The 57,168-nt window shown below is 63.0% G+C and carries 49 protein-coding genes and 4 pseudogenes (2 of these 53 only partly in view); 12 read left to right on the forward strand and 41 right to left on the reverse strand.

Annotation, left to right across the window (positions count from 1 at the left end; all coding sequences use genetic code 11):
• From EJ077_RS15740 to tagH (EJ077_RS15760), 5 genes and pseudogenes are all read right to left on the reverse strand, one after another.
• Window positions 1–2,497: pseudogene (locus tag EJ077_RS15740) on the reverse strand (protein kinase) (it extends 208 nt beyond the left edge of the window).
• On the reverse strand, window positions 2,494–3,273 hold the full coding sequence (locus EJ077_RS15745) for a PP2C family protein-serine/threonine phosphatase (RefSeq protein WP_135864720.1): 780 nt from the start codon (window positions 3,271–3,273) through the stop codon (window positions 2,494–2,496). The pseudogene EJ077_RS15740 and the gene EJ077_RS15745 overlap by 4 nt, the downstream one beginning before the upstream one ends.
• Before the next feature lie 135 nt (window positions 3,274–3,408).
• Window positions 3,409–6,939, reverse strand: a complete 3,531-nt coding sequence (gene tssM / locus EJ077_RS15750) for a type VI secretion system membrane subunit TssM (protein ID WP_208695179.1) — start codon at window positions 6,937–6,939, stop codon at window positions 3,409–3,411.
• Entirely contained in the window at window positions 6,939–8,453 is a 1,515-nt protein-coding gene (tssL, locus tag EJ077_RS15755; protein ID WP_208695180.1) for a type VI secretion system protein TssL, long form, read from the reverse strand. The genes tssM (EJ077_RS15750) and tssL (EJ077_RS15755) overlap by 1 nt, the downstream gene beginning before the upstream one ends.
• 292 nt (window positions 8,454–8,745) lie before the next feature.
• Window positions 8,746–9,810 (reverse strand): type VI secretion system-associated FHA domain protein TagH, encoded by a 1,065-nt coding sequence (gene tagH, locus EJ077_RS15760; RefSeq protein WP_135864726.1) that lies wholly within the window; start codon window positions 9,808–9,810, stop codon window positions 8,746–8,748.
• 248 nt (window positions 9,811–10,058) lie between these two features.
• Between tagH (EJ077_RS15760) and tssI the strand changes: the two genes are divergently transcribed.
• The 3 genes from tssI to EJ077_RS15775 are packed head-to-tail and all read left to right on the forward strand — an operon-like array spanning window position 10,059 to window position 13,992.
• A complete protein-coding gene (gene tssI, locus EJ077_RS15765) occupies window positions 10,059–12,386 on the forward strand; it encodes a type VI secretion system tip protein VgrG (RefSeq protein WP_208695181.1) in 2,328 nt (775 codons plus the stop codon).
• A gap of 7 nt (window positions 12,387–12,393) precedes the next feature.
• Window positions 12,394–12,819 (forward strand): DUF6484 domain-containing protein, encoded by a 426-nt coding sequence (locus EJ077_RS15770; protein WP_135864730.1) that lies wholly within the window; start codon window positions 12,394–12,396, stop codon window positions 12,817–12,819.
• A 9-nt stretch (window positions 12,820–12,828) separates the two neighbouring features.
• Window positions 12,829–13,992, forward strand: a complete 1,164-nt coding sequence (locus tag EJ077_RS15775; RefSeq protein WP_208695182.1) for a hypothetical protein — start codon at window positions 12,829–12,831, stop codon at window positions 13,990–13,992.
• Between the two features lie 34 nt (window positions 13,993–14,026).
• On the opposite strand, the gene EJ077_RS15780 is transcribed toward EJ077_RS15775, so the two are convergent.
• The 18 genes and pseudogenes from EJ077_RS15780 to tssA all read right to left on the reverse strand — a co-directional run bounded on the left by EJ077_RS15780 (window position 14,027) and on the right by tssA (window position 34,055).
• Window positions 14,027–15,064, reverse strand: a complete 1,038-nt coding sequence (locus EJ077_RS15780; RefSeq protein ID WP_208695183.1) for a hypothetical protein — start codon at window positions 15,062–15,064, stop codon at window positions 14,027–14,029.
• Window positions 15,061–16,152: a DUF2169 family type VI secretion system accessory protein gene (locus tag EJ077_RS15785; protein WP_208695184.1), complete on the reverse strand. Its 1,092-nt coding sequence runs from the start codon at window positions 16,150–16,152 to the stop codon at window positions 15,061–15,063. Before EJ077_RS15785 ends, EJ077_RS15780 begins: the two co-directional genes overlap by 4 nt.
• A gap of 3 nt (window positions 16,153–16,155) precedes the next feature.
• Window positions 16,156–16,470, reverse strand: a complete 315-nt coding sequence (locus EJ077_RS15790; RefSeq protein ID WP_208695185.1) for a hypothetical protein — start codon at window positions 16,468–16,470, stop codon at window positions 16,156–16,158.
• A gap of 183 nt (window positions 16,471–16,653) precedes the next feature.
• Window positions 16,654–17,103, reverse strand: a complete 450-nt coding sequence (locus EJ077_RS15795; protein ID WP_135864748.1) for a hypothetical protein — start codon at window positions 17,101–17,103, stop codon at window positions 16,654–16,656.
• A 3-nt stretch (window positions 17,104–17,106) separates the two neighbouring features.
• A complete protein-coding gene (locus EJ077_RS15800; RefSeq protein ID WP_135864750.1) occupies window positions 17,107–17,973 on the reverse strand; it encodes a DUF4150 domain-containing protein in 867 nt (288 codons plus the stop codon).
• Window positions 17,973–18,500: a type VI secretion system-associated protein TagF gene (tagF, locus tag EJ077_RS15805; protein ID WP_208695186.1), complete on the reverse strand. Its 528-nt coding sequence runs from the start codon at window positions 18,498–18,500 to the stop codon at window positions 17,973–17,975. Before tagF ends, EJ077_RS15800 begins: the two co-directional genes overlap by 1 nt.
• Complete coding sequence (gene tssM / locus EJ077_RS15810; protein WP_208695187.1) at window positions 18,497–22,039, reverse strand: type VI secretion system membrane subunit TssM; 3,543 nt, start codon at window positions 22,037–22,039, stop codon at window positions 18,497–18,499. The genes tagF and tssM (EJ077_RS15810) overlap by 4 nt, the downstream gene beginning before the upstream one ends.
• 1 nt (window position 22,040) lies before the next feature.
• Window positions 22,041–23,369 (reverse strand): type VI secretion system protein TssL, long form, encoded by a 1,329-nt coding sequence (tssL, locus tag EJ077_RS15815; RefSeq protein ID WP_208695188.1) that lies wholly within the window; start codon window positions 23,367–23,369, stop codon window positions 22,041–22,043.
• 4 nt (window positions 23,370–23,373) lie between these two features.
• Window positions 23,374–24,708 (reverse strand): type VI secretion system baseplate subunit TssK, encoded by a 1,335-nt coding sequence (tssK, locus tag EJ077_RS15820; RefSeq protein ID WP_208695189.1) that lies wholly within the window; start codon window positions 24,706–24,708, stop codon window positions 23,374–23,376.
• Between the two features lie 40 nt (window positions 24,709–24,748).
• Complete coding sequence (gene tssJ, locus EJ077_RS15825; RefSeq protein WP_135864760.1) at window positions 24,749–25,201, reverse strand: type VI secretion system lipoprotein TssJ; 453 nt, start codon at window positions 25,199–25,201, stop codon at window positions 24,749–24,751.
• A 3-nt stretch (window positions 25,202–25,204) separates the two neighbouring features.
• Window positions 25,205–26,655: pseudogene (tagH, locus tag EJ077_RS15830) on the reverse strand (type VI secretion system-associated FHA domain protein TagH).
• Window positions 26,652–27,718, reverse strand: a pseudogene (gene tssG / locus EJ077_RS15835) (type VI secretion system baseplate subunit TssG). Before tssG ends, tagH (EJ077_RS15830) begins: the two co-directional pseudogenes overlap by 4 nt.
• A complete protein-coding gene (tssF, locus tag EJ077_RS15840) occupies window positions 27,682–29,556 on the reverse strand; it encodes a type VI secretion system baseplate subunit TssF (RefSeq protein WP_208695190.1) in 1,875 nt (624 codons plus the stop codon). Before tssF ends, tssG begins: the two are co-directional and overlap by 37 nt.
• A gap of 1 nt (window position 29,557) precedes the next feature.
• Window positions 29,558–30,310, reverse strand: a complete 753-nt coding sequence (gene tssE / locus EJ077_RS15845; RefSeq protein WP_208695191.1) for a type VI secretion system baseplate subunit TssE — start codon at window positions 30,308–30,310, stop codon at window positions 29,558–29,560.
• Complete coding sequence (locus EJ077_RS15850; RefSeq protein ID WP_027047140.1) at window positions 30,297–30,746, reverse strand: Hcp family type VI secretion system effector; 450 nt, start codon at window positions 30,744–30,746, stop codon at window positions 30,297–30,299. Before EJ077_RS15850 ends, tssE begins: the two co-directional genes overlap by 14 nt.
• Window positions 30,747–30,828: 82 nt before the next feature.
• The gene (gene tssC, locus EJ077_RS15855; RefSeq protein ID WP_135864770.1) at window positions 30,829–32,334 is read right to left on the reverse strand and encodes a type VI secretion system contractile sheath large subunit; all 1,506 of its coding nucleotides are present in this window, start codon (window positions 32,332–32,334) and stop codon (window positions 30,829–30,831) included.
• A 3-nt stretch (window positions 32,335–32,337) separates the two neighbouring features.
• Entirely contained in the window at window positions 32,338–32,874 is a 537-nt protein-coding gene (tssB, locus tag EJ077_RS15860) for a type VI secretion system contractile sheath small subunit (protein ID WP_010910843.1), read from the reverse strand.
• A 5-nt stretch (window positions 32,875–32,879) separates the two neighbouring features.
• The gene (gene tssA / locus EJ077_RS15865; protein ID WP_135864888.1) at window positions 32,880–34,055 is read right to left on the reverse strand and encodes a type VI secretion system protein TssA; all 1,176 of its coding nucleotides are present in this window, start codon (window positions 34,053–34,055) and stop codon (window positions 32,880–32,882) included.
• A 331-nt stretch (window positions 34,056–34,386) separates the two neighbouring features.
• On the opposite strand from tssA, the gene tssH reads away from it, so the two are divergent.
• On the forward strand, window positions 34,387–37,224 hold the full coding sequence (gene tssH / locus EJ077_RS15870) for a type VI secretion system ATPase TssH (protein ID WP_208695192.1): 2,838 nt from the start codon (window positions 34,387–34,389) through the stop codon (window positions 37,222–37,224).
• Window positions 37,225–37,716: 492 nt separating this feature from the next.
• On the opposite strand, the gene EJ077_RS15875 is transcribed toward tssH, so the two are convergent.
• Window positions 37,717–38,778: a site-specific integrase gene (locus EJ077_RS15875; protein WP_208695193.1), complete on the reverse strand. Its 1,062-nt coding sequence runs from the start codon at window positions 38,776–38,778 to the stop codon at window positions 37,717–37,719.
• Between the two features lie 115 nt (window positions 38,779–38,893).
• Here EJ077_RS15875 and dusA point away from each other — a divergent pair, with 115 nt between their 5' ends.
• Window positions 38,894–39,892 (forward strand): tRNA dihydrouridine(20/20a) synthase DusA, encoded by a 999-nt coding sequence (gene dusA / locus EJ077_RS15880; RefSeq protein ID WP_208695194.1) that lies wholly within the window; start codon window positions 38,894–38,896, stop codon window positions 39,890–39,892.
• 2 nt (window positions 39,893–39,894) lie between these two features.
• On the opposite strand, the gene EJ077_RS15885 is transcribed toward dusA, so the two are convergent.
• Together EJ077_RS15885 and EJ077_RS15890 are read right to left on the reverse strand one after the other, a co-directional pair.
• Complete coding sequence (locus tag EJ077_RS15885; protein ID WP_208695195.1) at window positions 39,895–40,599, reverse strand: TIGR02281 family clan AA aspartic protease; 705 nt, start codon at window positions 40,597–40,599, stop codon at window positions 39,895–39,897.
• Between the two features lie 10 nt (window positions 40,600–40,609).
• Complete coding sequence (locus tag EJ077_RS15890; protein ID WP_208695196.1) at window positions 40,610–40,840, reverse strand: DUF1289 domain-containing protein; 231 nt, start codon at window positions 40,838–40,840, stop codon at window positions 40,610–40,612.
• A gap of 197 nt (window positions 40,841–41,037) precedes the next feature.
• Here EJ077_RS15890 and EJ077_RS15895 point away from each other — a divergent pair, with 197 nt between their 5' ends.
• Window positions 41,038–42,036, forward strand: a complete 999-nt coding sequence (locus EJ077_RS15895; protein WP_208695197.1) for a nicotinate-nucleotide--dimethylbenzimidazole phosphoribosyltransferase — start codon at window positions 41,038–41,040, stop codon at window positions 42,034–42,036.
• A 25-nt stretch (window positions 42,037–42,061) separates the two neighbouring features.
• Here the strand turns inward: EJ077_RS15895 and EJ077_RS15900 are convergent.
• Window positions 42,062–43,581, reverse strand: a pseudogene (locus EJ077_RS15900) (sensor histidine kinase).
• A 76-nt stretch (window positions 43,582–43,657) separates the two neighbouring features.
• Here EJ077_RS15900 and EJ077_RS15905 point away from each other — a divergent pair.
• From EJ077_RS15905 to EJ077_RS15920, 4 genes are all read left to right on the forward strand, one after another.
• A complete protein-coding gene (locus tag EJ077_RS15905; protein ID WP_208695198.1) occupies window positions 43,658–44,281 on the forward strand; it encodes a thermonuclease family protein in 624 nt (207 codons plus the stop codon).
• Between the two features lie 33 nt (window positions 44,282–44,314).
• Complete coding sequence (locus tag EJ077_RS15910) at window positions 44,315–44,926, forward strand: glutathione S-transferase (protein WP_136092112.1); 612 nt, start codon at window positions 44,315–44,317, stop codon at window positions 44,924–44,926.
• Window positions 44,866–45,540: a uracil-DNA glycosylase family protein gene (locus tag EJ077_RS15915; RefSeq protein WP_208695199.1), complete on the forward strand. Its 675-nt coding sequence runs from the start codon at window positions 44,866–44,868 to the stop codon at window positions 45,538–45,540. Before EJ077_RS15910 ends, EJ077_RS15915 begins: the two co-directional genes overlap by 61 nt.
• A gap of 108 nt (window positions 45,541–45,648) precedes the next feature.
• A complete protein-coding gene (locus tag EJ077_RS15920) occupies window positions 45,649–46,140 on the forward strand; it encodes an Lrp/AsnC family transcriptional regulator (RefSeq protein ID WP_006205209.1) in 492 nt (163 codons plus the stop codon).
• Window positions 46,141–46,149: 9 nt separating this feature from the next.
• Here EJ077_RS15920 and EJ077_RS15925 read toward each other — a convergent pair whose 3' ends face one another.
• The 13 genes from EJ077_RS15925 to moaA form a co-directional block, all read right to left on the reverse strand.
• A complete protein-coding gene (locus EJ077_RS15925) occupies window positions 46,150–46,713 on the reverse strand; it encodes a DUF3299 domain-containing protein (protein WP_208695200.1) in 564 nt (187 codons plus the stop codon).
• Between the two features lie 45 nt (window positions 46,714–46,758).
• Window positions 46,759–47,004, reverse strand: coding sequence for a GNAT family N-acetyltransferase (locus tag EJ077_RS32100; protein ID WP_245458430.1), 246 nt, complete (start codon window positions 47,002–47,004; stop codon window positions 46,759–46,761).
• 291 nt (window positions 47,005–47,295) lie between these two features.
• Entirely contained in the window at window positions 47,296–48,000 is a 705-nt protein-coding gene (locus EJ077_RS15935) for a DNA alkylation repair protein (protein ID WP_208695201.1), read from the reverse strand.
• A 6-nt stretch (window positions 48,001–48,006) separates the two neighbouring features.
• A complete protein-coding gene (locus EJ077_RS15940) occupies window positions 48,007–48,876 on the reverse strand; it encodes an NAD(P)-dependent oxidoreductase (RefSeq protein ID WP_208695202.1) in 870 nt (289 codons plus the stop codon).
• A gap of 124 nt (window positions 48,877–49,000) precedes the next feature.
• Complete coding sequence (locus tag EJ077_RS15945; RefSeq protein WP_208695203.1) at window positions 49,001–49,825, reverse strand: ABC transporter permease; 825 nt, start codon at window positions 49,823–49,825, stop codon at window positions 49,001–49,003.
• On the reverse strand, window positions 49,822–50,538 hold the full coding sequence (locus tag EJ077_RS15950) for an ABC transporter permease (RefSeq protein ID WP_208695204.1): 717 nt from the start codon (window positions 50,536–50,538) through the stop codon (window positions 49,822–49,824). Before EJ077_RS15950 ends, EJ077_RS15945 begins: the two co-directional genes overlap by 4 nt.
• A 75-nt stretch (window positions 50,539–50,613) precedes the next feature.
• Window positions 50,614–51,399 (reverse strand): ABC transporter substrate-binding protein, encoded by a 786-nt coding sequence (locus EJ077_RS15955; RefSeq protein WP_127872455.1) that lies wholly within the window; start codon window positions 51,397–51,399, stop codon window positions 50,614–50,616.
• Between the two features lie 158 nt (window positions 51,400–51,557).
• On the reverse strand, window positions 51,558–52,067 hold the full coding sequence (gene mobB / locus EJ077_RS15960; protein ID WP_208695205.1) for a molybdopterin-guanine dinucleotide biosynthesis protein B: 510 nt from the start codon (window positions 52,065–52,067) through the stop codon (window positions 51,558–51,560).
• Window positions 52,064–52,696 (reverse strand): molybdenum cofactor guanylyltransferase MobA, encoded by a 633-nt coding sequence (gene mobA / locus EJ077_RS15965; RefSeq protein WP_208695206.1) that lies wholly within the window; start codon window positions 52,694–52,696, stop codon window positions 52,064–52,066. The genes mobB and mobA overlap by 4 nt, the downstream gene beginning before the upstream one ends.
• A 55-nt stretch (window positions 52,697–52,751) precedes the next feature.
• Complete coding sequence (locus EJ077_RS15970; protein ID WP_208695207.1) at window positions 52,752–53,672, reverse strand: DMT family transporter; 921 nt, start codon at window positions 53,670–53,672, stop codon at window positions 52,752–52,754.
• Window positions 53,673–53,844: 172 nt separating this feature from the next.
• A complete protein-coding gene (locus EJ077_RS15975; RefSeq protein ID WP_127279947.1) occupies window positions 53,845–54,204 on the reverse strand; it encodes a hypothetical protein in 360 nt (119 codons plus the stop codon).
• 137 nt (window positions 54,205–54,341) lie between these two features.
• Window positions 54,342–54,794, reverse strand: a complete 453-nt coding sequence (locus tag EJ077_RS15980) for a hypothetical protein (protein ID WP_245458431.1) — start codon at window positions 54,792–54,794, stop codon at window positions 54,342–54,344.
• Window positions 54,795–54,870: 76 nt separating this feature from the next.
• Window positions 54,871–55,866 (reverse strand): GTP 3',8-cyclase MoaA, encoded by a 996-nt coding sequence (moaA, locus tag EJ077_RS15985; RefSeq protein WP_208695209.1) that lies wholly within the window; start codon window positions 55,864–55,866, stop codon window positions 54,871–54,873.
• A gap of 192 nt (window positions 55,867–56,058) precedes the next feature.
• On the opposite strand from moaA, the gene EJ077_RS15990 reads away from it, so the two are divergent.
• Both EJ077_RS15990 and EJ077_RS15995 read left to right on the forward strand, forming a co-directional pair.
• On the forward strand, window positions 56,059–56,412 hold the full coding sequence (locus EJ077_RS15990) for a gamma-butyrobetaine hydroxylase-like domain-containing protein (protein WP_208695210.1): 354 nt from the start codon (window positions 56,059–56,061) through the stop codon (window positions 56,410–56,412).
• A 63-nt stretch (window positions 56,413–56,475) separates the two neighbouring features.
• Window positions 56,476–57,087: a pyridoxamine 5'-phosphate oxidase family protein gene (locus EJ077_RS15995; RefSeq protein ID WP_208695211.1), complete on the forward strand. Its 612-nt coding sequence runs from the start codon at window positions 56,476–56,478 to the stop codon at window positions 57,085–57,087.
• Window positions 57,088–57,111: 24 nt separating this feature from the next.
• On the opposite strand, the gene EJ077_RS16000 is transcribed toward EJ077_RS15995, so the two are convergent.
• Window positions 57,112–57,168: the 3' portion of a MarR family winged helix-turn-helix transcriptional regulator gene (locus tag EJ077_RS16000; protein ID WP_127279942.1), read on the reverse strand. The gene runs 396 nt beyond the window's last position; the window shows 57 of its 453 coding nt (coding positions 397–453); its start codon lies off the right edge, out of view — the gene reads right to left on this strand; it ends in the stop codon at window positions 57,112–57,114.

Here is a 57,168-nt window from a genome sequence, read left to right on the forward strand (position 1 = left end):
ATGTTGAAAGTCGCCTTGTCGGCTTGTGCCACGATGCGATCGTCCAGGTTGAAGGCGATGCCCCTGTGGTCGATCAGCATGACGTTGGAAACCAGCCCGCCATGCGTTACCAGCGTGCCGCTGATCGGCGCGCCATCAGGCACCGATGTCCGGTCGAGAACGAGCTGCGGACTTTCCACTCGGTTCCGGTCGATGAAGCGCAGGAAGTTTGTCACTTCACACTGGGGTTGCTCGATGAGACGGACGCTGATGTCCGGCTCGACATGGAACCTCGACCGAAAATCATTGAGCATCCGCTCGAACGGCTGCACGGTGGTTGCGAAGCCCTCGATGGCGCTGGCGTTGTCCGGTGCCAGCGACGCGTAGAAGCAGTCGCCGCCGCTGAAGTCGCGCACCCATGAGGCGTGTTGCGCCGTCTCGTCGACCGCCTTCGCCGGCGGAACCGCCGGCTTGGGCACATTGATCGCGACTTCGGTATTTTCGGGCTGTGTGGTTACCGGCAACTGCGGTTGTTGGGACGCCTGCGCCGTCTGTGTTGGCTCTGATGGCGCGGTTGGTGGCGGCTGGCTGGCGGTCGGGGTCGCCGGCTGTTCAGCCGGCGGGCTGGTCGGCTGCGCCGGCACGGGGCTCTGCGCAATCGGAGGCGAGGAGGCGTTCGGCTTGGCCAATTTGGACAGCGTGTCGACGAGGTCGGTTGCGCTTGGTTTTGTCGCCGGCGGGGTTGCCTCCTGTGCCGGCTTGCCCTCTGCCACCACCTGGCTTGGCTCGAACGCCTTCGGCGGCGCGCTGGCTGGTTTTGACGAGTTCGCACTCTCCTCAGCCTTTGGCACCGGCACTGACGTTGGCGGGCTCGCGGCCGGCGTCTGGACAGGCTTGATCTCGACCGGCGGCACTTGTGCTTGATTGGTGTTGGCCGTGAATTCGGGCTGAGCCGTAGTCGGTGCCGGCTTGCCTTTGGGCGACACTGGCGGCTCCTGCTTGTCGGTCGTCATTGGCTGCGCTGCCGTCTCCTGCTCTGCGGGCTGCTGTGATTTTGTTGCCTGCCGCACCTCCGGCCTGGGGGTCGGCACCGGGGTTTCGGCGGCCTTGGCAGGGTCCGGTTTCTGCTCGCCTGCCGCGTCCGCCTGGTTCCCAGCCGGCATTGCGGGCTTCATCTGTACATCCGGCAGGGCAGGTGGCTTTACCGTTTCGACGGTGGCAGCGCTGTCAGATTTTGACGGCTCCGGCTGAGGCTGCACCGGTGATTGTGGCTTAGGTTTCGATGCTTCCGCTTGCGGTGTTTGGGCCACCGGCTTCGGTATCAAGGGCTTGAGTTCCTTTTCGGCCGGCGGTGGCGCCAGCATGCCACTGAAGTAAACGCCGCCCCCCAACAGGACCGCCAGCGTCACAAGGCCGCCAGCGACAGCCGGCATCCGCGACGATTTTCGCGGCGAAGCCGGCATGGGCTTGCTGGCCGGCGCGGGCGCGGGCGCCGGCCGTGGTTGTGACAGATGCGCCGGTCGCACATGTTCAACAAAGTGCTTTTCGCCTGCGGACGTCGAAGGCCGCGGCCCCGACTCGGCCAGCGCCGTCCAGCCGGCGCGCGGCAAGCCCGAGCGGTCACGCGGACCATACGATGCCGGCGGCGACGTCACGTCGACATCCTCGCCACGCGTTTCCCTGGCGATGTCGGCCATGCTGGCCGGCCGATCGCGCGGATCCGGCTGCAGCATCGCGCCGACGAGCTCGTGGAAATCGGGGTCGATGTCTGACAGGTCCGGCACGGTCCGACGTTTCTCGATCACCTCGTACTGCGTACCGCTCATATCGAGAGGCTTCCCGCGCAGCGCGGCGGCGAGCACCAGGCCAAGGCTATAGATATCGGACTGCTCGCTGACCTCGCCGCCGTAGAGGCCGAGCTGTTCGGGCGAAACGTAATTGTATTTGCCGGCGAACTTGCCGCCGATCAGCGTTTCACCACCTGCGGTCGCTGACCGGGCGATGCCGAAATCGATGATCTTGGCGCTTTCCACCCGCCCGCCAGGCAGGATGATGTTGTCCGGCGACAGGTCCCGGTGAACCGCGCCCGCCTGGTGCACCGCGGCGAGCCCCGATGCCAGGCGATGGCAAAGCCGCCGCACGTCTTCCCCCGCATCGGTCCGCGACGCATCACGTCGAACAGGGACTGGCCGTCCACGAACTCCATCGCGAGATAAGGGCGGCCGATCCTCGGATCGATGGTGAAGACGTGATAGCGCACCACCGCGTCATGCGACAGATGATTGAGGATCGACGCTTCCTTACGGAACAGCGACAGGATCGTCTGATCGCGGGCGAATTCTGGCAGTACGATCTTGATCGCCACATGGTCGCCGGTTTGGATGTTGTGGCCGCGATAGACTTCTCCCATGCCGCCGGAGGCTATCCTTTCGTCGAGTTCGTAAATGCCGCTGAGCTGTGTGCCGACGCCGGCATAGATGTCGTTCGTCGATATCCGGGTCTTGTCGTCGTCGCTCATCTCGCCAGGCTCTCCGCTTCGGACCGATCCGAATGGAGCGCACCGTTGCGCCCGCCGCCGATCTTCACGAGTACGATGGTCACATTGTCGATTCCGCCGCGCGCCAGCACCGTCTCCAGCAGGCTTCGGCACGCCGCCTGGGGCGTTGCGGATCTCACCGCGGCTTCGATCTCGGCGTCGCTGACATGTGCCGTCAGTCCGTCGGTGCTCAGGACGAAAACATCTCCCGGCATCAGCTCGCCCTGCTGGAAATCGATCTTGAGTTCATCGCTGACGCCGACGGCATGGGTGATGACATGGCGGCGCGGCCAGGTAAGCGCTTCCTCCGCGCTGATCATGCCGCGGTCCAGCAACTCCTGGACCTCGGTGTGATCCTTTGAGACCTGAAAGATCGCGCCGTTGCGGACCAGATAAATGCGGCTGTCGCCGGCCCACAGGCCAGCGAACCGTCCGTCCATGGCAAGCAAAGCCGCGAAGGTCGAGCCGATGGTGATGCCGCGGGATCGCGAGATGTTACGGATCTCGGAATTGGCGCGGCTCAGCCGGTCTTCGAAGCGCGCACGAAGGTCCGGTGCCGAGCTCGCAATGCCGATCGTCGCCAGATGATCGACGATGCTGGCCGACGCGACCTCGCCGGCCTCGTGGCCGCCCATGCCATCGGCCACCACCCACAGGCCGGTCTGCGGCTCTATCAGGTAGTTGTCCTCATTGTGGTCGCGCACGCAGCCCTGATGGCTCACGCCGAAGCTTTCGATGGGAAGGGCGACAGAGCTCAATTTGCCACCAAGCGCTTCGCGAGCGTCCTCTGTGACCAAGCATGGGCAGGGTGCCCAAGCCACTTTGCCACAAGCGCATACGTTAGAGTACCGAAATGAGCGCTGTGGCTGGCGGTGCGCTGGAACACAGCCATGTCAGAACGCCTTCGGACAGCTGAAGCCGGACAGGGCCGGCAGCAGCAAGGGGTTAGGCCCCGGTCCGATCTGCATCGTGTAAGCGACGTCCCGTCCGCCGATCACGAAACGGGCTTCGGTGTTGGCGCCTTTGGCGGTGATGGTCGCCTTGTCCAACAGACGCCTAAAGGCCCACGGTCCTTCGAATTTGAGAGCGGAGTCGCGGCCTGGCATTTCCGGCATCAGGCTGAGGCTGGCGGAACCAGAGGCAGTGCTGTTTGGCCAGGTCACTGTGCTTGGCGCGCTCCCCGCCTGGCTACTCTGGACGGTCTGGCCGTCGATGTTGAGAACCGCGTTGTTAGCGTCGCTATTCAGCGAAAAAGGCGTGACGGTAATCGAAACCGACGGCACCGAGCCGCCGGAAGGGAAGAAGGCGCTGCGGATCTCGGCGGCCGCCTGAAATGATCTCAAGGTCGACTTCGCCAGGTCGCGGCTGGAGCGGACATCCTGCCTCCAGGTCCATTCCTGGCCGGTCATGTCGATCAGCGGCGCAAGGTTCTGCGCGAAGAATCGGTCCATCAGCCCGCCCGGCGCGAAGAGCTTGGCGAAATCCGCTATCGAGATATCTTCGGTGCCGTCACTGGCGAAGGGATAGCGACCGTTGACCGCCTCCTCGCAGGCTCGCGTGACCGTCTGGTCGAGGTTCTGGTTGAGGTTGGCCACCGAGGCTTCGGCGACATTGCCTTCAAACTCGTCCGCTGCCGCGTTGACCATGCGCGCCAGCGGCTTCGGAAGGCGGGAGGCATTGGCGTGCAGCGTGGAGATCTGCAACTGCAGGTTGGCGTTGGCGCGTTCGGTCTGGGAAGGGACATCGGCCGAAAGCTTGAGGTTTTGAAAAATATCGCGGAAATTCCGCGTCAACGCATCGAGCGGCCGCCGTCCACTGACGCCGCTAACCAGGGCCTGGAACGATCGAAACTGTGCCTCGACGCCCGCGCCGGCATTCTGCGCGACAGCCGAATCCAGTCCGGCTCGGCTCTGCGACTTGCCGCCGGCGATCTGCAGGCCGATGCGTGCCAGACCTTTGGCCATGCTGGCTGGGTCCTCTTGCGCTGCGCTGCTCTCGCCCTCGGCCGTGGTGTTCTGCTTCGTCAATGCAGTCTCATCGGCGATCGCCGTGAACAGCTGATCGAGAGGCGAGTCCGGCGCGGCGAGGGCGGAAAGCGCGAGATATTGCGGCTTGTCCTTGAGCAACGCCTTGAACTTCAGCTGGTCGAGTACGCGGTGCCATGCGGAGGAGAATTCCTCGCCGTAGCGGTCGATCAATTCTGGACCGAGCTTGGGCAGGTCCTGGTCGATGCCGCCCTGTTCGCCGCCTCCGCCGAGCACCCACTGGTCGTTGACGAGCAGTTGCGCGATGCGCGAAAGCTGTGGCAGGAAGAAGCGGTTGAAGCCGGCGCGCGTGTAAAGTCCGGGAACGTTGAGATCGGCGAGATCGCTGCCGTCCATGCGTTCGAACAGCAGCTGCGCCTCGGGGCCGGCTTTCGCTGCAACGGAGAGGTCTTCCAGCCTTGCGGCGTAGACCGCTGACTTGATCAGCGCCGAAGCGCGGTCGGCAAGGCTCATGCGCCCAAGCGAGCGTTGCGCGGCTTCGATCAGCGGCTGGTTGAGTTCAAAGACGGGATCGTAGGCGTCGTCGAGCGCGAGCATGGCGCGCAGATGCTTTTCGAGCTGCGCGCGGCCCTCGCTGTTGCTTTCGCCGGGATAGCGGTTCTCTTCCCAATCCTGCCTCATCCAGGAAACGATCAACTCGTCATCGACCTTCGGGGCCTTGCCGCCCAGCATCAGGTAGATCTTCAGCGGCTCATAGAGCGCGATCGGATCGGCCATCTTGGCCTGGATGGTGCGCTCGGCCTGCACCAGGAGCCGGGAGCGGAATGTCCGCTCGAGGGCTTGCCGATAGGCAGTTCTGGAGGCTGACAGCAGCCTCTCGTGCTGGCTAAGCCCGAACGACTCCTCGATCGGGTTTGCCTGGTCGCCGTTCTCGAAGCCGGCCGGCAGGTTGCGCAGCTGATCGAGCGGGCCGATGACGTTTTCCAGGTCGACGTCGGTCACCGTCGTGCTCTTGAGCAGCGAATCCGCGCTGTCGCGATACTGTGCCATCGCCTGCCTGGTGGAGGCGATGAGTGACTTGTTGGCGAAGAAGCTGAGGCCAAGCACGCCGAGAGCCGCCAAGGCCGCGAGCGCAATCGCGGCGAGGCCGCCAAGTCTCGCGAGCCTAGTGCGCCGTTCGGCCGCCCGGTCGAAGGATACCCAGCCCGATTCCGGGAAGATCACCTTGGTCAGGAGATCGTGCAGGAAGAAGCTCTTGCCTGTGCCGGAAAGATGCGCCTGCGAGGTGGTGCCGAAGCTGCGGCCGATCGAGCCCAGCACCTGATCGAACGGTGTTCCTTCCTGAGTACCAGAGGAGAAATAGAGGCCCCGTAGGCTGACATTGACATGCGATCGAGAGGTATCGAACAAGCTGGCGATGAAATGAGTTATCCGGTTCCTGAGGGCACCGAACTGTGCCGGGAAGCCGAAGATGGCGATGCGCGCTACCGGGTCGGCCTCTTCCTGCAAGCGATCGACGACCTCTTCCGCCAAGCGCTTCGCCAGACCGTCGAATTCGGCCGGCGCCTCGCCGGCCATGTTCCTTGTGCGATCGACGGTCTGGAACGTCGTGCCCCACACCTTGCGCCTGCGCGCTTCGTCGAATTCACCGAAATAGTCCATGAAGCCGGAGACGAGATCGGCCTTGGTGAAAAGCAGATAGACGGGAAACTGTATCTTCAGCGTCTCGTGCAATTCGCGCAGGCGGCTTCTTATCTCGGTGACATGTGCCTCGATATGCTGGTCGTCGAGGCCGATGAGATCGGCGAGGCTGATGGCGAGGATCACGCCGTTGATCGGTTGCCTGGCGCGGCTTTTCTTGAGCAATCCGAGGAAGGCGAGCCAGCTTGCCTTGTCGCGCTCGCGGTCCGATTCCTGCGTCGTATAGCGGCCGGCCGTGTCGATCAGCACTGCCTCGTCGGTAAACCACCAGTCGCAGGACCGTGTGCCGCCGACGCCAGCCACCGGCTGGGCATTGCCGGAGCCCGCAAGCGGAAACGTCAGCCCGGAATTGACCAACGCCGTCGTCTTTCCGGCGCCGGACGGGCCGATGATGATATACCAGGGAATATCGTAGAGGAAATTGCGCTTGCCGCTCGTCCGTTTCAGCGTCGCGATGGCTTCGCTCATTCGCGCTTCGAGCACCTGGGCATCGTCGTTCCGCTCATCGCTGAACACAATGGCCGTTTCGAGCACCTTTTGCGCCTTGCGCCTTTGCCAGAAGCGAACGCCGTAGAACAGCGCAAGCCCCGCCACGGTCGCGCCGATCGTGGCCGCCCTGAGCCAGACGGACCCGAGCGGGGGGGTGTCGGCGAAGCGGATCAGCGGTCCGGCATACCAGACAACGGCCGAGAAGCCGGCCAAGGCAAGCATGCTGAAAATCCGCGACATCCAGCGCATCAGTCGCCGTTCCCCGCTGGGTCGGTCTGCAAGGTTTCCTGTTTCGGGATCATCACGTCCACGCGGCGGTTCTTGGCGCGGCCCTCCGCTGTGGCGTTATCAGCGATCGGCTCGTCCTCGCCCTTGCCGTCGATGCTCAGGCGCGATGGATCCTTCAATCGCTTGGCGATCATGGCCTGCACCGCTTTTGCACGCGCGACGGAAAGATCGAAATTCGACTTGAACGTGCTCGACTTCTTCGGCTTCACATTGTCGGTGTGGCCGACGATCTTGATAGGCCCCGATTCGGCATCGAGCGCCGTGGCGATATCCCCCGCGACGGGCTGGAACTGTGCCGTCAACTCGGCCTGGCCGGATACGAACAAAAGCTGGTTGCTGATCGCGACAACGATGAAGTCGCCCTTCGTGCCGACGCTCAGTCCGCCGCCGGCGATCTCCTTGGCGAGTGCAGTACGGATGCGGTCGATCTGCGTGGTGTGTGGAGGAGCGGGTGGCGGCGGGTTGGCTTGCACCGGTTCGGCGGATGTCGCCACGCTGGCGCGTTCAATGGTGACCGGGGTGGAAGGATTGAGCGCCAGCAACGCGCTGGCGGTTGCATCGCCTTCATCGGTGATCAGGATCCGTAGCCCGAAAAAAGCCGCCGTCACCAAGGTCGCGGCGGCGGCTGCGATCGCCGACAGAGGCAGCCGCCCTCCTGGCCTGGCCATTGCCGCCGCCATGCCATGCCACCGGGGCGAAATGTCCTCAGCGGCGCGCGGCCTGAAATAGCGCAGCGTGTCGTAGACGTCGCGCCGAACGCGATCGAGTTTGTTCCGTTCGCCGGACAATCCCCGATACTGGCCCTCGAACCCCAGCGACAGGCAGGCATGCATCAATTCGAGCAGGTCGTAATGCGCTTCAGGCTTGGCGAGGATGTTGTTCAGCGCTTCATAGAAGCCGGTGCCTGTCGGTTGTGTGTGGAAGAACTGCACCACCAGACTGTGCTGAAGCCAGGTTTCCTTGTTCGGCCAGGGCAGGTTGCCGACGAGATCGTCGGCGGTTTCGCAAAGCGCAAATTTCGCGATCCGTGCGTCTTCTTCCCCAATACCGGCTTTGGTAATGATATGGTCGAAGGTCTCGATGGCATCTGCGATATGCTCCGCCAAGGCTGCGGCCTGCCGTTCGACCGGTATCAGCCGCAGCTGACCGAACAGCATGAGCAAGGGGGCTGCGGCGGCAAGGATAGGATTTGTCGCGGCATACTTCACGCCAGCAGTGGCGTCGAGCAAGGCGTCGTGCTGCAACGCCGGTGCCGCCGCGGGCTCAGCTCCGTGGCTGGCCCCCTGAAAGACCATGGTTCCGGACGACCAGCCGGGGGGCATTTGTCGGCCGAGGCCCGGGTCGAACACCGTCGATTCCCTGGCGGGTGATGGAGCAGCGGAACTATCGGGAGCCACGCGCGGCTTTTGCCTTGGCCGTGGCGCGCGGATGACGGTTTTGTCCGGCGGCTCAGAGGGATCGTCCTTCGATCTCATCGGCGCACCACCGTCGAGGTGCTATGGGGATATTCCAGGTGGGATGAGAGGCGCCTACCAGGCAGGGTATCAACAGCGAGCCGGATGGAAAGACTTATCTTGCCGAAACATGACATTCCTGCACACGCCCCAAGCCACGCCGCTTTGCCAGCAGGCAAGCACCCATGCGCTATCCTAGTCGCACCAGAAGCCGATTGAAATCGGAAAGCAGGATGATCAAGGAAGCGGCTTCTTCCACGGGGTCCCTCACACAGCCCGTAAGAGCGTTGCTGACGACATTTGCCGAGCGCGGCTATTTCTGCTTGCCAGCCTTCGCGTAGGCTTCGGCGAAATAGGCGAGGAAGACGTCCAGCATACCGTTTTCGTGCTTGTCCTCCATCGTCCGCCACGTTGCGACCAGCGCATCCCAGGCTTGGCTTTTCCTGGATGAAAAGGACGCAGGCGGGATTCTTTTGGCGATCACCTCCGGCGACAGGTCGTCGAGTAGCCTCGAGAGCGCGGCCTGCATGGCGGCGTAGGTCGCGATTTCGTGGGTCTTCAGGTCGCGGAACGCATCCTCGATGCTATGCCTGGCGTCGAGATAGCCGGCCCGGCGCTTGGCAAACATGATCTCGAGTATGTCGTCGGTGCCCGGCACGAATTTCAGTGGGTTGTTGTCGTCGGCGCCGATCATCGTGCGGTGCGCGCTTTTGGCGAGCACCTTGGCCGCCGCGCGCGCCTTGAGCAGCAAGGACAGTTGCTCAACCGTGGTTCTCAACACCGCACCGATCTCGGCAGCGACGTCATTCGGGTCGCGCGACTGCAACAACTCAGGCGATAAGCCGGCCGCCCTGGCGATATCGCGCAGTATCTCGTCCGCTTCCCCTGGCTGCCTGGCCGGGACAGCGGGGCTGGACTGCAGCACTGAAGACGTTGACACCGGCGTTGCCTCCGCCGGCTTGTGGAACAGTGCGCTGCCGAGTTCCAGCGGCGTTCCCGTCGAGGGCGGCAACTCGCGTTGCGTCGAACCGGTCCTGGCTTGGGGATGACCGGTGACGACGCGCTCTTCGTCGACCGAAACGGCGACGACATAAGGGCCGATCAGCAGCCGGTCGCCTTGGGCCAGCCGATGCGGCGCATTCATGCGCTGGCGGGAGCCGTTCACGAAAGTGCCGTTGCGCGAGACGTCATGAAGCCAGAACGAGCCCGCCTGATAGTGGACTTCGCAATGCCGGCCCGAGATGAACTTGTCGGGGTCGGAAAGTGTCCAGTCGCAATTTTCGCGCCCGATTTCGAAGCTGCGGTCGCGGGCGGCATAGCTCGTCGCGATGCCTGGCGGCAGTCTGTCAACATTGCTGATCTGGAGCGAAATGAACATTCGACGCCACTGGCAACCCTGAAATCCTAGACATTCTAGCATCTTGCCAGCGCAGTGGCACAGGTGCCCTTCACATGAATGCATGCCACGGTTTAGCCATTGCTTCTGTTTGGCCTCCATCAAACATATGCTAGGCTCGCAACGGTCCGATGCGGTGAATTCGAAAACTTCCCGAACGTGATGCAGTTTACGCATGCGGGGTCTTCAATCCATCACACTGGCGGCCGCGTCCAGGAGGGGCACGACCCATGCCGAACGAACGTGCCACGGTTGTGCAGACCCCGGTTGGCGCCGATGTGCTGACCTTTACCCATCTTGTCGGCCGTGACGAGATCAGCCGAAGCTTTGCCTATATCGTCGGGTTCGTCAGCAAGAGCCGGGACGTTGATCCGCTGAAGATGCTGGGCGGCATCGTTTCAGTCGAAGGTGAATCCAATCCAAAGCGCTGGTTCAGCGGCCTGGTGTCGGATTTCAAGCTAAACCGCATCGAGGACCGGCTGGCGTTCTACGAGGCAACTGTCAGGCCATGGCTCTGGTTCCTCGGCAACACCACCGACTGCCGTATTTTCCAGAACATGACAGCGGTCGAGATCATTGAAAAAATATTCTCGAAGTACGGCATCGCCAAATTCGAGAAGCGGCTGCAGGGGTCTTATCCCTCGCGCGAATATTGCGTGCAGTACGATGAGAGCGATCTCGATTTCGTGCAGCGGCTGCTCGAGCACGAAGGCATCTTCTATTTCTTCGAGCACGACGAGGGCAAGCACACGCTGGTGCTGTGCGATGCGATTAGCAAGCTGAAGCCGGCGCCAGGCTACGAGAAGGTGCTCTTTAATTTCGAAGGCCACGGCTCGCGGCGCGACGTTGAATACATCACCGAATGGATCCCAGGCAGCGCGGTGCGACCAGGCGCCTATGTCCATACCGACTATGATTTCGAGAAGCCTGGCGCCGATCTGATGGCGAAATCGGCCCAGCCCTTCAGCCACAAGGAAGCTTCGGGCGAGAACTATCGCCAGCCCGGCGCGCATCTCGATGTTGGGCGGGGCGATAAGATTGCGGGTATCCGGCGCGAGGAACTCCAGGCGGTGCACCAGCACAGCACGGCGGTGGGCACCGTGCGCGGCCTTTTTTCTGGCTGCAAGTTCACCCTCGAAAGTTTTCCGCGCGACGACCAGAACCAGGACTATCTGGTGATCAGCGCCGAATACCGGCTGTTCGATCCGGGCTACCGGACCCAGAACGAAGCCCACAGCGAGAACTTCAAGGTGGTGCTGGGCGTTGCGCCCGCCAAATTGCCCTACCGGCCGCCGCGGATCACACCGCGACCGGTCATGCGCGGTCCGCAGACAGCGACTGTCGTCGGCCCTTCGGGCGAGGAAATCTTCACCGACAAATATGCGCGGGTGAAGGTGCAGTTCCATTGGGACCGGCTCGGCAAGAAGGATCAGAACAGCTCCTGTTTCGTGCGAGTGTCGCAGACCTGGGCTGGCAGCGGCTGGGGCTTCATCCAGATCCCGCGTATCGGCCAGGAGGTCATAGTCGATTTCATCGAGGGCGACCCTGACCTGCCGATCATCACCGGCCGCGTCTACAACGCCGCTGAGATGCCGCCCTACGCACTGCCGGCCAATGCGACGCAATCGGGCTGGAAGTCCAACTCGTCAAAGGGTGGCGGCGGCTACAACGAGCTGATGTTCGAGGACAAGGCCGGCTCCGAGCTGGTCAATTTCCAGGCGCAGAAGGACCACCATTTGCTGATCAAGCACGACCGCAACAAGACGGTCCATCACGACCAGTCCGACCGCATCGACCACGACGCCAAGCACTCCGTCGGACACAACCTCGACGAGGATGTCGGCAACAACAAGACGGTGAAGGTTGGCGTCAATCAAACGACCAATATCGGCAGCAACGACACGGAGACGGTGGCCGCCAACCGTTCGCTGACGGTCGGCGCCAATGAGGCCATTCATGTCGGTGCCAATTCGTCGGAAACAATCGGCTCCAACCATTCGCAGACGGTCGGGCTGGTACAGACGGTGACAGTGGGCGCGGCGCGCATCGACACCGTGGGCGCCACCGAGACACGGAGCGTCGGCGCAGCGCAGACGAACACGATTGGCATAAGCCGATCCGTCAGTGTGGGTACCAATCAGAGCCATGATATCGCTGCAGCCGACAGCTGGAACATCGGGGCGGCCCAAACCGTCAATGTTGGCGCCGATCAGAGTTTTTCCGTCGGAGGGGCTCAGTCGTCCCAGATAGGCAAGGCTCGAACAGCCAAGATCGGGGCGGATGATGGAACCGATGTCGGCGGGGGGCATGCTCTCAAGGTCGGGAAGAGCAGCGGTATCGACATTGCCCAAGACAGTTCAATCAAGGTTGGCAAGAATCTGACAATCGAAGCGGGCGACTCGATCACCATCAAATGCGGCTCAGCGTCGATTACGATGAAAAAGGACGGCACCATCGTCGCTGACGGGAAGGATATTATGCTCAAGGGCAGCGGGAGGATCACCGTCAAGGCCGACGGCGAAGTGATCGTCAAGGGAAGCACCATCAACAACAATTGAGGGCGTCATCATGGAAGTGCTGGATCGCATCGACGGCGTCGTTATCGGCCTGCTCATTGGCTTCGAAGGTGGAGCGCCACTGGTGGTCTTCGTCGGCAATCCGCGCGATACGGCGATTGCGGCGCGCAGCCTGACGGAACTGGGCGTTTCCGCGATCGGCTCGGAACTGGCCCTGCTGTTCGAGGAGGGCGACCCGACACGACCGCTGGTCGTTGGGCGCATCGTCGATCCGGCTCACAAGAACAGGGAGTTGCAAGTGGTCCGCGAAGGCGATCGTGTCGTCATCACGGGCGAAGAGCGGATAGAACTGCGTTGCGGCCTGGCATCAATCATTCTGGAGAAAGATGGTCGTGTGACCATTCGCGGTAGCCAGTTGACAAGCCAGGCGAGTGGGACCAACCGTATCCGCGGCGGGGCCGTGCATCTCAACTGAGGCGCTGCCGTGCACCGCGTTGCAACCATCGCTGCCATCGTGGATCAGCACGCCGAGGATGCGGCTTTCCTGTGGCTTCGCCGTCGCCGGGAGATCGATGGCCCCGTCCTCGATGAGACGGGTATCGGCCGTATCGATCAGCGTCTCGAAGCCAATCTTGAAGGGCTCATGGCTGCCGGTAAAGCTGGCTGGGAAGCTGCTCAGGCTAGATTCGCGGACTACGCCGAGCCGGGTGAACTTTTCGTGCTTGGCGTATTGGCATTGCGTTGGGGCGACACCGACCTGACAGAGGTCGCGATCAACGCTGCGGCGCGCCTGGGCGAGCCTGGTTTGTCGAGCCTTTCCGCCGCGATTGCGCGCACGCCGCGCGAAAATCTGCGACCGCTCGTGGTGAAATGGCTGGACACAAGCGATGCACGACTACGCTGCCTTGGGCTGTCTGCTCTCTGGCATCATCGCGTCGATCCGGGACCGCGCCTGCATGCTCTGGCCAGTCATTCCGACGCGAACGTGCGCCGGCGCGCCATCCGGCTCGCCGGTGGGCTCGGGCGGCGCGACCTGCTTCCGACAGTCCTGGGCGGTCTTGATGGCAAGACGGCGAAAGAACGTCTTGCGGCCGCCTTCGCCGCTTGCCTGCTTGGCGAGGCGCGGTCTGCGCACCCAGTGATCGACAAGATCGTGCTGACGGAGACGGATCAGGCGGAAGCGGCGATCGAGATACGCATGCTGACGACGCCGCCCAAGGCCGCGAAAGCCTGGCTGCAGACGCGCCTTGGCCAGCCCCTGCTGCGCGTGCCAGCAACGGCGTCGATCGGCCTGTTTGGCGATCCGTCGGTAATGCCCTGGCTGATCGAGAAGATGCGCGAGCCGGAACTTGTCTTTGCCGCAGGGCTGGCGATGCGCGATCTGTTCGATGTCGACTTCAACGACACCGACCTGTTCACGATAGACCCGTCCGATTTGGGGAAGGCGTTTGAATCTCTGACCGACAGTCCCTTGCCTGTCGCCGATCGCGTTGCCGCATGGTGGGACGAGGGACCGGGCAGGCGCAACCACACGCTTTTCCATTCGATGCGCAGGCTCAGGCTGGATGCGTTGCGTGTGGCAATCGCCACGCCCGAGGCGCCGCTGGCAAACTGGCGCATGACGCGAAAGTTCCCGGCCTGGATGTGATCGCCTTCGCCGAGGGGGCCGTGTTCCCTTCTGTTCAGCGTTGGCGGACGCTGGTAAGCGCGATCGCCGACCGGTTGCCACCCTCGGACGCGAGCTCGCAGGCCGCGACGCGGCCCGGCGCGTAACCGCTTATGAAACTATCGGCCGCCAGCATCAGAACAAGTGCCGCGCTAGCGGCTCCAATGTCGCCGACCGTCATCGCCGGGTAGGCTGTCGGGAATATCTCGCGGTGCGTGCGGTAAAAGCGCGCGCGACCGACTAGTTGTTCGAGCCCGCTGTACCGTTCCCCGTTTCCATTGCTGACGAGGAACTCGATATCGGATTCCTTGAGCCCGGATCTGCTGAAGGCAGCAAGCAGCGAAGCCACCATCGCATGGCCCTGACTCTGGCGTTCTGAAAGAACGCTGTCAATCTCTTGCGCCAGGCCCACCCCGCAAATCATGGCAGCCGGGCCGCTCCCCGGCGCCCGCGTCAGGCGCACGAAGGCAGCGCCCTCACCAGGGACTGCCCCTTGAGCATTGTTTTCGGATTTCAGGCGATTGGCTCGCATCAAGCGCGCAACGTCGGTCCCGTTAACGAGGCTGTCCACACCGCCGAGTAGCACCTGCGCGACGGTCCCGGATTCAAGCATGTCGCCGGCATAGTCGAGCAGTCCGGCGCTGGCTGCGGCACCGCCGTCAAATGCGCGCGAGCCGGCATTGAAGCGAAGGCCGCATCGCTCGAAAATGACATCCAAAAGGCGCTCCCGGTCGACATTTTCATACGCCGGATGGTCGCGAAAACTCTCCGGCAACGCGAGCAGGACAGCGGTCTGGTCCGGCGTTGCCTTGTCTCCAAGCATCGCCTCCTTGAGAGCGCGGGCACCCATGCTGGCGAGCCATATCCCCTCGTTGCGTCGCAGGCCAGCCTTGGCTGGAATGCGCGCCACGATCTGTGTAGCGGGAAACGGCTCTGAAAGAGGCACTTCCTGAAATGCTGACAGGTTTGCGCGAATGGCTGAGGTGGTCTGTCGCGCGTTCAATCCAGCAGGCGTGACCGCGCCACCGACCGAGATATAGAGCGGGCGCTTCACGGCTGCCACGCCGGGCGATCGCGCAGGGTTCCGTCGCCGCCTAGAAGATTGAGATAGAGTTTTCGTTTGCGGCGCGCATTGATCCAAACGGGAGAAATGTGGCCGAAGGCGATTTCCCGCAGCGCCGGCACATTGCGCCGGATCACCACTGCCAGGCGAGCCTTGAGGGTCACGCGTTTGAGGTCAGGCTCGATGAGCACGGTGTCAGGCTTGAACGCGTTTTCCTCTACACGATCGTCATAAATGAGCCGCAGCGGGGCGGTAATGCGCGGCACGCGGAAATCCCACCTGCCCGAAGCCGTCATGCCGATCACCGTGATATTCTCGCCGTCACCGATGCCCGCCAACTGCTGGTCGGCTGGGGCGCACATATAATGCCGCGTGTCGAAGTCTTTAGGAGCGAGCGGCCATTGGGTTTCGAGCCAAGCCTTGTCATAGGTTCCGGCGAAAGCCAGCCGCGGTTGCCAGCCCCGGCCAATCGTCCCAAATCCCGCTGGCCTCAGGGATTCCCCAGGTCGGGCCTGTGCCTCGCCCGGATACATGACGTTGGGCGCCTCGGTTCTGACCGCAGGATCTGCAGACCGGGCGTTATGAAACCCCACGCCGACTGGGTTGCGCTGGTCCGTGCGCAAGTCTTCCAAAGTGCCGCCATAGGCGCGCTCATAGACAATCGGCATGGTCCGGAACGGTGCTGGCGCGCTGTAGCGGCCGGAGTCGTAGATCCGGTCCCCGACCACCTGCAGGACCTTGCGGATAGAGCTGCCTACACGCAGGCCGACCTGCATCTCTCGTACCGGCTTGCCATTCGGCGCGTGCGCGGCGCCATTCACGATCACCTCGGCGCCAGGCTTGATGGGAGCGATATCCGCTTCGTAACGGATCGATGAAAGGGACGGATTGCCAAAAGGCTCATCGCCAAAGGTCACAGGCATCTGTTCGGTCGCTGGCTGGAATTCCTTTCCCTCACCAGTTGCCGCGAAACTTGCCGACAACATCACAACCAGCGTCTCTTGGCCGTCGGCATTCAATTGGACGTGGGTCGCGGTGGCGAAGGGGGTCCTGTTTTCCAGCCAGACATCGAAGGCCATCGCTCAGCACCACCGGTCGTTTTCATCAAGCCCGATAGGCCAGTAGGGCATGGCTGTCAGTAGTTCTAAATATTCCTTGTGGCCTTCATCGGCGACCCATTGCAGCAGGAACACCTCGGGCGCTATGCGGTCGGCCGCGGGCAATGTTTCTCCCACCGCAACGCATCGCAGCCAGTATTCCCGCACGAGCCATACGACCGCCGGATGATTCGCCGGGCCGGCCGCTGCGTCATCCAACTGGGCCGTGATCGCCTGATTGACGGTCAGGCCGCCATCGACCAGTTCGTCGAGGCCAGCTTCCCAGATTTCGGAGGCCACGTCGAACGTCTCCGCCAAGTCAGCGAGGTAGGCCTTGAATAGGGGCCTATATGCGGCAGAGGCCTCGCGGCGCGAAAGGCGGATTCCATGATCGGGACCGACAACGTCCCCGGGTGCATTGAGAAGTCGGCTCAGGCCGAGTTCGACACTATGGGCTATACGAATTGCCATCTTCCTTTAGCCTCAGCATATTTCGAGAGATGGATCCTCGCCAATCGGGACATAGACGAAGTACTTGAAGTGCTTGAATAGTTCTGTGTCGTATTCGGACATCATTTCGACCAGCAGCAGATTGGGCGGCACGGGGCCACTGGCGCTGTGTTCGTCGCCATCCTCGCCCCAGTTCGATTCATCGTCCTCGTCGTCATCCTCAGTTTGCTGAGCGTACCGTTTAAGGTTCAGGCCGTGAACCTTGAAGTAGTGCTTGCGGTAGATCGCCAGAACCCGTGGATGGGCCACCAGCCCGGCGGGCCAATGCAGATTGGCTACGTTCTCACCGGAGGCATTCAGGCGTTGCTGCAGTGCGCCCCACCATGCCTCGATCGCGGGCATGACGGCGTGGAGCTCGGCGGTCCATGCATCGATTATCGCCGTATAGTCAGCGTCGAGACCGGCAAAACCCGCTGCGCTCATCGCCTAGATCCCCCGAGCCTTCATGAAGGCCGTGACCGCCTTGTTGTCCACCTTCGACTGCCGGCCAGGCTGGCTGTTGCTATGGCTGGAGCAATGCGGCCTGACATAAAGCGCTTTCATCGCATCCTTGAAGCCTTGTGGGACGACCTCTATGTTGCATCCGCCCGCGTACCACGCTGCCTTCTGCGTCGGCTGGTGATCGGCGATAAGAGGGGCTTCCTTACCCGCAATTTGCCGGTTGACCTTGGCCTGCATCCGCTTGATCGCGGTCTTGTTCTTGCCGGTCGTGCGTTTCATCAACCTGTCAAGGTTTCGTTTGCACTCCCAGCATGGCCGGTTCTGGACTTTGGCCTTTTGTGGGCCTGTTGGTTGGGTGTAATGATCGTCGTAGCAATAATCGGTCGTGCATTTCTTCTTCTCTTTAACCAGAAGGGAGTTGCGGAAGTTGACCAAGGCGGCGGTATCGATGGTGTTCGGGAGTGGACTTGCGGCGTTCTGCTCCATGGTGTCGCCATGACGGCAGACACCCTTGCCCTCCACCTTGACGACGAACGACCAGAGCTTGAACACCCCCTTGCCCTTGATCTTGTGCGTTACGACCCCTGCGCCGAGGCCTTGGGTGGCTGGCTCGTTGCCGGTGCTGGTCGCAACCTCCGACGAGCTTTCGAGCGCGGTCGGATTGCCTTCGATCTTCACGCTCGTGCTGCCTTTGGTGAGATCGCTGGAAGACAGCATGTTGACATATGGAACCGGGACCGGGCCTGCCGGCGGGGAAGGCGGGCTCAGGCACACATCTCCTGGCGCCACGCCCTTGCCGCCGCTTCCCTTATGGAAGAAGCCCATGCCTTCTGCGAAGACGGTGCTGCCCATCAGAGATGTTCCGTCTCAGGGCGCGGGGCGCGCATTTTCGGCAGGGCGTTGGCCGCCAGGTCGTGAATATCCGAGAACGCGAACTCATGCACCGACCAGTCGTCGACCCAGAAGCCAATCCGGTTCGGATCGCCATGGCTGTCGCTGGGCGCGGCGAGGTGGGCCAAGCTTTCGGCGATCCAGGACTGCGTCCTCTGCAATTCGACCGCTGCATCAGCGATTGACGCAACGCCGTCGAACCATGCATCGTCAGGCGTCGGCGTAGACCCAATCCCGATGATTGCGAAGGGATAGCGGCGGCCAACGCGGTCCTCGCTCATCCGCCAGACACCGGCGCAGGGCTGGCCACCAAAAATCCCGGCCCGGACAACAAAGCGCCAGACACGCGAATCCAATTCCCCCTCATCGGGCCTCTGGCGCAACTCCATCGACATCCACCTGTCCCAGCGGTCGATGAAGGTCCGCGGCAAGTTCGCGGCGACGAAATCTCCGCTCGCCGGAATCTTGCCGAAAAAGCCGGTGTTCATATCTGCGGCGGACATGTGAACTTCTTGAACATTTCGAGTGTGTAGGGGTTCTCGACGCTGGCGGCCTTGAGTTCGAAGTCGGCCCACATCCCCTTGGTGCCGAGCCGCAGGCTGTAGACGTCGGTGAGCTTGGTCGCGGCGAAGTGGCCGCCGCGCAGCATTCTAAGCCAGGCCCAACTGCCGGTCTCGTTGAGCATCACTTCGGGCGAGCCGTCGACCGGCTGGAAGGCGAGCGAGATCACGCCGGTTCCGTCCTTACCGGGCCATGTCATCGGCTGCGGCCTGGTGGCATTGTTGTAGTAGACGAGGTTCTGGCCATCGAGGTTGAGCGTGACCCGCGCCGCGCCGGGCGCGAGGTCCTTGGGTTCCAGAGTGAAGTTCATCACCGGGCCGGTGCCGCCCGGAAACAGGTCGTCGCGGATATGCCTGGCCTGCTCGAACGCTGCGAGCGCCGCCGGGTCGAGGCCGAAATCGGCCCGCCATTTCCATGGCTCGCTGGCGGTGTCGACATAGTTGATAAGATGGTCGTTGATGAACGCATCGATCATGCCAGTGGGTCCGAACAGACGCTGAAAGTCGCGCACATTGACGTCGACCGCGCTGTCGGCGCTGAATGGATAGCGGTTGTTGAGCGCCGCCTGGCAGAAGGGGAGTATGTCGGCCCGCCAGATGGCGTTGAGCTCGTTGGTCACGGCCTTCTGCGACAGGCCGCTGGTGTCGCCGGCGATACCGCCCAGCCAGTCGTTGATCGGCGAGGGCAGGATCTGCGCCTGCCTGGCGACCGCGCCTGTCAGTTCGGCAAGGCCGCCCTGTTTCTTGATCGCATCCTGCGGGTTCGGATTGGCGGTGACCGTCTGCAGCACATTCGACAGCGCCGTCAGCGCCACTATCGCCGCGTCGAGCGCTGGCGGCTGGCCGTCGACCTGGGCGATGGTGCCTTTGAGGGGCTTGAAATGCTCGGCAACGAGGCTGCCGGTCATGTCCACCTGGCTGGCGGAGCCGGCGCGCGGCAGGAGCTTCGCGCCTGTGGTCACGACCTTGCCCAGCTTGCCGAGTTTGCTGAGCAGCTTCGAGCCCGTGCTGGCGGCAGCGCCGCCTTTGTCGCCTGCTGGCGCATCGTCGGAGCGGGTGAGGTCGGTCTCCTGCACCACTGCCATCAACAGGCGCTTCAGCGCGGAGTCGGCGCTTGAAAGATCCTTGAGGTTCTCACTGGCGATGTTGAGATCGGTAAGCGGGGCAAGCCGCATGTCACGCAGGAAAGAGTCCCACTGCGCGATATAGTCGTCATAGTAGAGCTTCAAGATGTCCTGCGAGAGTGCTGAAACCGATGTCTCCGAATTCTCCGCGCAGCCACCGGCAAACACCGCGCGATCGAGCGCCGCCTGTCCCGCTACATCCTCGACCCGATCGAGGATCGCGTCGTGGAAGCCGGCATAGGTATAGGGGCCAGGAACACCGACGCGCAACGTCTTGTCGGAGCGGCGCGCGAACACTTTGGCGCCGTTCGGCCCGGCGAAATTGGCCGGCACCCATTCCTTGACGGCCGCCACCTCCGGGTCAGCCAGGAGCTGCTTGTAGGCGCGCTCCGGCAGTGAGATCGTGCATACAGTCTTCAGCGCCTCCGCGACCAGCGCCTTGTCCGGAGCGATGTAGCTGTCGTCGATGGCCATGCGGCGGATGGCTGCGAGCTGGTGCTCTTCGGCGTCGGCCGTGGGGAAGGGGGGAGCCGGCGCGAATTGCGGCAGGCTGTTCACCCACCAGTTCTGGACGAACTCGGTGTCCATCTGCGACAGGCCTGTCATCATCCGGTAGGTCTTCAGCGCGCCGAGCATGAAATCCGGGTCGCGGATCTGCCGCCACATCGTGGCCTCGAGCAGGGCGACCATATGCGGCTCGAGCACATTGCCCAGCGCATGGTCGTAGGTATCGGTCTGTGCCCGCACCAGCTCCGCCGAGGCGGTCGGGCCCAGCAGGTTATGGACGGCATCTGGCGGCGCCGTCCGGGCGGTCGCCACCGCGTCCATCGCCGCCAGCGCGCCATCCATGGTCGGTTGCTCGACCGCGGCCGTCGTGGCGGCGACTTGGGTGAGCGGCCCTTGCAGGGCTTCGAACTGGCCGGCCTGTTCGGTGATCGCATTGCGGTTGTCGAGGTAGGACCAGGTGAACAGTCCGCCGGCCAGCAAAGCCGCGAGTGCGCAAGCGGCGGCCGCTCCGCGCCAGATCCAGGCGCGGCGACGCTGCGCCAGCGGATCGAATGTGCCGAGGCCGGCCTCCTTGAAGATCACCTCGGTGAGAAGGTTCCTGAGGAAGAAGCTGCGCTTCTCGACACGCGCCGCCGGCATGGCGCGGCGCGGTGGCAGGCCGAAGGACGACGACAGCGCCGCGGTCAGCCGGTCGATGGGAGCGCCTTCCTGTGTCGCCGATGTCAGGTAAAGGCCGCGCAGCCAGGCTGCCTCCTCGTAGCGACTTTCGCCGAACATCGCCTCGATCAGTGTCCTGATCGGCTCGCCAAGGCTCGCTAGCTGCGCCGGAAAGCGGAAGATCTCAGCGCGTGAGCCGAGCTTGTCTTCATCTTCCAGGCGCGGTACCAGCCGCCGCTCCAGCTCGGTGGCAAGCCCGGCAAGTTCCGCCTGGATTGTCCCGGCGTCGACACGGGCGTCGAGCGGGAAAGTCGTCCCCCACACCTGCTCGCGCGCCGTCGTCGACAAGCCGCCGAAGAAGGTTTCGAAGCCTTTGATCAGGTCTGCCTTGGTTAGCATCAGGTAGACAGGCAGACGGATCTCCAGCCGATCGTTCAGCTCCGCCAGCCGGCGACGGATTTTGCGCCCATGCGCCTTGATCGCTTCGTCGCCCTCCGAGAGCGCATCGATCGACAGCGCGACAATGACCCCGTTGAGCGCGCGGCGGCCGCGGTGTTTTTTTAAAAGGTCAAGGAAGCCCAGCCATTCAGCCGCGTCGACGTCCGGCTGGCTCTCCTGCTGAACGTAGCGGCCAGCAGTGTCGATCAGCACCGCGTTTTCGGAGAAGAACCAGTCGCAATTGCGCGTGCCGCCGACGCCTTGCAAATCATCGGTGAGATCAATTGGAAAATTGAGGCCTGACTGCCGCAATGCCGTGGTCTTGCCGGTGGCCGGCGGCCCGACGATCACATACCAGGGCATCTCGCGCAGGAATTTTCTGCCGCCGAGCTTGCGGCGCTTGAGCTCGGCCATCACCTCGCCGAACTTGGCGCCAACGGCTGCAACGCTCTCCTCGCCGGGTGTGAGCTGCTTTTCCGCCACCGGTGCCGCGATCTCGGCGACAAACATGCGGTTGGCGCGGATGGCTCGCCGCTGCGCGAGGATCAGCCAGATCAGCCACAGGATGATCAGCCCCGCGATCATTGCGATGCGCACATTGTCGGATTCGAATGGCGCGTAAGGCCCGACCTTTACGATCGGGCCGAACACCCAAATCAACAGCGAAAGCAGCGCAATGCCGAGCAGCGTCCACAGGAAACGCGAGGTGATGACAGCCCAAAAGAGGCGCAGGATGAACATCTCAGAGCCTCTTCTCGACCAGGACCTCGACGCGCCGGTTGAGCGCGCGGCCCTCGCGCGTCGCGTTGTCGGCCACCGGATCGGTGTCGGCGCGGCCTTCGGAATGGATGTGCTCTTGTGGCACGCCAGCCTGAACCAGGAGGTCCGCTATGGTTTGGGCGCGCGCCTCCGAGAGCCGCTGGTTGCTCGCGAGTGGGTTGGACCGTTGCAGTCGCACATTGTCGGTATGGCCGATGATCGTGATGTTTCCGATCAGCTCCTTGTTGTCCAGGATGACCTTGGCGATGGCGGCGATCAGCGGCTCATAGCCTTGGGACAGCGTCGGCCGCGAGGACTGGAACAGCTCGGGGTTGGAAGACTGGATGATTAGCTTGGCTAGCGAGACGCTCTCGGTGCCGCTGAGCGCGCCCTTGAGGCTGGCCGGCGCTTCGGCCTTGAACGCGGGCAACAGCGCGAAATCGACCGACTGTGGCGGTTCAGGTTCGGGCGCGTCCTGCTTGGGGGCGGCGCGGGTAACGTCGCCGCGTGAAGCCGGCGGCAGGGTGCGCACGAGTGCGGAGAGTTCAACCGCCTGGCTGCTCAAGCTCATCGACAGACCGATGTAAGCGGCGGCGGCGGCGGCAATTGCGGCAAGTGCCATCACCCAGATCGGGACGATGAAGCGCTGCGGCTCGTCGGAAGCGACCACGCCCTTCCAGTGCGGCGACAGCGGGGCGTCTTCGGCGTCGGCGTTACGCAGCAAGCGCGCCGCAGCGACGCGCACCGCGTTGAGCGACCGGTCGCCGGCACGGCCAGGCACGCGATATTGGCCGCGGAAGCCGAGCGCCAGGCAATAATACTGAAGCTCCAGCATCTCGCGGTCGCGGTTCGGGTGACGCTCCAGCTCGTCAAGGCGGGTGAAAAACTGGGTGCCGGCATCGACGTCGCCACGCAGCATGACCACCAGCGGCTGGCGTGGCCAGGCGCTGGCGCCGCCCCAAGGCGTGTTCAACGCGAGGTCGTCGAGCAACGCCGCCACGGCCCAGGCCGCCTGGTCGGCGCGCTCCAGCGAGGAGCCCGCTACCATCGCGGCGTCGCGCGCCTGAACCAACTCGTCGAGCAGGCGCGTGCGCATCGCTTCCGGGTTCTCCGGCGCCAGCGCGCTTTCGAGCTCCGGCGCGAATTCAAGCAATGGCGCGAAGATATTGATGAGCGTGTTGGGATGGGCGCGCGCCATTTTGACCGGGACGCCCAGTGCCCGCGGCGCCATCGGCCGTGGCGCAGCCCCCGCCAGCCTGATCCGTGTGCGTTCGCGATCCTCCGACAGTCCGAAAGGATCATCCCGGCTCATGGCGTCACCTGTTCACTGAGTAGCAGTCGACCTGCGGCTCGCTCGGCAGGACACCGGAAACGCCGATGACGAAGCCGGGGGCGTCGAGCAACGAGGCCCAATGCTCGCTCTTCTGGTCAAGCTCCAGGCACAGCCGGTCGCCATCGTAGGGAATCTCGCGTGGCTGCGAATGAAGCGGTTTCAGCGGAATGCCTGGCAGGCGGGACTTCCAAAGACCTTCGAACTGGTCAGCGGCGCCGACGGTCGCCTGGTTGACGAAGATCTTGCGCAGCGCGTCTTCCGACAGTTCCGATCCGACGCGGATGACGATGCGGCTGGCGACCAAGAGCTTCGGGTTGTCGATGCGCACTTTCCAGACATTGGTCGCGTGCCGCATAACCGGCAGCGCTCGCGATTTCGGCTCGATGTAGCGCAGGCTGAGAATGAGCGAGCGCAGGGCGTCGGCCAGCGCCATATAGGCGGGGCCGGGCGCCATGTGATCGTAGGCCGGCAATTCGCCGAGCCGCCGCGAGCTCGAGCCGTAGGTTGCCATCTCGCCGGCCAGTCCGGCCAGTTCGAGATAGAGTTCGGCCGGATGAAAGACATCCTGCGCGAGCATATGGGCAAGCCGCGGGCGAGCGGCATTGGCGAGGTGCAGCATCAAAAGGTCTTCGACGCTGCGACCGGCACCACCCATCACCATCTTGCCATGCGCTTCGGCGATCTGGTCGAGGCCGGTGACGACCTCCTGCAGCAATTGCCGGTACCAGTGGATTGCGCCGGTGATCAGCGTCGGCGGCAGGAACGTCTCATCGAGCGAGATGCCGCCGTCGGCGCGCACACCTTTTATGTCGGCGATCGGCAAGGCGGTATAACCGCCGACCGACTTGCCGGGCGCAAGCAGGGCGGCTTGCGGCCGGGCGATCTCGATCTCTTCCGGATCGGCGCCGCTCTGGACGGCGTCGCGCACCGAAACGATCTTGCCGTGGTAGCGCGCGCCCGTCGATGCCGCATGCGCCGGATCGAATCCGACCCCACCGGGTGGCTCAAGCGGCAATGCGACCAGCACCGGCCCGGCGCCGGTGTCCGCCGTGACCGGCAGCGGCTTGGGCGCATCCATCAGTTCCGGGATGGAGAAAGGCGTGCCGTCCGGGAAAATGCCCCGGGCGGACACGATGGAGACCTGGCCGGCATCGAGCAGCGACTGGTCGAGGGTCAGTTGCTGGAAGCCGAAAGTATGGAGCTGGCCGGCCTGCAATGCGCCGCGCACCATGCCCTCGAAGAACCGATCCTGCTGCTGGAAGTGCTGGGTCCTGAGAAACAGGCCCTCCGACCACAGCACCCTGTTTGCATCGCTCATGCCACTACTTTCTGCACACAACCATCCGCGGCCCCTGTCGCTAGGCGGAAATACCGCCCTTGCCGAGGCTGACATTGATGGTGAATTTCGACCCTGGCGATACCGACTTGGTCGTGCGCCAGTTGCGTCCGCCTGGCTCGCGGATCAGCGCCACGAAGCCGAGTGCCGTGGCGTTCGGCTCGACCGTGATGGTCTTGGCCGCCGTCTTGCCTGGCGCGACCGAGATCGTGTCGGAGCCGATGAGGTCGGCACCGAGCGCCGAGCTCGCGTCGCCCTGCAGCGCGAAATAGTCGGCCGAGTTGAACTTGCCGGTGCTGGCAAGCCGCATCACCAGGACCGTCACCGGCCTGTCGCCGCCGCCCGGTCCTGGATTCATGCCGGCACCCCCGGTCACGTTGACCGAGATAACCGATGGTTTCGGCGGGCCGCTCTGGCAAGCCGCAAGCAGCCCCGTAGCGCCGAGGGCAACGACGAATTCGCGTCTGTCGATCATGTCCTACTCCTCCTCTTCATATGCGTCCCTGAAGTCTGCGCCGATCTCGCCGAGGAAACTCGATTCCGCGCTCTGGGCGATGTCGCGATGGCGTTTCTGGTAGAGCTCCCACAGCTTGGCATTACGTCCGCCGGACAGCAGGTTGCCGATGGCGGAATTTGATTTGAGCTCTTCCTCGATCACGGCCGGATCGAAACGGTCGATCATGCGCCGAAGCGCGGCCTGAACGCCGCGCCAAGCACGTACGTGATGCTGTGCAAGGTCCTTTACCGCATCGTCGATCGCCGCCTCGCCGGAGAGAAAGCCCGGACTGCGTTCCGAGATGATGGTGACGATGACATCGTCGGCCGTCGGCAGGAATTTAAGCGGGTTGACCTCGGAAGCGCCGACCACCGTCTGGGCGACGCGCGCGCTTCCCTTCTCCTCGGCGCGCTTGCGCAGCAGTTGCATCAAGCCATCCAGCATCAGCCGGTATTCACGCCCGAATTTTTCCATTTCGGCGATCGAATTGCGGCCGGGAAAATCGGCCTCCTCGACGCCCATCCCGCGCAAGAACGCGGCACGAAGCGCCATATCGCTGGATGCGGGCTGCGCCGGGCGTGCCGGCCCAGGCGTTGGAGCGGCGCGTCGCGGCGGCGGTGGCTCGGCTGCCTGCAACGGCACATCCCAGGGATGCCCGGCGCGCGGCTTTTCAGCCTGATGCTGCACACGTCCTGCCGGGTCGGCTCCGTTGGCGAGAGGCGGGGTCGCCGCCGGCCCAAAGCTGAAATCGTCATCGAAGCTGGCCGGCTTTGCCGCATGCCCTGACGCATCGTTGCGCGAAGGCATTTCGCCGAACCCGAACGGATCTGGCTGACCTCGAGCAGCGACATCACCGGATTGCGACGTCGCCACCGGGTCGAGGCTGAACGGGTCGTCAAAGGCAGACGAACTGCCTTGGCTCGATGCGCGATCATAAGCCCCCGGAACATGCTGCTCGAACGGGTTCGGCAGGTCCGCCGGGCGTGGCGGGCGTGGTTCTTCCTCGACCTTGGCCGAGAAGAAGTCGTCGCTGGCAGGCGTTCGCGCTCCCGGCGATGACCACGCAGGTGCGGGTTGGCTCGCGACCGGAACCGGGCCTACTGACGTCCGGTTCGCTTTGGGTTGAACCTCGACATAGAACACATAGTCGCCCATGCGCAGCCGCATGCCGCTCTGCAGCCGCATCGACCTGCCAGGTCCCAGGGGCTGTCGGAGTCATCGACGAACAATCCGCTGCTGGACGTGTCGGTAATGAAATAGCCATTCCGGTCGCCGCTGATCTTGCAATGCGCGCGCGAGACGAACATGTCCGGGTCGTCGATCTGCCAGCCGGCGTCGGCGCTGCGCCCGACTACCAATTCGCCCTCCTCCAGCCGGCTCTGCCTGACTAGTTGCGAGCGCGGGCCTTGTTCCAACGTCAGCAGCAGGCTCATACGGCTGCCTCCGCCATTTCCGGCCGCCAGCCGACGATGGTGTGCAACCTGAGATCGTCGGCGTCACCCTTTTCGGCGGGACGCGCCAGCCACGTCGTCCGGCCAAGCTGGACAGTCCCGACCCGTGGCGGCGGCACGGCTTTGCGCGCGAGCACGATGCGCAAATCGACGTCGAGCGTCTCGCCGATCATATCGCGTACCGCCTTCTTGAACAGGCCAAGACGCCGTTCGCCGGGCAGGAACGACCTGAAGGCGTCTAGGCTCAGCGGACCGACGCGCAGTTCGATCCTGCTTTGGCGGCTGAAGACCCGCGGCCCGATCGTCGCGCCGCGTCCGAGCCCGGCATGGGCCTTGCCGAGACGCGTCTGCAGTGCCGTCGGTATGGTGGTCCAAGCAGCAACGAATTCTTTGACCTGCACCGGCACCTTGAAGGCGGTGGCGAGAAACAGCGTCAGCCGCTCCACGCCGTCGACCTGGCTGGCGAGCGATCCAGCCTGTCGCAGTCGCACAGTGTCAAGTTCGGGATCCTGGGTGCCGGGGAGGCCGATCCCCGACATTGCCTCCAGCATGGCGCGAACACGCCCGCCGACGGACCGCTCGACCTGCACCGCCGGATGCGCGTCAGCCCAGGCGCGATAGTAAAGGGCCATCATGCGGTGCTGCAGGATGTTGACGAAATCGACGAAGGTCGTGTCGCTGGTCTGCGCGGCGTCGGCCCCGGTGAACCAGCGCTGGGACAGCCGGTCGAGCACCCAGCGTGTCAGATGCAATGGCATCGGTCCTTCCGGTCCAAGCAGCCCGAGATTGGCGACGGTCACACGGGCGGGGCCTTCTCACCGGCGTCCTGGTGCTTGACGACGTCGCGGGCCGAGAAGCTCAGGCGCACATGCTGGCCAAGTCTCGCCGGCTCGCAGTCGGCCGTTCCGGAATGGCCGAACAATCCACGGCGCTGCTCCAGGCGCCGCAGCAGTTCGAAAAAGTCGAAGCTCTCCAGCAACGGTTCGGCCGCGACCGTTGCGGGCCCCGCTAGATCAGGTAGCGATTGCCGGGCGTCATCGGCCATGGCACGTCCTCCTGCTTCTGCAGCAACCGGGTACGGGTCCGCACAAATCCGTTTATCCCTGCATGGCGGGCGAACAGCCGCGAAAGCAGAGCCGAAAGCAGCAGCGAACTTTGACCCGCCAGCACGGACTGGTCGACATGCAGTGTCACTTCGGTGCCGCGTCCGAAACACATTGGCCCGTCGATCTGGAGCCGCTCGATCACCGGGCGTGAATCGATGCGCACGATCGAATGCACGTTGCGGGCAAGGCTGGGATCGCCCCGATCGGCATAGAGGTCAAGCAAGGCATGCAGCGGATCCACGCCACGGCCTTCCTGGGCAAGGCTGAGGAAGTTGAGAGAGAGTTGCGCCACCAGTCGCCAGGCGAGATTGTCGGCGCGGGATTCGCCCGCCGCGCTGGCCGGGAGGGATGCCGGGATGGCCGCCTGTGGCGCCCGCAGCGCTCCAAGCAAGCGCACCGCTTCGACCGGATCGGCCGTTTCCAGCGTAAGCGTCGGCGTGTCGTCCAGGATAGGCAGGTCGCGATTGGTACACAGCGCCGAGATGTCGAGACGCTTCAGCGGCCGGTTTGGCACGCTTCCTGCCGGCCGCGAGACGGCGATAAAGACGTCGTCGCCCGTGTAGGAGGTGCGGGTCAGACCTTCGCGCCGCTCATCTTCGGTGGCTCGGCGCGGGCGTCGCTCGGTCGAATAGACCCAGCCGCTGCCGCGATTCTGCCCCAGGCTGAACAATTCGGGAATCGTCGCCTCGCCGCTCTCCGCATCGGCGTCCTCGACCCGGGTGACCCGGAAGATCTCGAAATCCCGCGCCCGGGTGCGGTCGGCGTGCAGCACCTGGCGCGTTTTGCGCGGATCGATCTCGATGACGTTGCATTCGCGTTCGAACAGATTGATGACCGGCGTCACGAACAGCTCGAAATCGGCAACCGTCACATCGGCGAGTTCGGGTACCGGACGCCGGAACACGAAGATGATCTCGATCCCCGCATCGCACGTGCGGACCACGGGCTGGAGGCCGGCGACCCGTACATAATGGAAGCGCTCCGGGATCATGAAATATTCGCGCAGCAGCCGGTATCCCTCGAAGGTCGGACGGGTGCGCGGCATCAGCGCTTCGTCGTCGCGGATGCCGATCATTTCGGGCTCGGGCAGCGCCGTTAGCGGATTGGTCTTGCCTTCCGCCCGCGCGCCGAGAGCCGAGCAGGCGCCGAAGATCGCATCGAAAAGCAATGGTGCCCTGGCACGCCCGGCGAAATAGAGGTCGAGACGGTCGAGCGACAGTTCGCTGAGCTTGCCTTTTCCCGTCCGGGCAAGGGTGACGCGAAACGCCGCCTCGCCGCGCGCGTCGCCGATCGGCGCGATTCCGGCGGCGGCGAGCGCGCTGCGATCCTGGAAATAGCTGACCGAGGCGATCGCGATCGGCCACAGCGTGACCTCCTGCGCGGAGGTGAAGGTCGAACGTGTCGAAAGCCCTGGATTGAGGCTGGAGACCAGTCGTGTGCCGCGCGCGACGGCGTGGCCGGCAATCATCGACTGCACCTGCTGGCCGGGTTTCAGCACAGCCATCGCCGTCGCCGGCGCCGGCGTCACCAGATCCGGGTAAAGCACATCGAGCACGGCGCGCGAGAAGCGCGAGCGCTCCGCGTCGACCTTGAGACGGGTGCGCGCGGCCAGGAAGGCCACGCCGTCGAGCAGACGTTCCACATAAGGGTCGGGACATGGGACCGTGTCGAGGGAAAGATTACGAGCGACAGCAGGATGCATGTCGGCGAATTCCGCGGCCAAGGCCCGGATATGGGTCAGTTCTTCTTCGTAATACTCCACGAAGACCCGATCCATCTCAGGTCTCCCGGAATTCGGTTCGTGCCAGGCCGTTGTCGAGATTGATCGTGGTGCGCAGCCGCATACGCTCCGGTGTAGGGGCCATGATCAGCACCGCGTCGATCTCGATCTTGAGGCCGACGCTTTTGTCGCCGAGCGTGACGTTGACGGTCGTGGCGCTCTCTTTCAGGCGTGGCTCGAAGGTGGCAAGCACCGCGCGGATTTCGCGCGCCAGCGCATCGCGGTCGAAATCCCGCGAAGATCGCCCGGAAAAGGACGGCACACCATAATTGACCACGCTGCGGCGCACCTCCGGAAAGTCGGAGAGCGACGGCAGTTCGTCCAGGGGCTGTTCGTGTTCGGTATCGGAAAGCATCGGTTCGGATTCGAAGCGCTCGGTGTTGAACAGGGCCTCGATGTCGCGCCGCACGGCTTCTCTCAACACGCGTGCCGAAACCACCACGCCGCGGCTTTCGATTTCGGCGCGATGCTCGGTCTGGAATAACAGCAGGTGCAGGCGCCGTTTCTGCTCGGGCGTGAGTTCGGCGTCGGCATCGATGGCGCGCGCGCTGCCTGTAAGGAGAGCCTCGACGCGCTCGGCGCCGAGTTCTTCATCCAGCAGACGGCGCAGCCCGTCGATCTCCGATGCCAGCCCCGGCAAGTCGTTGACAAGGCGGTCCCAGAGCGAGGGCTGGACCGCCTCGCGCTTTGCCCGCGAACTGCCGGCAAGCTGCGGCTTCGCGCCAGGCCGCTTGGCCTCACTTGCCCACATAGACGTCCATTTCGATCTCGTCGTCCTTGTCGTAGACGAACTTGATCTTCTTGTAGGCGAAGCTGACTTCTTCCTCGATAAGATCGGCCTCGTCGGCGGCCTGCCGCATATCGTACTCCATGACCGAGGCGTCGGTGAGCGTCACAACCAGATAGTCGCTGGTCTCGCCGTCAATGGTGCGGCGTGCCGAGAACACCACCTCGTCGAGCGCCTTGTTCTCGAACAGCGCCTTTTTCAGATAAGGCGACGACTTATCGTAGTGCTTGATGAATTTGATCATTCCCATCGACACACGGCCGCGTCGCGAAAGCGAATTCGGGTCGTAGGGCGCTATCATCTTGTAATCGACGCCATGCACTTCGATCTCGTCCTCATGGCCGTCGCGCTTGCTCGGGCCCTTGATGTCCGGAACTTTCAAAAATCCATCGATCTTCATTGAAGGAGCCTCGCTTCTCTCTGTGGTAGGCATTGTCTTTCTCCACCGCTTTCAAACGAAACAGGATGATCTCGCTGCGACTTCAGCCCTTCACTGACGGCAGTTCCGATACCAGCCGGAGGGAGGCGTTGATCCCTTCCAACTGGTAGTGCGGACGCAGATAGAAACGGGCATTGTAGTAACCGGGCCGGCCTTCGACGCTGTCGACCTGAACCTCGGCCGCGGCAAGCGGACGCTTGGCCCGCGCCTTGTCGTCGGCGAAGGCTGGATTGGCCAGCACGTACCGGTTGATCCATTCGGTCAACCAGATCTCCATATCGGTGCGTTCCTTGAACGATCCGATCTTGTCGCGGGCGATCGCCTTGAGGTAATGCGCGAAACGCGACACCGGGAAGAGGTAGGGCAGGTTGGCGCTCAGCCTTTCGTTTGACTGGGCGTCGGGGTCGACGAGGCGCCCGGCGCGCGTCTCGTCATCCTGGAGCGAGTGCGCGCCGATGAAGGCTGCGAGATCGGTGTTCTTGCGGTGCAAGATCGGCATCAGGCCGAGCTTCGCCAGTTCCGCCTCGCGCCGGTCGTCGATGGCGACCTCGGTCGGGCATTTCATTGCGATCGAACCGTCGTCCGTCGGGAAAGCGTGCACCGGCAGGTTGAGCACCGTGCCGCCATTCTCGACGCCGCGGATCTGCGTTCCCCAGCCATAGAGCTTGTGGCTGCGATTGATGTTGACGCCCATCGGGAAGGCGGCGTTCATCCAGACATATTTGTTGTGGTCGCCGCCCACTTCTTCCTCGAAGGTGAAGCCCTTGACCGGAACGGTTTCCGAGCCGTAGGGCAGGCGTGCCAGCACGCGTGGCATGGTGAGCCCGATGTAGCGGGCATCCTCGCTCTCGCGCAGCGACTGCCAGGAGGCATAGGCCGGGTTGTTCACGATCATCTGCAGGTCTTGCGGGTTCGGCAGTTCCTGCCAACTGTCCATGCGGAACAGCCGCGGCGAGGCGGCCGCGATGAATGGCGTGTGCGCCGAGGCACAGACACCCGAGATGTTGCGCAGCAGGCCGACGTCGCGCGGATGGTTGGAGAACTCGTAGGCGCCGATGATGCAGCCGATCGGCTCGCCGCCCAGCATCGAATACTCGTCCGTGTAGACTTTCTTGAAGATCGGGCTCTGGTCCCACATCTGGCCTTCGTAGTCTTCCAGCGTGTCGGCCAACTGCTCCTTGGAGATGTTCATCACCCGGATCTTCAGCTTGGTGTCCGTCTCGGTGTTGTTGATGAGGTACCAAAGGCCTCGCCAGGTGCCTTCCATCTCCCGCACTTCCGGGGCATGCAGGATCTCGTTGACCTGCGTCGTCAGCATCTTGTCGATGCCCGCGATCAGCGACTTGATCGACTTGATCGCGTTGGACGAGATGGTCGTCGTTTCGGAACGGGACTGAGCGGCCAGCGCCAGGTTGCGCACCAACTGCTGCAGTTTCTCGCTGTCGTCCTTCTTGACCTTGAAATCCTTTTCAAGGAGGCCGCTGAATTCGCCAAGATCGATGGCTTCGGCCTCGGCGGGAGCGGCTGCGGTCTTTTGCTGTTCGGCCATGACTTACTCCTCGCCCTTGCCGTCAGAAATCGCCTGGCTGGCGATCTTGCTAAGCAGCGGCTCGTTGTTCAGAAGCTGCGCGATGCGCTTTTCGGCGTCGACCCGGCCATCCATGAAGCCCAGCAGTTCCTCGAGTTGACGCCGCATCTTGAGGATCTCGGCCAGTTGCGGCACCTGCTCGGCGACCTTGTCCGGGGCGAAATCGCCCATCTTGGAAAAGGTGAGATCGATCGCCAATTCCTCGTCCCGCTCGGCGCCTTCGGCTTGGGGCAACGTGTTCTTCACGCGCGCCTTCACGCGTGGTCCCATCGCTTCCATGAATTTGGGGAAGCGATTGGCGTCGGTTTCGACGAAATTGCGGTCCAGAACCGACTTCGACGCCTCCTTGGTCTGCGAGGCGCCGGAAAGGTCGGCCATGACAGCCATGACGAACGGCAACTCGATCGTCGTGGGGCTGCCGTAGGTTTCGACGTCGTAGGCGATCTGCACGCGCGGGGCGCGGTTTCTTTCGATGACCTTGGCTTTGCTCTCTGCTGGCATGCTTGTTACCTTTCATCCTTCTGGGCCGGCTTCTTGGGATCGGGGACGCCGGCAAGCAGCCGGAATTCCTTCAGCCCCGACGGGGCGAGATCTTCCATCAGTTCGACGAAATCCATGTGCACCATCCTGCGCACGCGCCGGGCGAGATGCGGGATTGGGCTCGACGGTTCGGTGCGGTCATAGAAGGCGACCACGAGATCGAGGCATTTGACGACCTCGTCGCGCGAGTTGATCCGGTCAGGCAGGCCGGCGCTGGCTTCCACACGGCTTGCCACACTTGCCATCGTCTCGGCTCCATGACCGTTTTGGGTGGGCGTCGGTGCCGGTTGAGCCGGCTGCGGTGCAGGGTTTGCCGCACCGTTGGCCATTGCGCCGGTGCCGGAATTCCGCTCCAGCGTCGTCAGCAAGCGCTGCAGGAACTTCTTCAGATCCGGAACGGCCGCGCCGTTGCCGTCGATGCGGGCATTAAGCGCGGTATCCACTGCCTCCAGCGCCGAAATCGCTGCGTGCGCATCGGCCAAAAGTGTCGTGACAGCGTCCGCGGCCTGATCGATCTGTGCCGCGCATCCTGTGCGCACCCGGTTCAGCAACTGGTTGTGAGCGGCCGTCAGCGCCGCCTTTTCGGCGGTCCCCAGCCCAGAGGCAGCTTCCTGGAGCATGACGCGCTCGTCGAGCGCTGCCTGTTCCAGGTCTCGCCCGCTGATCGGCCCGATGGCGCGCGGTGAGAAGAAGACGGTCTGCCTGATGTTCGCCAGCAGGCCTTCCTTGCCGTTCTGGAGGTCGAGCAGCGCATTGATGCGTCGTAGCGCTGCGTCGCGGGGCGTGGCACTCGTCCGCAAAGCCGGATGCATCGTATCCCAATACTGGTCGAAAGTTCTTGCGATCAGGGTTAGCCCCTGGGTGAGGCCGGCGAGTTTCTCTTCATTGGCCAGCGCGCGCGTGACGATGACCAGAAGGCGCAAATCCCGGCCGCGCGACCGCAGTTCTTCTGATTTTTCGAGGACGGCCGCCCAGTCGACTGAGCTGGTTGATTGCGAAGCCTTGTTGCCACCGTCGTGGACGACCTTGAGCTGGGCTTCCGTGAGTCGCTCCAGCTCTTGAAAGGCCGGGTCGTTGCGTAAATCCTCTCCCGACGGGTTCGCACCGTTCAGAGGATTCAGCCAGAGTGCGAGATCAATCACACCTACCCCCAGCAAAGGGCCCTGTGACCCATGTGACGCAACGTTATCATCGGTCCCATGCCACGACAATTGAGCACTTCCTCAAAAACTAACAGAAGCTGAATGCTCCAGTAATCTTTCGACCAACCCATTGCGCGGTTGGCGGGCCGGGTAAGTAAAATGGCTCGCGTGGGTCAGACCGCAATCCGGGTTTGTTGCAGGAGTTTGCAAGGCTTGTGTAACCACGAGGTGCCGCCTGAACCGAGCCGGAAGGCCTCGTTCGTCACACGGCTTTGTCAAGCAGCCGCTTCTATGGCAGGGTACGTTCAGCAGATCTCGGGGGCAGGTTCAAATGGAACAGCGCCGATCGTCGCAGAGTTTCAAGCGCAAGGAACTCGTTGCAAAGCTCAATCCCACGGGGGTGCGCGCCTTCAAGGCCGCCGCGGACACGGCCAAGCTGCGCGGCAACCCCTATGTCGAGCTCGTCCATTTCGTCCAGCAACTGGTGCTGTCCGAGCGCTCGGATGTGCAGTTGATCGTTGCCGATGTCGGGCTGGATGTCAGCCGGCTGGCGGCGGATATGACCCGCGCAATTGACAAGCTGCCCTACGGCGCGACCTCGGTGGAGGAATTTTCCGATCACATCTTCCATGCCATACAGGAAGGCTGGAGCTTGGCCACACTGGAATTCGGTGTCGACGAGGTGCGCAGCGCGCACATTCTTCTCGCCTGCCTGAAGATACCGGTGCTGGAAGGGCTGGTTTCGAAAATCAGCGCCGAATTCGACAAGATCGATGCGGACGGGGTCATTGCCCGCTTCGCCGAGGTCACTGAGGGCTCGCTCGAAGCCGGCTCACCTCCTGCTGTAGCTGCGGCCGAAACACCCATGAAACGCGGCCCGGGTGGGGATTCAGCGCTCGCCAAATACGCCACCGACCTGACCCAGCGTGCCCGCGACGGCAAGATCGATCCGGTCGTCGGCCGCGACCCTGAAATCCGCCAGATCGTCGACATCCTGATGCGGCGCCGGCAGAACAACCCGATCCTGACCGGCGAGGCGGGTGTCGGCAAAACGGCGGTCGTCGAGGGCTTTGCCTTGCGCATCGCCCAGGGCGACGTGCCGCCGACGCTTCAGAATGTCAGCGTACGCATGCTCGATGTCGGGCTGATGCAGGCGGGCGCCAGCGTCAAGGGCGAGTTCGAAAAGCGGCTGAAGGCCGTCATCGACGAGGTCCAGTCCTCAGAGACGCCGATCATCCTCTTCATCGACGAGGCGCACACGCTGATCGGCGCCGGCGGCGCGGCGGGAACCGGCGATGCGGCCAATCTCCTCAAGCCCGCGCTCGCGCGCGGCGAGCTTCGCACCATCGCCGCCACAACCTGGGCCGAATACAAGCAGCATATCGAGAAGGATCCGGCGCTGACCCGTCGGTTCCAGGTAGTCAAGATCGAAGAGCCTTCCGAAACGGTGGCCGTGCTGATGTTACGCGGTGTCGCCGGTGTTCTTGAGCAGCATCACAAGGTGCAGATCCTTGACGAGGCCATCGAGGCCTCGGTTTCGCTTTCGCACCGCTACATTCCGGCCAGGCAGCTGCCGGACAAGGCGGTCAGCCTCCTCGACACCGCCTGCGCCCGCGTTGCGGTCTCGCAACATGCTACGCCGGCGGAGATCGAGGACATTCTGCGCCGCCGCCAGGCGCTCGAGGTCGAGGAAGGCATCATCGGCCGCGAGGCAGCGATCGGCATCGAAGTGGCCGACAGACAGGCTCGCGTGGAGGCCGGGTTGGCGGAAACCGAGACCACGCTTGCGGCAGCGCAAGCGCGCTGGGATCGGGAAAAGGCGCTTGTCGCCGAGATACTCGACCTGCGCGCCAAACTCCGAGGCGAGGGCGTGCCACTCGACACGATGGAGGGCGGGGAAGACGCTCCGGGTGAGGCCGTCGATGCGCCAGCTGCCACGGCGCATGAAAGCAAGGCACCTGAGGCCAAAACGCCGAAACCCGAGACGGCCGAACCCAAGGGCTCGAAGACCGAGTCCACGAAAACAAAGGCGGCAAAGATGGAGGCCGCTGCTACACATGAGCCTGTTGCCGCCACTGATTCCACTGCTGATCTGGCACGACTGCGCGAATTGATGGCGGAACTTGCCGAGGCTCAGGGCGAGACCCCGCTGATCCTGCCGTCGGTCGATCGCAATGCCGTGGCTGCCGTCGTCCAGGACTGGACCGGCATCCCGACGGGACGGATGCTGTCCAGCCAGACCGAGAAGGCGCTCAAGCTCGCCGCCACTTTGTCTGAGCGCGTTGTCGGTCAGGACCATGCGATGGAGATGATCGCGAGACGTGTGCAGACCAGCCGCGCCGGTCTCGGCGCGCCGGAGAAACCGGTCGGCGTGTTCCTGCTTTGCGGACCCTCCGGCGTCGGCAAGACCGAGACAGCCCTGGCGCTTGCCGAAACGCTGTATGGCGGGGAGCAGAACCTGATTTCGATCAACATGTCCGAATTCCAGGAGGCTCACACGGTCTCGACGCTGAAGGGCGCGCCGCCCGGTTATGTCGGCTATGGCAAGGGCGGCATCCTGACCGAGGCCGTGCGGCGCAAGCCTTATGCGGTAATCCTGCTCGACGAGGTCGAGAAGGCGCATCCGGACGTGCACGAGATCTTCTTCCAGGTCTTCGACAAGGGCATGATGGACGACAGCGAAGGCCGTCGGATCGACTTCAAGAATACGCTGATCCTGCTCACCTCGAATGTCGGCTCCCAGGTTATCATGGACCGCACGAAGAACGGCACCTTGCGCACCGGCATGGACGATCTAGACACCGCCTTGCGCGGTCCACTGCTGAAAGTGTTTCCGGCCGCTTTCCTCGGCCGCGTGGTGACAATCCCTTACTATCCGCTCTCGGACGCGATGATAGAGGCGATCACCAGACACCAGTTCGACAAGATAGCGCGGCGCCTCAAAGCAACAAACGATGCCGAGCTGGTGATCGGCGACGGTGTCATGGACATGGTCAAGGCGCGCTGCACCGAGATCGAATCCGGCGGGCGCATGATCGACGCAATCCTCACCAACACGCTCCTGCCGGAACTCAGCCGCGGCGTGCTCAATCGCTCGCTGGAGGGCAAGAAGATGACGAAAGTCATCGTCGGTGCCTCGTCGACAGGATTTACCTACTCTTTCGAATAGAGCCCGATCGGGATCGGCCATCACGCCTTGGCACGCCCACAAAGCGCATTACGATGGCTGCACGCAGAATGGCTGCTTTCCTGCACCGTACCCCGCGACGTGACCGAAGTTCACAATCGAGGAACCAGGATTGCTTGTGTCGCTGCCTTGGAGCGGAGACTGGACTTGCCGCGTTCCTCGAGCCGCGATGGCTCGCCGGCGCCATGCAAGCGCCAGGGCCTGAAGCGAACATGACTTTGAAGGGCGAGAGAACCTGCTGGACGCGGAAGGATCAACAGTGGCCATGGCTAAGGAGCGCATCAGCTGGACGGGACTGTGGTCGCCAGAACGTCTGCTTGCATAGGCGTCGCGCAAAAAACCCGGACGCGGGAAATCAGTTGGAAGGGAGGGCGCGCCCAAAGAGATTCGAAGTCCTGCCCACGGTTTTGTAGTCTGGTTTAAAGTTTTGGCTCACCACTGCAATCGATCGAATACGGTGTCCATCATCGCGTTTTATGCAGCACGGTTCGCCAGCACTGCGTGAAGAGCCTCGGGCTTAAGGTGCGTGTACCGTTTCAGCATTTTCCAGTCCTTGTGCCCCGTTACCAGAGCTACCTGTTCAATTGTGAATCCAGCCTCGAAAAGGCGGCTTGTCCCTTCGTGCCGTAAGTCATGAAAATGAAGGTCGTGAATGTCCAGGTCAGCGCACCCTCGGCGAAAGGCGGTGCCGACTGACCGATGGTTGAACGGGAAAATTCGATCATCGTCGTTGCTTCGCTTAGCGCGCTGCTCCTCGACAATGGTCCACGCGTCGTAACGGGTCGCCGCGAACAGCGGTATGCGCTGATTATTGCCGCTCTTGTTCCGAGGGTCTTTGCGGTCACGGATGAGAAGCATCCGCGTGCGAGTTTCCAAATCAGACCAACGTGCCGTGCAGATTTCCTCCTGGCGCATGGCGGTTGCGACGGCGAAACGTATGATTTGGCTAACTGGCGCCATTTGACGAGGGTTTGCATCGAAGTGAGCGATCAGTCTATCGAGTTCATCCTGCGTCGGTCGCCTGTCGCGCTGATGGCCTTTCCCAACGAGACCAAGCCTCTTCAGGGCGATACGCGCCAGATCAACCGGCTCGACCTTGACCGGTAGACCGTGAACGGCGGCAGCATGACACAGGACAAGTTTTACGAAGCCGATGTCGATACTGAGAGTCATCGGACCGGCACCTTGGGCGGCCCGGTCGCGACCAAAACGAATGAGTCGTTCGCGATCGAGAGCCGCAATGTTGCACTTCCCTAGATGTCTTTGCAGCATATCGAGGGCTGCGGCCTTGGAGCGGCGAGGGGACTTGCCTACATCGCACATGTCGTCGATATGAAGGTCGATGAGTTCGCCGAAAGTTTTCAGGCGCGCTATACGCGACTTAGTCGGCGTCTCGCCGCGATCGACTTGGCGCTCGGTTTCTGTCGCCCAGCGCCGTGCGTCGTCTCGGCGCAGGAAGGTCTCGCTGACGTAGCGGCCTTTGCGACGGACTTGGACGCGCCAGGAACCGGACGAGAGCTTTGTGTAGGTGGCCATTTCTTCGTGTGCGCTCCGTGTGCACTGAGAGATCGAAACGTGGCGAAAAGGGTCGTATTCTGGCGTGAATTCGTGTGCACTCGGCAGGTTCTAACGATTTGATGTTAAAGAAAAAATGCTGAAAAATCAAGACCATAGAGTGGCCGTGGCACCCATGATGGACTGGACGGACCGGCACTGCCGGTTCTTCCATCGCCAGTTGACGAGCCGTGCGCTGCTTTATACCGAAATGGTGGTGGCCGACGCCGTCATCCATGGCGCACGCGAGCGGCTGCTCGGCTTCGATGAGGTGGAACATCCCGTCGCCCTGCAACTTGGCGGCTCGGATCCCGCAAAACTTGCAGAGGCGGCGCGCATTGGCGAGGCCTTCGGCTATGACGAGATCAATCTCAACGTCGGCTGCCCGTCCGACCGCGTCCAGTCCGGCACGTTCGGGGCTTGCCTGATGAAAGTACCCGACCTTGTCGCCGATTGCGTCGCCGCGATGAAAATGGCGGTGACGGTGCCGGTCGCGGTCAAATGCCGCATCGGCGTCGACGAACAGGATCCGGAGCCGGCGCTCGATACGCTGGCGAATGGGGTTTTCGATGCCGGCGCCGATGCCTTGTGGGTGCACGCACGCAAGGCGTGGCTGGAAGGGCTCAGCCCCAAGGAAAACCGCGACATCCCGCCGCTCGACTATGACAGAGTGTATCGGCTGAAGGCCGGAAAACCGAGCAAATTCATCGGTATCAATGGCGGTATTCAGTCCCTTGACGAGGTGCTGACGCATCTCGGTCATGTCGATGGCGCCATGCTCGGCCGCGCTGCCTACCACACACCGGGCATTCTGGCTGGTGTTGACGCCGCCTTTTACGGAGCGCGGCCGGAAGCGTTCGATTTCGCGGCGCTGATCGATGCGATGGCGGAATACGCAGGGCGCCACATCGAACAAGGCGGCAGGCTCGGCCATGTCACGCGCCACATGGTCGGGCTGTTTCACGGGCTGCCCGGCGCGCGCCGCTACCGCCAGATCCTCTCCACCGACGCGACCCGGCCTGGAGCCGGGCCGGACGTGCTGAGGACCGCTTTCGCGGCGGTCGAATTCGGTGGAGCTGCCGCCGAAGCGGCCTAACCTCAGTCCCTGAGGATCATGCGGTCGCGCCGGACGTCGAAACCCGACAGCGAGCCGATGAAGTTCATGCCGAGCAGACTTTGGCTCAGCATGCCGGGAGCGGCGACCATCACCGGCATACCCTTGCGCACGATGCCGCCGATTGCCAGTTCGTCGGTCTTGACCGCCGCGGCGCGCGCCATGCCGTTGGCGGTCGAAACCGGTATGGTGTAGTTGAGCGCCGCCGGATTGAAGCCGGCGGCCTGAGCGTCCTCCGAAGTCAATACGGTGCTGGTCGCGCCGGTGTCGACAACGGCCCGCACCGGATTGCCGTTGACCAGGATGCGCGCCTCGAAGTGACCGTTGTCGGCCTTGTCCAGGGTCACCGTCGCGTGACCATCTTCGACGCCGAGCGCAAGCGGACTGCCGGGAACGAGGCCCGCGGTCACGCGGCTGGCGACGTCCTGCAGCTCGTAACGGTATTGGTAGCCGGCGATCAGCGCGAGCACGATAGCCGCCCATGCGCCGAGGTTGCGGGCCATCACTCCCAGCGAAGCCGACCGCAGCAGACCGGCGCCGACAAGGGCGCCGAAAGCCCCCAGCCAGATCAGCCGGCCAAAATCGTGATTCTCTACGCCAAGCGTGCTGCCGGCGGAATCGTTGAGCATGAGCAGGGCTGCCCCCACGCCGATCACCGCCATCACAGTCCAGAACAGCCGACTGCTCATCCGTCCCTCGCTAGAGTGCGTCGCGTTCGCGCGACATGCGGGTGCGGCGCGTTTCACGGCGCGGCCGACGCTCGACGGTTTCCAACCGGGCCGCCAGTTCGGCCATCACGCCGCGGCGTGTTTCGGGCGTCATTCCCATCCAGGCGCCGATCTCCTCGCGCGTGCGGCCGCAACCGAAGCAGAAGCCGGTTTTCATATCGATCGAGCAGACCAGGATGCAGGGAGATTCGATGGCCGTCATGACTTTCTCTGGAGGAATCCCATTCGGAATTCGCTCTTCCATCTCCACATGGTGCAACGGCAAAGCCAATGCAAGCCCTCGCGATAACGCCTTCCTTGGCCGCCTTTGCGGCAAGTCAGGAAGGATGATCGGGGAGGTTGTGCCGACCACGCAACGCGGCTATGCCGCTCCTCCACTCCAGGAACGATTGTCACGACATGACCAGTGCACTGCCTTTCGACGATTTCCGCAACCTGCTCGACAATTTGCCGCCAGCCGACCTCAAAGCTGAAGCGCGCGTGCGCACGCTGTTTGCCAAGGCCGACAAGCCTCGGAATTCGCTGGGCCGCGTCGAGGACATCGCCGCATGGCTTGCCGCATGGAGCGGTCGCGCACCGCCTGCCGTGACCAGGCCCTTGATGGCTGTCTTTGCCGGCAACCACGGCGTTGTCAGGCATGGCATTTCGCCGAAGCCTGTCGCGGCCACCGCCAACGCGGTCGAGCTTTGCGCGGCCGGCGGTGCGGCGATCAACCAGATCTGTATTGCCAACGACCTCGGTCTGAAGGTGTTCGATCTTGCCCTGCACATCCCGACCGGCGACATCACGGAAGATGCCGCGCTTGACGAGCGCGGATGCGCGGCCACCATGGCCTTCGGCATGGAGGCGATTGCCGGCGGCACCGACCTGCTTTGCCTCGGCGATCTCGGCGTCGGTAATTCCACCGTCGCCGCCGCCCTGTTCGCCGCGCTGTTCGGCGGCAGGGGCGCCGACTGGGTCGGCCCGGGATCCGGCGCCGATGCGGCGATGCAGGCCCGCAAGGCAGAGGTGGTCGAAGCTGCGCTGGCCTTTCACCGCCGCCATCTCGAAGACCCGCTTGAGGTGCTGCGCCGGGTCGGCGGCCGCGAGTTCGCGGCGATAGCCGGCGCAATCCTCGCCGCGCGGATGCAGCAGATACCGGTACTGCTCGATGGCTTTGCGGCAACGGCAGCCGCGGTGGTGCTGCATGCGGCGAACCCCGCAGCGCTTGATCATTGCCTTCTCGCCAGCCTGTCGCCGGAGCCGGCGCATGCGAGGGCCGCAGAGCACCTCGGCCTGCGTCCGCTGCTCGATCTCGGCATCGGTCATGGCGAAGGTGCGGGAGCGGCCCTGGCGGCCGGGCTGGTCAAGGCAGCGGCACTGACCAGTTCAGGCATGGCGGCGGCCGTTCGGAGCTAAGCGCACCACGCACTCACAAAATCCGCTACCGCCGCCGCGCGGCCACCGCCGCGGTCGGCAGCGCCGGCAGTTCTTCCATCACCCGGCTTAGCGGGAAGATGGCGATCGCCTCTGTGCCCTCGCGCAGCTTGGAGTGAAGCTCGAACTCGCCGCCATGCATGGCGAGCAGCCCTTGCACGATCGGCAGGCCAAGCCCGGTGCCTTGCTCGGCGCTCTTGATGGCGATCGACCCCTGGCCGAAGGCTGAAAGCACGACCGGAATCTCGTCCTCGGGAATGCCGGGGCCGTTGTCCTTGATCGAAATATATTGGCCGCCGCCCGCCGTCCAGCCGACCCGCACGCGGATCTCGCCGCCGGTGGCGGTGAATTTGATGGCGTTGGACAGAAGGTTGAGCGCGATCTGGCGCACGGCGCGCTCGTCGGCGAACAGTCGAGGCAATGTCTGTTCGAAATCCTGGACGACGCGGATATCCTTGTTGCGCGCCTTCAGCTCCATCATGTGGCAGCAATCCTCGACGATGTTGAGCAACATCACCGGCTCCTCGTTGAGCTGGTAGCGGCCGGCCTCGATGCGCGACAGGTCGAGGATCTCGTTGATCAGGTCAAGCAGGTGCTGGCCTGAATCATGCACGTCATGGGCGTAGTCGCGATAGGTGGGATTGCTCATCGGGCCCAGCACCTCGTTCGCCATCACCTCGGAAAAACCGAGAATGGCGTTGAGCGGCGTGCGCAATTCATGGCTCATCGAAGCGAGGAACCGCGATTTTGCCAGGTTGGCGTCCTCGGCCCGCCGCCGCGCCTCGTCCGACATCGATTTCGCCGTCTCCACTTCGGCGATCAGCGCGTCCTTTTCGGAGCGGAATGACAAGAGCAGCAGGGAGAAGCGATTGAGGTGACTGGCGATATAGGTGAAGAAAGGCAGCGACAGGACAAGCAGCCCGGCCATGATCGCCTCGACCGGCATCCACGATTCGGCCGCGGCGTAGGCGTAGAGCGCCACCGGAACCGCGAAGGTCGCCAGCAGCGCTCCGCTCAGGGACGAGGCCATCAGAGCGGTCCCTGCCATGGCAAACAGCAGCACCACCGCCTTGATCACCTGGAACTGGTCGACCTCGCAGGCGCCGCAGCCCAGCCAGACGAACCAGGCCCAGCCCAGACCGCAGAGGAAATGGCCGACCAGGAATTCCCTTTGCGTTTGCAATGAGTTGAGCTCGGAAGCTTCCGTACGCTCGATGCGCCGCGCCATGAAGACGACTGTCGTATAGCAGGTGAGCGTAAACAACGCCCAGAGCCCGATCTCATTGCCGACGCCGGCCAGACGGCCGGCCGCGGCGATCGCCAGGACGAACAATGGGATGACCACGGCACCCCTGTCATGGCTCGGGCGTGCAGCTTCAGCAGTTCGCGGTCGAAATCGGGATTGCCGGCCTGCTGCGAAAGACGGTCGCGCGTCTTGCGCACCGCGCGCGCGACATCGCTGTTGCGATGCCGTTTCCTGCGGTCCACTATGAACTTGTCCGCTGTGTTCGAGCGTTGCAAGGGCATCAAGAGCTTCAATTTATGCGCGCAGCGATTTCAAGGTGTTAAGCTACGTTCGAATGATTAACCAACCGTTTGCCATATGAGCCGTTCCTGGTCGCCAAGGTCGCGCCCGCGGCACGCGGCAGCGCGCCCGACAAGCCGGTGGCGCAAGCTGCTGGACTACGGGCTGGCCGTCATCATTCTGGGGCTGCTGATCCTGCTTGCGGCGCGTCTCGATCGGGTGGAGACGCGCAAGACGCAGGGTAGCGCCATCATCAATGACGGCGATTCGATCACGCTCGGCACCGAGCGCATCCGCATGCGCGGCATCGACGCCCCGGAATACACCCAGACCTGCCGCAAGAACGGCGCCGATTATGCCTGTGGCACGTTGGCGCGCCAATCACTGGTGCGCCTGATCGGCGGCAGGCCGGTCACCTGCAGCGGCTGGCAGCGCGATCGCTATGGCCGGTTGCTTGGCGACTGCAAGGCCGGCAGCACCGACCTCAACCGCGCCCAGGTCGAAGCGGGGTGGGCCGTCGCCTATGGCGACTTCGAAGGCGAGGAAGCGACGGCGCGCGCGGCAAGGGCTGGCATCTGGGCGGGCACGTTCGACCAGCCGCAGGACTGGCGCGACAGCCACCACGGCGATCTCGTGGAGCGAAAACATGGCACGCTGGCGTCGATCGGTGACGCGGCGCGCGAGATATTTCGCTTCTGGTGAATCGCGTCTGGCGGAAAGAAAAGGAGGATCGAAATGAAGCTGTTCGACGGCGGTCGTGCGCCCAACCCACGGCGGGTTCGCGTTTTCCTCGCCGAAAAAGGGATCACGGTTCCGTTGGTGCCCGTCGACATGGGCGCGCTGGAACACAAGCAGCAGTCGGTCAGCTCGCGCAATCCGCTGCGGCGCCTGCCGGTTCTGGAGCTCGATGACGGCACCATCCTCACCGAATCCGTCGCAATCTGCCGCTATTTCGAGGAGCTTTATCCCGAGCCGGCATTGTTCGGGCGCGGCGCGCTTGGCAAGGCACAGGTCGAGATGTGGCAGAGGCGGATGGAGTTCAACCTGCTCAGCAGCGTCGCGCAGGCTTTCCGCCACATCCATCCGGCCATGAAGGAATGGGAAATCCCGCAGATTCCCGAATGGGGCGAGGCCAACAAGCCGAAGGCGGTGGAGTTTCTCAGGCTGCTGGACGCTGAACTCGGCAACCGTGAATTCGCCGCCGGCGACAGCTATTCGATCGCTGACATCACCGGCCTGATCGCGATCGATTTCATGAAGCCGGCACGCATCAAGGTGCCAGAGGAATGCACCAATGTGCTGCGTTGGCATCAGGCTGTCTCGAGCCGGCCGAGTGCCGCCGCTTGAGCGTCGAACTGGACAGGCTCGCCGCGACGGTCCGCGCTTGCCGCATCTGCGTCGACAATCCCGTCGGCAAACCGCTGCCGCATGAGCCGCGTCCGGTGCTGCGACCCTCGTCCAGCGCCCGTATCCTGATCGCCAGCCAGGCCCCGGGAACCAAGGTGCATCTGTCGGGCATGCCATTCACCGACGCTTCCGGTGACCGCCTGCGCAACTGGCTCGGTGTCACCGGCGACGAATTCTACGACATCGAGAAATTCGCCATCGTGCCGATGGGATTCTGCTTTCCCGGACAAGACGCCAAGGGCGGCGACCTGCCGCCGAGGCGTGAGTGCGCCCCGGCCTGGCGCTCGCCCTTGATGGCGCTGATGCCGCGGATCGATCTGGTGCTGACGATAGGCATCTATGCGCAGACCTGGCACATGGGCGCGGCGCGCCGCCCCTCGCTGACGGAAACGGTGATGAACTGGCGCGCCATCTGGGAGAATTCTGTCGGCCCCAAAGTGCTGCCGCTACCGCATCCGTCCTGGCGCAATACTGGCTGGTTGAAGCAGAATCCCTGGTTTGAAATGGATTTGCTGCCTTTCCTGCGGTCGGAAATCCGCTATCGCCTCGGCTAGGCATTAAGCAAGAAATCACTCGCTTTTGACGCGAGTGGCAGAATTTCTTTCTTGTGAATGGCCTAAACAAAAGGGAATATAGCGAAACCATTCCACCAGGAGCTTCCGATGGACCGCCTTGACCGAAAAATTCTCCGCCTCCTGCAGGAGGACGCAACGCTTGCGGTCGCCGACGTCGCCAAGAAGGTCGGCCTGTCGACCACGCCGTGCTGGCGGCGCATCCAGAAGCTCGAGGAAGAGGGCGTCATCAAGCGGCGGGTCGCCATTCTCGACCACGAAAAGGTCAATGTGCGGGTCACCGTCTTCGTGTCGATCCGCACCAATTCGCACAGCCATGAATGGCTGCGCCGGTTTTCCGAGGTCATTCAGGAATTTCCCGAGGTGGTCGAATTCTATCGCATGAGCGGCGACGTCGATTATCTCTTGCGCGTCGTGGTGCCCGACATCGCCGCCTACGACGCCTTCTACAAACGGCTGATTGCCAAGATCGAGATCCGGGACGTGTCATCGTCCTTCGCCATGGAGCAGATCAAGTACACGACCGAGATCCCGCTCGACTACATGGTGCTGGACAAGGAGTCGGGCGCGAACGCGGCCTGATCGCGCCGTTCAATTCTTCTTCTTGTTGAGGAAACTCCAGGGCGAGTTCACCGGCAATACGACGGCGTCCGGAACCGTGTCGACGCCCACGACATCGGCTTTGCGTACGGTATAGCCGGACTGGATGACGCTGACGCCGTCGAGAATGAACAACTGGCTTTTCTCCATGTCCGGCTTCAGGTCACCGGTCACGGCGACAGGCTGGTAGGCTTGCGACATCTTGTAGGGATGGGCAGGCGTAACCAGCACGATCTGGTTGGGAGGGGGCGTCGGCATATGGCTGCACGCGCCGGTCCAGGGCACCAGCAGGAACTGATAAACGAGATCGCCGTCGCGATCGACCGGCAATGCATAGCCGGCTAATTGTATCGTTTTGTCCTGCAAGGCGACTGACAGCGTCTCGCCGTGATCCGGCAGTTTCGCAGCGATCATCGGCAGGCCGGCGTCTTCGGCGACCGCCTGGGTTACCGGGCGCAAATTCTTCCAGAGGATGTGCGTGATCTCGGCCGAGGCGCCGGCGGTGGAGAGGGCAAGCGCGGCCGCAAGCGCTATGATCGACTTCAAATGGTTCATGGCCGCATCCTTTGCGGGCAAGTAAAGACACTGCTGTCGGTGGCGTCAATGCTCGAGCCGCATCACATATCGGCGAGAACCGGCCATGCCGGTCTCGTGGAAACCGCGGCCGGCAAACATGTCGTGAAAGCCCATGAAACGGTAGCTCGGCGAGGTCTCGTCCACCGGATAGGCTTCTATGATGCGCGCACCATTGGCGAAGGCATGGTCAATGGCAGCATCGAGCAATGCCGAAGCAAGGCCACCGCCGCGCAAAGCCCTTGGCACATAGAAGCAGACGATCGACCACACACCTGTCTCGCCGTCGTCCTGCTGCTTCGTAGCTTACGATAGGTCTCTCGCGCCGCGACCGAGCACCAGGCTACGGCCTTGCCGCCGATATGGGCGAGGATGCCGACCGGCGTGCCAGCATCGATGAGCGCCATCATCTGGCGTTTCTTCTCGTCGGTCTGGGCGGGCTCGGGGCCGGCGTGGCGCCAAGCCATGCACCAGCAATATTTTGGCGCACCCGGCTGCTCGAACAACGTTTCGAAGCTGGCGCGTGTTGCCCATGTCACCTCGGTGAAAAGGATATCGGCGCCGTCAAACTTTCCTGGCGGCGAGGCGTTCAAGCGTTTTGGCATCCGACAGTTCCTTGGCGGCGTCCTTGCCGATCCAGCGGGCGGTTTTGTCCAGGGAGGTCGCAAGTTTTCGAGCCAGGGCAAGGGCGGGGGCATGCAGGCCCATCGATCGCTTGCCGATCTGCCGCAGCGCCCAATTGACTGCTTTGCGGACGAAGTTCCGCTGATCGCCGGCATAGGATTCGATCAATGGCAGGTAAGGCAGGAACGTCGCGTCGGGTTCCTTCTTCAGATGCACGGCTGCCCATGCCAGCATGGCAAAGGCGGTGCGGCGGACGAATTCGCGCTCGTCGGCCGCAAACTCTTCGACCAGTTCACGCCAGAACGGCGTATCCACGAACAAGTCGGAGACGGTGTCGACGATCTCCCATGAATCGAAATCGCCGGCCCAGCGGCGGCACTCTTCGATGGCGATCTTTTTCGGCTCGCCGGTGAAGGCCGCCATCAGCCGCGCCTCGCGAATGCCTGTGTCCCATAGCGCGAGGGACCGTTCATGGTTGCGTTTCACCTTGCGTGCCAAGGGCCGCAAGTCCGCATTGCCGACACCGAGCGCGGCCGCGGTGTTGATGCCGAACCGCGCCATGCCGGCGCGGTTTTCCTCGGTTCCGATCGAACGCAGATGCGCGACAATGTCCTGCGCGGTCCAAGCTGGAGCGGGCAGGGGCATCGTCGCCTACTTCTCCAGCCGCGCCAGCAGGGAGGACGTGTCCCAGCGCTTGCCGCCCATTGCCTGCACATCCTTGTAGAACTGGTCGACTAGCGCGGTCACCGGCAGCCTGGCGCCATTGCGGTCGGCCGCCGCCAGGCAGATGCCGAGGTCCTTGCGCATCCAGTCGACAGCGAAACCGAAATCATATTTGCCGGCATTCATGGTCTTGTGGCGGTTTTCCATCTGCCAGGAGCCGGCCGCACCCTTGGAAATCACCTCGATCACCTTTTCGATGTCGAGCCCGGCCTTCTTGCCGAAATGGATACCTTCCGAAAGTCCCTGCACCAATCCGGCGATGCAGATCTGATTGATCATCTTGGTGAGTTGGCCGGCACCCGCCGACCCCATCAGTCCGACCATGCGGGCAAAGGCGTCGATGACCGGCCTGGCCCTGTCGAACGCAGCCTCATCGCCGCCGACCATCACGGTCAGCACGCCATTCTCGGCGCCGGCCTGGCCACCGGAGACCGGCGCGTCGAGGAATGAGAACCCGCTTGCTTGCGCGGCTTCCGCCAGTTCGCGCGCGACTTCCGCCGAAGCCGTGGTGTTGTCGATAAAGACCGAGCCTTTCTTCATCGTGTTGAAGGCGCCTTCGGACCCTGTGGTCACCGAGCGCAAATCGTCGTCATTGCCGACGCAGGAAAAGACGAAATCCTTGCCCTCGGCGGCCTGCGCAGGCGTCGCGGCAAGGTTGCCGCCATGTTGAGCGACCCATTGTTCGGCTTTGGCTTGGGTGCGGTTGTAGACGGTGACGTCGTGGCCGCCCTTGTTCTTCAGGTGTCCGGCCATGGGATAACCCATGACGCCAAGACCGAGAAATGCCACTGATGCCATGCCTTGTCCTTCCGGCGAAACAGAGATTTCAGTTGCGGAAGCTCTAGGCCATGCGACGAATTCGTCAAGGCGCGCACCGCCCCATCGACTGGCACAGGCCGATCAGGAACGGTTCGGCGATGCGTCAGCGATGCAGATGGATGGTGATCCGGCGCTCGATCCATTCGACGCCATGGCGCAGGATCTCGACCATCACCAGGTAGACGATGGCGACCCAGACATAGGCCTGGAAGTCGAAGGATTTGGCGTAGGCGAGCTTCGCATTGCCCATGAGGTCATAGACCGTGATGATGGCGACGATGGCCGAGGCCTTGATCATCAGAACCAGTTCATTGCCATAGGGGCGCAAGGCAACGATGAACGCCTGCGGCAGGACAACCTTGCGCAGCGTCTGCAGCTTGTGCAGGCCGAGCGAAGCGGCTCCTTCCCATTGACCCCTGGGTACGCTTTCGATGGCGCCGCGCAGGATCTCGGCCTGATAGGCCGCGGTGTTGAGCGCGAAGGCGAAGACGCCACAGTTGAAGGCCTCGCGGAAGAACCACCACAACCCGACGGATTCAAGCTGCAGCCGGAAAGAGCCCAAGCCATAGTAGACAAGGTAGACCTGGACCAGCAGTGGCGTGCCGCGGAAGAAGTAGACGTAGCAGTAGGCGAGGCCGGACAGGAAGCGGCTCTTCGACATGCGGCCATAGGTGACGGGCAACGAAAAGATCGCGCCGACCACCATCGAAATCGCAACGAGCGACAGCGTGGTCCATAGGCCCTGCAGATAGGCCGGCGCATATCTGGCAAAGAACTCACCATTCCAGGCGTAGATGAGATAGGTGAGGATACCGAGGCCGAAGAGAATCCAGAGGCCGACGAGCGCGTATCCGACGATACGGGTGCGCGGCCAGCCGCGTGCCCGCGGCGGCGGCCGGTCGATGGAGATGGCTTGACTGACGCTCATCGTGCCTCCCTCCGCCCCAGCGAGCGCAAGATGAACCCGGTCGCGATCGATGACAGGATCGCCAGAGCGAGGAAAACCAGGGCGGCAACACTGTAGAACAGGAAGGCGTGTTTTGTGACACGCGCCGCCACGCCGGCGTTGCGCAAGGTTTCGGCGAGGTTGACGACCGAGACCAGGGCGGTGTCCTTGAGAAGGCTGAGCCAGCAATTCTCGAGGCCGGGAAAGGCGATGCGCAGCAGCTGAGGCAGGATCACCTTGCGCATGTTCAGCCATGTCGACAGGCCGATCGCGTAGCCGCCCTCATACTGGCCCTTGGGGATGGCGCGAAAAGCGGAAAGAAACACCTCGCTGGCATAGGAGGAAAAGATCAGCGACAGCACGATCATGCCCGCGATGAAGCTGTCGACGTCGATCGTCGCCTCGGGCTTGAAGAGGCGGATGACGTATTGCAGCAGGATGGGCATGCCGAAGAAGAACAGGAACAGCGTCACCAGTTCCGGCAGGCCGCGAAACACGGTGGTGTAGATGTTGGCGGCCACCCGCAGCGACGGTTCTTCGGACTGCTTGGCCCAAGCTACGAAAAAGCCGATCGTCAGGCCGATCGGCAGCGTGGCAAGGGCAAGCGCGATGGTGACCAACGCGCCATAGGCAATATCGTCACTCCAGCCTTCGGGTCCCCAACTCAGCAGTGTCCATATGCTTTGGGCTGGCATTGACTGGTCTTACCCCACGGCGCACCCGAGATGAACAAGGCGGCAGGGGACCCCTGCCGCCTTGGCAATAGACTATCAGGACTCGGCGCCGTAGACGTCGAACTTGAAGTACTTGTCGTTGATTTCCTTATATTTTCCATTGGCGCGGATGGCGTCTATGGCGGAATTCAGCTTGTTGACCAAGTCGGTATCGCCCTTGCGAACGGCGATGCCAGCGCCGGGTCCGAAGATTTCGACCGGTTGCGGCGAGGGCTGGCCGAGGATCTTGCAGCAGGCGCCGTCAGGGGAATCAAGCCACTGCTGCAGCACGACGATATCGTCCTCGATGGCGTCGAGACGGCCATTGGCAAGATCTGCCTGCTCTTCGGGGCTGCTCGGATAGCCCTTGACGGTGCTGTCGGTGTAGGTCTTCGAGGCATAGTTGAAATGCGTCGTCGTGGTGGCCACACCGATGTTCTTGCCGGCGAGGTCTTCCTTGGTCACGCCCTTCAGAGGCGAATCCTTCGGCACGGCGATTGCGGACGGCGTGTTGTAGTATTTGTGCGAGAAGTCGACCTTCTCCTTCCTCTCCGGCGTGATCGACATCGAGGCGACGATGGCGTCGAACTTGCCGGCCTGAAGCGCGGGAATGATGCCGTCCCAATCCTGGGCGACGAAGGTGCACTTGACCTTCATCTCATCGCAAAGCGCCTTGGCGATGTCGATGTCGAAGCCGACAAGCTGGCCATCGGCGGTGAGGTTGTTGAATGGGGGGTAGGCGCCCTCGGTGCCGATCCTCAGCGTCTTTTCCTGGGCCTGGGCTACGCCGAGCGTCAGCAGCGCAGCCGATGCGGCGAGCGCGATACGCAGTGCAATACGCATGATAGTCCTCTCTTTATGGTCCCGGCCGTCGTTCCGAAACGGCTCTGTGGGGCGGTGCTTTTGACCGCCCGCTGACGCGATACTCCCACTCTTTCCAAGAAAAAAGCAACTGCAAAACCGCCAAAATCGGCAATGGGCTTCTGCCGTTACGTTACTTCTCAAGCAACGAGGCCGGTGGTGCGCTCGATGAAGTCGGCTATGGATTTTGCGTCGTCGAGGTCGAACACCGGCAAGCTCTGGCCGGTGATGGCGAAATCCGTGGCGACGGCGACAATATTGGGATCACCGGTCGCAAGCGGCGTCCGGTCCTTTGCTTCCAGTCGCCTCGTTTCGATCTTGCGGTGAGGTTCGCGCTTGTAGCCTTCCACCAGCACGATGTCGCTTGGGGCGAGCCGCGAGAGGATGGCGTCCAGCGGCGGCTCGTCCTCGCCACGCAACTCGTGCATCAACGCCCAACGATTGCCGGACACGATCGCAACCTCGGTGGCCCCGGCCTGGCGATGACGGAAGCTGTCCGCGCCTGGCTTGTCGATGTCGAAATCATGGTGGGCGTGTTTGACCGTCGATACCTTCCAGCCGCGCCGCACGAGCTCGGCAACTAACTTCTCGGTCAGTGTGGTCTTGCCGGAGTTTTTCCAGCCGGTGATGCCGAAGACGCGTCTGTTCATGACGTCATGCTCTGCAACAGGCGCGCGGCCTGGGCAAGATCGTCCGGCACATTGATGTTGAAGAAAGGGTCGATGGATTGCCCGGCGGATTGCAGGATCGGGAATTCGACCTCGACATGGCCATGCTGGTCGATGAAGGCCGAAACCCGCTTGTTGTGCTCATCGACCAGGAAATGCCGCAAGGCGTCGCGGCATCCGACCGGCCATAGCGCGAAGGTCGGGTGCCGCCTGCCTGCCGAGAAAGCGACCGCGATCGAACCGGGACGTTGACCGGCTGCCGCCGCCAGACGATCGACGAGATCCAGCGGCAAGAAAGGCGTGTCGCCGGCAGCGGTGACGATCGCAGTGCACGGCGTGCCGGCAGCGGCCCATTCGAGGCCGGTGAGGATTCCGGCAAGCGGCCCGGCAAAGCCTTGGACGGTATCGGCAAGGACCGGCAGCCCGAAATGGGCGAACCGTGCCGGGTCGCCATTGGCGCTAAGCGCCAGCGTCTCGAACTGCGGGCCAAACCGCGACAGGATCTGGTCAAGCACACAGCCGCCGCCAAGCGGCAACAGGCTTTTATCGCCACCGCCCATCCGTCTCGATTGGCCACCGGCCAGAATGATCCCTGCGACATCCCGATTCATTCTGCCCAGCCTGTACGCCAGCCCCGTGAAATCGCAAGCGACTTCACGGGCGCGGCTAGATTCCGTCCGGCGCCATGGCCGGCCCGGTGCTTTCAGCGACGATCCTTCGCCGGCCGACGACGCGCTCGCGATAAAGCGCATAGAGACCCGAGCCGACGACTATTGCCGCACCGGCGATCATCGGCATGTCCGGCACGTCACCGAAGATGATCAAGCCAAGCAGGATCGACCAGAGGAGCGCGGTGTAGCGAAACGGCGCGATGAAGGAGATTTCGCCCGAACGCATCGCCATGATGATGAATTGATAGCCGATCAGCACCAGCACCGCGGCCAGTGCCAGCAGCGCCGTGCTTTTGCCGGTCATCGGGGTCCAGCCACCCATCGGCGTCAACAGGAATGCACCGACGACGGTCATGGCAAGCGCGGTGGCGGTCGAGACCAGCATCGTCGGGATGGCCTGGGGGATGCGTTTGGTGGCGAGGTCCCGCACCGTGCAGCACCCGACGGATGCTAGCGCCACCAGCGAGTAAACGCTGAAGCCCTCGAAACCCGGCCGCACGATGATCATAACCCCGGCAAAACCGATAGCGATCGCCAGCCAGCGCCGCCAGCCGACCGTTTCGCCGAAAAACAGCGCCGCGCCCATCGTCACCGCCAGCGGCAGCGCTTGCAGGACGGCCGAGATATTGCCAATCGGCAAATGCGCGAGCGCAACCAGGAAGGAAACGGTAGCGCCCGCTTCACTCAGCACCCGAATCGCCACCAATGGCTGCAGCACCAGGCGAGGCTGGAAAAGCGCGCCGCGTTGCCAGGCCAGCAGGCCGACGAAGAGCGAGGCGAATGCCCCTCTGATCAGCATGACCTGCGCCATGTTCATCGACTGTGAAGAGTATTTGGTAATGGCGTCGTTGAGCGTGAAGCCAACCATCGCCACCACCATGAACAACGCGCCGCGAAGATTTGGGGAAAGGGGCAAGACATCTACCGGTTGCTTTGGCAAGCAAGCCTGTAACAGCCCGCCACGAAACAGCAATGGCAAAGGGCTGGGCCAGCACCGGATACCCATCTTCGCTGGCATGAAATCATCCTGGATCAGGCAGGTCGGAAGGCGGCGTCGCCTCCCGACACTTGTACAGCCGAGGCGACGTCTATTTCTTCGGCGTCAGCACCTCAGTGCCGTTGCCGTCCTTGCCGGCGATGGTCCACAGGCCATGCAGCGACCCGTCATCCTCGACCTTGTAGACGACGAGGCCGATATCCTTGCCCATGACGTAGCCGGCGGAGAATGCATTGTCGTTGCGCATGCAGATGCCATCCGAAGACGAGCCGCCCGTCTCCCAATGGATCGCGCAGGTGGTCCCGCTGGTCAGCGTGATGGTGGCTTCGCCGTCATAGGCCGAACCGTCGAAATTGGTGCCGGCGACGGTGTAAGTGCCGCCGATCGACTGGGCAGCCGCGGGCAGGGCGGCCAGGCCGAGCAAGGCGAAGGAAAGAAGAAGTTCGCGCATGATGCAATCCCCCGAGAAAGCGATGAACCGCTACGGAACGGAGGCTAGGCGGGAAACCGTCACCAGTAAATCAGACGGATATTCGCGGACAAAGATTTGTTTGCGGTGTGGCTAAAATGCTCATGGCCACTTACGGCTCATGGCCCCTTGAGGCTGCCGGCGATGGCTCCCACCAACGGGTCATATTTCGATCTCAACGCCGGCGGATAATCGATCCAGACCGTGCGGATGACGCCATCCCTGCCAAACAGCCGCCGCTCATAAAAGATCTTTCCATCCTTCACGCCCGACAGCACCGCCCAGTCCTTGCCGGCCTTGCTGTAGGTGACTTCGTACCCTGGCTCGCTGCTCGCCTTTTCGTCGGCAATGAATCCCTTCGGCGTGTCGTTATCGACATTGGATATGCCGGAGCATGTCAGGCTGGCGCCGTCCGCGCTCAGCCACACCTGGCCGTCGCCATTTTCAGGCTCGGGCTGGCGGTCGGTGAAGATATCGTCGGGAAAGGTGCAGACGGTGCCGAAGCGCTCGTTCACGTAGGTGGATCGCCCGGCAACAGCGGTGTTCGCCGATATCACGGCGAGAAATGTCACGATTGAACAGAGCCACCGCATGTTTGCCCCGAAGCCGATGATTGCGGGGCAATTCTTGCACGGACAGACGAGAAGGTCAGCCGCCCGTGACACTCATATGGCGTGACACCGAAGGGCGGCTGGTGCGGCGGTCGATGATGAAGTCATGACCTTTCGGCTTGCGGCCGATGGCTTCGTCTATGGCGTCAGCGACAAGTTCGTTGCCTTCGGACGCGCGCAACGGCGCGCGCAGATCGGCTGCATCTTCCTGGCCAAGGCACATATAGAGCGTGCCCGTGCAGGTCAGCCTGACGCGGTTGCAGCTTTCGCAGAAATTATGCGTCATCGGCGTGATGAAGCCAAGTTTTCTGCCGGTTTCGGCGACATGGACATAGCGGGCCGGGCCACCGGTCTTGAAGGGGATGTCGGTCAGCGTGAACTGGCGCTCAAGCGAAGCGCGCAGCAGCGACAGCGGCAGATATTGGTCGGTGCGGTCGGCGTCGATCTCGCCCATCGGCATGGTCTCGATGACGGTCAGGTCCATGCCGCGGCCATGCGCCCAGCGCATCATCTCGGGCAGTTCGACGTCGTTGAAATCCTTCAACGCCACCGCGTTGAGCTTGACTTTCAATCCGGCCGCCTGAGCAGCGTCGATGCCCGCCATGACCTTGCCGAGATGGCCCCAGCGCGTGATGGCGTGGAACTTGTCGGCATCGAGCGTATCGAGCGAAACGTTGATGCGCTTGACACCACAATCGGCGAGTTCGGCGGCGAAGCGCGAAAGCTGCGAGCCGTTGGTGGTCAGCGTCAGTTCTTCCAGCGCGCCGCTTTCAAGGTGCCGCGAAAGCTGGCGCACCAGGTGCATGATGTTCTTGCGCACGAGCGGCTCACCCCCGGTGAGGCGCAACCGTTTGACACCCTTTTCGATGAACACGGTGCAGAGCCGGTCGAGTTCTTCCAGCGACAGCAGGTCCTTCTTGGGCAGGAAGGCCATATCCTCGGCCATGCAATAGGTGCAGCGGAAATCGCAGCGGTCGGTGACCGACACTCTGAGATAGCTGATCGTGCGACCGAAGGGGTCGATCATATTCATGTTCGAGCGTTTCCGTGGCCGTTAACGGCGTCGTTATATACAGCTATGTGATACGATCCAGCCCGCCATTCAAGATAGCTTGCCTTGATCTTTGGTAACATTCCCCGACCGACATTGCGTGTCGGACGCCGTTGGCGCCTTTGCGTACGGAGCGAAGCAGCGTAGGGAAGGGGAATTCAAGCAGGATCGACCATGACGGCGCCGAAAGAACTGAGGGTCTCCAAGGACCGCAAGTTGCTCACCGTGACGTTTCCGGGCCACCAGCCGTTCGAACTGCCGGCGGAATTGCTGCGCGTGGCGTCGCCTTCGGCGGAAGTGCAGGGCCATTCGCCGGAACAAAGGGTGACGGTTCCCGGCAAACGCAATGTGGCCATCCTGAAGATCGAACCCGTCGGCAATTACGCCGTGCGCATCACCTTCGATGATTTCCATGACACCGGCATCTTCACCTGGAATTACCTGCACACGCTCGGCCACGAGAGGGACGCACGCTGGAGCGTCTATCTCGCGGAGCTCGCCGAGAAGGGCCTGAGCCGCGATCGTTAGCCGCCATTGCGTCGTCAAAAGGTCACGTGTTGGGCGTAGGGGCGGCGGATCGGGAGACGGAAGATGTCGGTCATCACCACAGTCGAACAACTCGAAGCCCTTTACGGACTGCCCGGCGAAGCCTCCGTGGTCAAGGAACTCGACCATGTCATTCCCGAATACGCCGCCTTTATCGAAGCGTCCCCTTTCGTCGCGCTCGCGACCGGCGGTCCGGAGGGGCTGGACTGTTCGCCGCGCGGCGATCTCGCGGGCTTCGTGCGTATCGTCGATGCGAAAACGCTGATGATGCCGGACCGGCGCGGCAACAACCGTGCCGATTCGTTGAAGAACATCATCCGCGACCCGCGCGTCGGCCTGCTGTTCCTGGTGCCGGGCTCCGGCACGACGCTCCGCATCAATGGCCGGGCGCATATCACCACGGATGCAGCGTTGTGTGCGTCGTTCATGGTCGACGGCAAGCCGGCGCGTTCGGTCACGGTGATCGATGTTGATTCGGTCTATTTCCAGTGCGCCCGGGCGATCGTGCGGTCGGAACTGTGGAATCCGGAGAGGCATGTCGATCCGAAATCGCTGCCGACACCCGGAAATATCCTGGAAATCACCAGCCGCAAGAATATCGACGGCGAAACCTACGACAGGGAATGGCCGGAGCGGGCTAAAAAATCGATGTGGTAGTGAGTTGAGGGGCGCAAAGGCCGATCACGCCTCGTTCAGCACGTCATAGATCTTGCGCATCTGCTCGCCGATCATGTCGCA

This window comes from Mesorhizobium sp. M8A.F.Ca.ET.057.01.1.1, assembly GCF_003952565.1.
Lineage (GTDB): Bacteria > Pseudomonadota > Alphaproteobacteria > Rhizobiales > Rhizobiaceae > Mesorhizobium.

Bases quoted from the DNA above. Each gene is read 5' to 3' on its own strand.
- EJ077_RS15905 (WP_208695198.1), top strand. From the start codon at position 43,658: ATGAGCCGTTCCTGGTCGCCAAGGTCGCGCCCGCGGCACGCGGCAGCG.
- EJ077_RS15940 (WP_208695202.1), bottom strand. From the start codon at position 48,876: ATGGCATCAGTGGCATTTCTCGGTCTTGGCGTCATGGGTTATCCCATG.
- tssM (WP_208695179.1), bottom strand. From the start codon at position 6,939: ATGCGCTGGATGTCGCGGATTTTCAGCATGCTTGCCTTGGCCGGCTTC.
- tssF (WP_208695190.1), bottom strand. From the start codon at position 29,556: ATGGATCGGGTCTTCGTGGAGTATTACGAAGAAGAACTGACCCATATC.
- tssL (WP_208695180.1), bottom strand. From the start codon at position 8,453: ATGAGATCGAAGGACGATCCCTCTGAGCCGCCGGACAAAACCGTCATC.
- dusA (WP_208695194.1), top strand. From the start codon at position 38,894: ATGCTGAAAAATCAAGACCATAGAGTGGCCGTGGCACCCATGATGGAC.
- EJ077_RS15915 (WP_208695199.1), top strand. From the start codon at position 44,866: ATGCACCAATGTGCTGCGTTGGCATCAGGCTGTCTCGAGCCGGCCGAG.
- tagF (WP_208695186.1), bottom strand. From the start codon at position 18,500: ATGAACACCGGCTTTTTCGGCAAGATTCCGGCGAGCGGAGATTTCGTC.
- tssE (WP_208695191.1), bottom strand. From the start codon at position 30,310: ATGTGGGCAAGTGAGGCCAAGCGGCCTGGCGCGAAGCCGCAGCTTGCC.
- EJ077_RS15925 (WP_208695200.1), bottom strand. From the start codon at position 46,713: ATGAACCATTTGAAGTCGATCATAGCGCTTGCGGCCGCGCTTGCCCTC.
- EJ077_RS15995 (WP_208695211.1), top strand. From the start codon at position 56,476: ATGTCGGTCATCACCACAGTCGAACAACTCGAAGCCCTTTACGGACTG.
- tagH (WP_135864726.1), bottom strand. From the start codon at position 9,810: ATGTTCATTTCGCTCCAGATCAGCAATGTTGACAGACTGCCGCCAGGC.
- tssJ (WP_135864760.1), bottom strand. From the start codon at position 25,201: ATGATCGACAGACGCGAATTCGTCGTTGCCCTCGGCGCTACGGGGCTG.
- EJ077_RS15885 (WP_208695195.1), bottom strand. From the start codon at position 40,599: ATGAGCAGTCGGCTGTTCTGGACTGTGATGGCGGTGATCGGCGTGGGG.
- EJ077_RS15935 (WP_208695201.1), bottom strand. From the start codon at position 48,000: ATGCCCCTGCCCGCTCCAGCTTGGACCGCGCAGGACATTGTCGCGCAT.
- EJ077_RS15895 (WP_208695197.1), top strand. From the start codon at position 41,038: ATGACCAGTGCACTGCCTTTCGACGATTTCCGCAACCTGCTCGACAAT.
- EJ077_RS15975 (WP_127279947.1), bottom strand. From the start codon at position 54,204: ATGCGCGAACTTCTTCTTTCCTTCGCCTTGCTCGGCCTGGCCGCCCTG.
- EJ077_RS15795 (WP_135864748.1), bottom strand. From the start codon at position 17,103: ATGAGCGCAGCGGGTTTTGCCGGTCTCGACGCTGACTATACGGCGATA.
- EJ077_RS15950 (WP_208695204.1), bottom strand. From the start codon at position 50,538: ATGCCAGCCCAAAGCATATGGACACTGCTGAGTTGGGGACCCGAAGGC.
- EJ077_RS15890 (WP_208695196.1), bottom strand. From the start codon at position 40,840: ATGACGGCCATCGAATCTCCCTGCATCCTGGTCTGCTCGATCGATATG.
- tssI (WP_208695181.1), top strand. From the start codon at position 10,059: ATGCCGAACGAACGTGCCACGGTTGTGCAGACCCCGGTTGGCGCCGAT.
- moaA (WP_208695209.1), bottom strand. From the start codon at position 55,866: ATGAATATGATCGACCCCTTCGGTCGCACGATCAGCTATCTCAGAGTG.
- tssB (WP_010910843.1), bottom strand. From the start codon at position 32,874: ATGCCAGCAGAGAGCAAAGCCAAGGTCATCGAAAGAAACCGCGCCCCG.
- tssL (WP_208695188.1), bottom strand. From the start codon at position 23,369: ATGAGCCGGGATGATCCTTTCGGACTGTCGGAGGATCGCGAACGCACA.
- EJ077_RS15990 (WP_208695210.1), top strand. From the start codon at position 56,059: ATGACGGCGCCGAAAGAACTGAGGGTCTCCAAGGACCGCAAGTTGCTC.
- tssC (WP_135864770.1), bottom strand. From the start codon at position 32,334: ATGGCCGAACAGCAAAAGACCGCAGCCGCTCCCGCCGAGGCCGAAGCC.
- tssM (WP_208695187.1), bottom strand. From the start codon at position 22,039: ATGTTCATCCTGCGCCTCTTTTGGGCTGTCATCACCTCGCGTTTCCTG.
- EJ077_RS15785 (WP_208695184.1), bottom strand. From the start codon at position 16,152: ATGGCCTTCGATGTCTGGCTGGAAAACAGGACCCCCTTCGCCACCGCG.
- tssH (WP_208695192.1), top strand. From the start codon at position 34,387: ATGGAACAGCGCCGATCGTCGCAGAGTTTCAAGCGCAAGGAACTCGTT.
- EJ077_RS15875 (WP_208695193.1), bottom strand. From the start codon at position 38,778: ATGGCCACCTACACAAAGCTCTCGTCCGGTTCCTGGCGCGTCCAAGTC.
- EJ077_RS15945 (WP_208695203.1), bottom strand. From the start codon at position 49,825: ATGAGCGTCAGTCAAGCCATCTCCATCGACCGGCCGCCGCCGCGGGCA.
- mobB (WP_208695205.1), bottom strand. From the start codon at position 52,067: ATGAACAGACGCGTCTTCGGCATCACCGGCTGGAAAAACTCCGGCAAG.
- EJ077_RS15955 (WP_127872455.1), bottom strand. From the start codon at position 51,399: ATGCGTATTGCACTGCGTATCGCGCTCGCCGCATCGGCTGCGCTGCTG.
- mobA (WP_208695206.1), bottom strand. From the start codon at position 52,696: ATGAATCGGGATGTCGCAGGGATCATTCTGGCCGGTGGCCAATCGAGA.
- EJ077_RS15850 (WP_027047140.1), bottom strand. From the start codon at position 30,746: ATGAAGATCGATGGATTTTTGAAAGTTCCGGACATCAAGGGCCCGAGC.
- EJ077_RS15800 (WP_135864750.1), bottom strand. From the start codon at position 17,973: ATGGGCAGCACCGTCTTCGCAGAAGGCATGGGCTTCTTCCATAAGGGA.
- EJ077_RS15910 (WP_136092112.1), top strand. From the start codon at position 44,315: ATGAAGCTGTTCGACGGCGGTCGTGCGCCCAACCCACGGCGGGTTCGC.
- EJ077_RS15920 (WP_006205209.1), top strand. From the start codon at position 45,649: ATGGACCGCCTTGACCGAAAAATTCTCCGCCTCCTGCAGGAGGACGCA.
- tssK (WP_208695189.1), bottom strand. From the start codon at position 24,708: ATGAGCGATGCAAACAGGGTGCTGTGGTCGGAGGGCCTGTTTCTCAGG.